Raw genomic sequence first — 56864 nt, 5'->3', positions numbered from 1 at the left:
TACCGCCTTCTTCATCCATGCCCGCCTGCACAAGATGTCGCCGCGCGTCGGTGCGGCCTTCCATACGCACATGCCGAATGCGACAGCGCTCAGCATGGTCGAGGGCGATCCGTTCATCTGGGCCGGACAGACCGCACTGAAATTCTATGGCCGCGTCGCCGTCGACGAGAACTACAACGGACTGGCACTCGATGAGCGCGAGGGCGACAGGATCGCCGCTGTGCTCGGCGACAAGGACATCCTGTTCATGAAGAACCATGGTGTCATGGTCTGCGCGCCCAATATCGCCGAAGCCTGGGACGACCTCTACTATCTGGAACGGGCTGCAGAGGTTCAGCTCAAGGCGATGAGCACGGGGCGCCGGCTGGTGCCGGTATCCGAAGAGATTGCCGAACAGGCGGCAAAGCAGATGCGCGAAGGCGATCCGGAAAGTGCGCGCCTGCATCTCGAAAGCGTCAGGCGTGTTCTCGACCGGCAGGCGCCGGAATATCGGACCTAGGCCTTGCCTATCGCAGCCATGCGCCGATGCGCTCTACCGCTTCGGCGATCTCGGCCTCGGAACCGGCATAGGAGATGCGCAGGGTGCGCGGTCCTTCCACCGGATCGAAATCGAGGCCGGGCGTCGCGGCGACATTGATTTCCGCAAGCATGCGCCGCGCGAAATCCATGCTGTCATTGGTGAAGCGCGATACGTCCACATAGGCGTAAAAGGCGCCATCCATGGGCGAAGCCGGCGCAAGGCCGATCTTCGGCAGAAGGTCGAGCAGCAGTTCACGGTTGGCGGCATAACTTGCCTTGACGCGATCGAGCTCCTCACTTGCGTCGAGCGCTGCGGTGGCAGCGATCTGCGAAAGCTCCGGCGGCGAGATATAGAGGCTCTGGGCGACGCGCTCGATGGGGCGCACCAGCCGCTCGGGCAGCACCATCCAGCCGATGCGCCAGCCTGTCATGCAATAATATTTCGAGAAGGAATTGATGACGATCGCTTCGTCGGTCAACTCCAGCGCGCTCGCCTCCTCGCCGGCAAATGTCAGGCCGTGATAGATCTCGTCGGAGATGAAGGCGATGTCATTGGCGTCACAATAGGCGGCCAGCGCCTTCAGGCCTTCACGGCCGGTGACGGTGCCGGTCGGGTTTGCGGGGCTTGCAAGCAGCACGCCCTTCAGCTTCACGCCCTTCTCTGATTGGATCGCTTCAAGGCTCTCCGGCGTCAGCGTGAAATGCGTTTCCGATGTGACAGGCACTTCGACCACATCAAGGCCAAGAGCGCCGAGGATGTTGCGATAGGCGGGATAGCCCGGCCGGGCGATTGCGACTGCATCGCCGGCATCGAAGAGCGTCAGGAAGGCGAGATTGAAGGCAGCCGACGAACCGGTGGTAATCGCGATACGCGAGGGATCGATCTCAAGGCCGTGGCGGTTGCGATAGTGCCAGGCGAGCGCATGTTTCAGCCGCGCGGTGCCGAGCGCATCCGTATACCCGATGCGCCCTTCTGCGAGCGCCGCACGAGCGGCTTCAAGCGCTGCCTGGGGTGCGGGATGCGAGGGCTGGCCGACGGCCATGGAAATGACGGGGTGACCGCCTGCCCGCCGCTTCGTCGCTTCGGCCAGAACATCCATAGCGTGGAACGGTTCGACTTCGCTGCGTTTCGATATGGAAAACACGATCACTTCCTGCCTGGCTTCAGATAACGGCCAGACAATTGCCGCAATAATCGGCTCATCACAATCCCGAGAGGGCTTGGATCGGAGGAAAATTCCTGTTTGATGGCGGCCCGACGCGCCGTAATTTGGTGCAGACGCATCCAAGCCCATTAACCCGGCGATGGTATTTTTTGTTTGAAAACCCATCCGTCGACGACGAGGATACCATGGCCTTCTTCTCCAAAACGCTCACCGCGCTGGCGCTTGCAGCCTCCATCGCCCTTCCGGCTCAGGCATTTGCATTCGACGACCAGCAGAAGAAGGAACTGGGTGAATTCATCAAGCAGTACCTCATCGAAAATCCGGAAATCATGCTTGATGTGCAGGATGCGCTACAGAAGAAGCAGCAGATGGCTCAGCAGGTGAAGGCCACGATGGCGATCGAGAACAACACCGACGGCATCTTCGATTCCAAAAATGACGTGACGCTCGGCAACCCCACGGGCGATGTCACCGTCGTCGAATTCTTCGATTACAATTGCACCTACTGCCGCCATGCCCTGCCCGACATGCAGGCGCTCCTGAAGAAGGATAAAAACGTCCGCTTCGTACTGAAGGAATTCCCGATCCTCGGACCGGATTCGGTCGCGGCACATCGCGTTGCTGATGCCTTCCGCCGACTCGCGCCGGAAAAGTATAGCGATTTCCACGTGGCTCTGCTCGGTAGCGATGGCCGCGCCTCGGAGGACACCGCGATCCAGGTTGCCTCTTCTCTTGGCGTCAGCGAAGACAAGATCCGCGCGGAGATGAAAAAGAACCCGAACGATGACATCATGCAGGCGACCTACCAGCTCGCCGCCAATCTCGGTATCAGCGGTACACCATCCTATGTGATCGGCAACGAAATGGTGCCCGGCGCCGTCGGCATCGACGATCTCGAAGCCAAGGTGAAGAACATGCGGGCCTGCGGCAAGACGAGCTGCTGAACCCGCGCCCATCAAATCGCCTAAATCGAAGCGCTTCAGCCATGTGGACAAACATGGCGCGGCGTCCCCTGCCGATTCTGTAAGGGCTTTCAATAAGCCCGCGTGGAGTCTATAGGTGGCGCTCGCGCATTCCCGTGCCTTTGCCGCCGAGAGGCTGTCACAGGACGCGATGAATACAGTGAACCGCGTAACGGTCGTCTGATCCGGAGAGGATCAACAGCCGGTGCGCCAAACGGAACATTCGATGACGCAAACGATTTTTGTCCTGAACGGGCCCAACCTCAATATGCTGGGCAAGCGAGAACCTGGCATCTATGGCGGCAAGACGCTCAAGGACATCGAGGCGGACTGCAAGGCTGCAGGCCGCGAACTCGGTTTCGACATCGATTTCCGGCAGAGCAACCACGAAGGCACGCTGGTGGACTGGTTCCACGAAGCGGATGAAAAGGCCGTCGGGGTTGCCATCAATGCAGGCGCCTATACGCACACGTCGGTCGCGCTGCATGATGCGATCCGCGCTATTTCCATTCCCGTCATCGAGCTCCACATATCCAATGTGCATGCACGGGAAGAATTCCGCCACAAGTCGATGATCGCCCCGGCATGCAAGGGCGTGATCTGCGGCTTTGGGCCTCACAGCTACATCCTGGCGCTCCACGCGCTGAAGAACATCACAGCATAAGAAGAAGACAGGGCAACACTCATGGCTGAAAAGAAATCCGCTATCGATCAGGCACTGATCCGCGATCTCGCCAACATCCTGAAGGACACCGATCTGACCGAGATCGAAGTCGAACAGGAGGATCTGCGTATCCGCGTTTCGCGCGCAGGCACGCCCCAGTATATCCAGGCACCGATCGCAGGCCCTGCCTATGCGGCGCCGGTTGCGGCAGCCCCGGTGGCTGCTGCGGTCGCAGCTCCGGCTGGCCGTAACCCGGCCAACACCGTCAATGCGCCGATGGTCGGCACGGTCTACATGGCTCCCGCACCGGGCGCGCGCGCGTTCATCGAAGTGGGCGCCACCGTCAAGGAAGGCCAGACGCTCCTCATCATCGAAGCGATGAAGACGATGAACCAGATCCCCTCGCCCAAGTCCGGCAAGGTCACGGAAATCCTCGTCGAAGACGGCTCGCCCGTCGAATACGGCCAGCTGCTCGTCGTCGTCGAATAAGGCTTTGCCAATGATTTCGAAGATCCTCATAGCCAATCGAGGCGAGATCGCCCTTCGCGTGCTGCGCGCCTGCAAGGAGCTCGGCATCGCAAGTGTGGCCGTGCATTCGACGGCTGATGCCGACGCCATGCATGTGCGCCTTGCCGACGAGAGCGTCTGCATCGGCCCTCCGCCGTCGCGCGAAAGCTACCTCAACATCCACCAGATCGTCGCAGCCTGTGAAATCACCGGCGCCGACGCCGTGCATCCGGGTTACGGCTTCCTGTCGGAAAATGCCAAGTTCGCCGATATCCTCGAAGCACACGGCATCACCTTCATCGGCCCGACGGCGGAGCATATCCGTCTCATGGGCGACAAGATCACCGCCAAGACGACCGCTCAGGAACTCGGCATTCCTGTTGTCCCCGGCTCCGACGGTGAGGTAAAGACAGAAGAAGACGCACTGAAAACGGCGGCCGAAATCGGCTATCCGGTGCTGATCAAGGCAACGGCCGGCGGCGGCGGACGCGGCATGAAGGTCGCCAAGACCGAAGCCGACCTGATCGAGGCATGGTCGACGGCCCGCACCGAAGCGGCCGCAGCCTTCGGTAACGATGCCGTCTATATGGAAAAGTATCTCGAAAAGCCGCGCCACATCGAAATCCAGGTGTTCGGCGACGGCGAAGGCAATGCGGTCCATCTTGGCGAACGCGACTGCTCGCTGCAGCGCCGTCACCAGAAGGTCTGGGAAGAAGCCAATTCTCCCGCCCTCAATGTCGAGCAGCGCATGAAGATCGGCCAGACCTGCGCCGACGCCATGAAGAAGCTGAAATATCGCGGCGCCGGCACGATCGAGTTCCTCTACGAAAACGGCGAGTTCTATTTCATCGAAATGAACACCCGCCTGCAGGTGGAACACCCGGTCACGGAAGCCATCACCGGCATCGACCTCGTGCATGAGCAGATCCGTGTCGCCTCGGGCGGCGGTCTCTCCGTCACGCAGGACGAAGTGCACTTCCAGGGCCATGCCATCGAATGCCGCATCAATGCCGAGGACGCGCGCACCTTCGTGCCCTCGCCCGGTACGATCACGCATTTCCACGCACCTGGCGGTCTTGGTGTTCGCATCGATTCCGGCGCCTATCAGGGCTACAAGATCCCGCCTTACTACGACAGCCTCATCGGCAAGCTGATCGTCCACGGCCGCACGCGCGTCGAATGCATGATGCGTCTGCGCCGCGCCCTCGATGAATTTGTCGTTGACGGAATCAAGACGACGCTGCCACTGTTTCAGGATCTCGTTTCCAACCAGGATATCGCCAACGGCGACTATGATATTCACTGGCTGGAAAAGTATCTCGCCAACAGCAAGCCGGCAGCATAGGACAGGAATGGCAGGAGCGCGCAGGAAGTCACCAGGTATTACCCCGGAAATCCTCCTGCGCGCCTATTCGATCGGCCTCTTTCCCATGGCCGAATCCGCCGACGATCCGGAAATCTTCTGGGTCGAACCGGATGTCCGCGGCGTGCTGCCGCTCGACGATCACTTCCATATTTCCAAGAGTCTTCGAAAGACGATCCGGCAGAAGCCCTTCGACATCCGCTTCAACGGTGACTTCGATGCTGTCATTACCGCCTGCGCGAGCGAGACATCCGATCGCCCGAGCACCTGGATCAACGAGACCATCAGGACGCTCTATTCCGCCCTGCACCGCATGGGTCACGCCCATTCCGTCGAAGCCTGGGACGGCAATGAACTCATMGGCGGACTCTACGGCGTCTCGCTCGGCTCTGCCTTCTTCGGGGAAAGCATGTTTTCGCGGCGGACCGACGCTTCGAAGATCTGTCTCGTGCATCTGGTGGAACGCTTGAAGCAGAAGCACTTCACTCTGCTCGATACGCAATTCACGACGGAACATCTGAAGACATTCGGGGCGATCGACGTGCCGAAGGCGGACTATGCACTGCTGCTTGCCGCGGCGATGGAGTCACCACACCTTAAGTTTTAAGGTTGAAATCCTCATCCTAGCGTTGATTTTCCAGCCACTGCAATTAAGGTTGGAATGCAATGGAGGATAGAGTTTTGAAGCGATATTTTGCGGTTGCGGTCCTTTTTATCCTGGCTGCCGGAACGGCCGACGCCCGCCCCTACCAGGAGATGTTTCCAAACAGAACGGACTTTTCCGATCAAGAAAAGCCATTGCTGGAAAAGCTCGACTTCCAGCAAGGGGCGATCAAGCTGCCTGCCGCGAAGGCGACTTTGAACGTGCCGACCGGTTTTTATTATCTCAACCCTGCCGATACGAAGACGGTGCTTGTCGATATCTGGGGAAACCCTGTTACAGCAGCCGAGGGGACGCTTGGAATGATATTCCCGGCCAAATATGCGCCGACGGATGTCGGATCCTGGGGTTCGATCGTCGAGTACAAGGCGGATGGATATGTCTCGGATGCGGACGCGGCAACGACCGACTTTGACGAACTGCTGCAGAATATCAAGGATTCCATCAGCGAGAACAATGCCGAGCGCCAGAAGCAGGGCTTTCCGAGGATCACGCTGATCGGCTGGGCTTCCGCGCCGCACTATGACAAGTCTGCACATGCGCTGCACTGGGCGCGCGATCTGCTGTTCGGCGATGACATGAAGGCGGACCACACCCTGAACTATTCCGTGCGCGTGCTCGGGCGCGAAGGTGTTCTGGAGTTCGATTTCATCGCCGGCCTTGCGGAGCTGAAAGAAATCGAGACCGCCATCCCGACCGTCACCAACCTCGTGCAGTTCGACAAGGGGATGACCTACGGCGATTATGTGGATGGCGACAAGATCGCTGCCTACGGCATGGCGGGGATGATCGCTGCCGGTGCCGGCGCCAAGGTGGCCGCGAAGGTCGGCTTGCTGGCCATGGCCGCCGTTTTTCTCAAGAAGGCCTGGATCCTGGTATTTGTGGTGTTTGGCGGGGCGCTGAGCTTTGTGAAGAGGCTCTTCACCGGCAAGAAAACGCCCAACGCATAGTACCGTCTGCGGGCGTGTCGCATCGAACGGGTTTTGTGCGACACGCACCTGCGCGGCGGTTATCTCGTCGCCATGGTCGATTTTCGGCTGAAAGACCTGCCGATAAGGCGGCCGCTCTTACTTCGCGCCGGCGCTATCCGGTGCCGGGACATCCGAGTTCTGTTTGCAGTCCTTCAGCCAGACGTCATAGATCGGATGCTCAACGGCGTTGAGGCCGGGGCTGTCGGCAAACATCCAGCCGGTGAAGATGCGGCGGATCTTGCGGTCCAGCGTGATCTCATCGACTTCGACGAAACCGTCGATCTTCTGGGCTTCCGACTGGTCGCGTGAATAACAGGCCTTCGGCGTGACCTGCAGGGCGCCGAACTGAACTGTCTCGTTGACATAGACATCGAAAGTGGTGATGCGGCCGGTGATCTTGTCGAGGCCGGAGAAGACGGCGACCGGATTATCGATGCGGGCAGCCTGTACTGGAGTGGAAAGAAGCCCGGCGGAAAGCGCCAGCGATACAGCTCCCGCAGCCGGCAGGACCGTGTTTCGCAGGGAAAGCTTCATATCTACCCGTCTCCAGCACATATCAGGTTCATGGCCGCAGCGATTGCGGCCAACCTGCGGGTAAAGGTCAATTGTGGCCAAAGCGCGGGTCAGAACCCGCTATCGGATGCCGATGCTCAGTTGCCCGGCGTCCAGGCGTCATAGTCGCCGGTTACGCGCGGACGTTCGCCGGCAACCGAGAGCGAGCCCGGCGGGCGGTAGGCCTGGGGCGAGCCGGTCGGGTTGGCGCGGTGCGGTTTCTGCCATTCCTTGGCAACGTAATTTTCCTGCGACGGCGCAACATTGGTGCGGTGATGCATCCAGCCATGCCAGCCCGGAGGAATGGCGGAAGCTTCGGCGTAACCCTTGTAGATCACCCAGCGCTTCGGCAGGCCGTAAGAAGAAAGACCGCCTTCATAATAGACATTGCCCAACTCATCTTCACCAACGCGCTTGAAGCCACGAAGGGCGAACAGCGTGCCGAAGGTGTAGTTGTTCCACCAAGTGAAGGTGTGCAGCAGGAACTTGATCATGTCTTTTCCTCGTGGCCGCAGGACGCGGACGAAAGCAGATAGGCTTTTCGCTTATGCCGCCGCCAAGCCGAATTGTCCAGTGATTCCCACCGAAACTGCGGTCATTTCAGGGCCATCTTGAAACCGAGATGCGACGGCTTGAAGCCCAGCCTTTCATAGAAGCGGTGGGCATCCTTGCGCGCCGCATTCGATGTCAACTGCAYGAGCCGGACACCGCGACTTTTCGCCTCGGCAATGGCAAATTCGATCATTCGAGCGCCGATGCCCTGCCCGCGCAGATCGGCGCGCGTCTGCACCGCCTCGATGATCATGGCGGATGCGCCGCGTCCGTTCAGCGATGTGGTGATCATCGTCTGGAAGGTGCCGGCGACGTCGCCTGCCAGTTCGGCGACATAAAGCGTTTGATTGGAAGACGCCGCGATCGTCGCGAAGGCGCCGGCATAATCCGGATAGACCTCAACATCGGTCGTGTCGCCATGGCCGCCCAGCGGATCGGCGGCGAACATGGCGATCAATGCCGGCAGATCGGCCTCACGTGCCTCGCGGATGATAATGTCGCCCGATGCCATTCAATGCGGCTCGAGCGCCTTTTCGAAGACCAGTGTCGGAATGCCGGACTGGCCGGGACCACTGTTCTCCTTGCGGCCGGACTCGACGAAACCGAGCCGCGTGTAGAAATGAATGGCTTCGTGGTTTTGCACCTCGACTTCCAGCCGCATGATCTCCGCATCCGGAAAGCAGGTTTCCAGCTCGGCGAAGATATCGCGCCCGATGCCCTGTCGCTGTTGATCCGGCCGGATGTAGAGGAGGTGCAGCATGACCGTCTTCGTCATCTCGTCCGACATTGCCGCATAGCCCATGCCACCGATGTCGCGGCCGTCATCGGCAACGAGGAATTCGGCGTTCTTCTTCGTGAGCCGCGCCTTCAGCGCAGTCGGCGAAAAGAGATTGGCGATCAGTTCGTTGACCTTCGCAATGCCGTGGCCGGCATCATAGGCAGCATGAAAGCTCTCGACCAGGAGGGCGCGAACCTTGTCGAGATCGCGCTCGCTGGCTGTTCGGACGAAATAAACCAAGACTTTCTCCCGGCGGCATCGGCCTTCCGAAAACCGCTTCACACCATTCGGCTGATGCCGTTGGCTTATTCCTCGATGCCGAGCTTGGCCTTGACGAGCGCTTGCACGGCCTGCGGGTTGGCCTTGCCACCCGTCGCCTTCATCACCTGACCGACGAACCAGCCGGCAAGCGTCGGCTTGGCCTGAACCTTGGCAACCTGGTCCGGATTGGCAGCGATGATCTCATCGACGGCCTTTTCGATCGCGCCGGTATCCGTCACCTGCTTCAGGCCGCGCGTCTCGACGATTTCGGCCGGGTCGCCGCCTTCGTTGAGCACGATCTCGAAAACATCCTTGGCGATCTTGCCGGAGATGGTCTCAGCCTTGATGAGGTCGATGATGGCACCGAGCTGGGCCGGAGAAACCGGCGTTTCCTCGATATCCTTGCCGGTGCGGTTCAGTGCGCCGAGCAGATCGTTGATAACCCAGTTGGCCGCCGCCTTGCCGTCGCGGCCTTCCGCAACGGCTTCGAAGTAATCGGCAATCGCCTTTTCCGAGACGAGCACGGAGGCGTCGTAGATCGAGAGGCCGAGCTCGCGGACGAAGCGCTCCTTCTTGTCGTCGGGCAGTTCCGGCAGATGCTGTGCGAGATCGCTGACGAAGGCGTMGTCGAATTCTAGCGGCAGCAGGTCCGGATCGGGGAAGTAGCGATAGTCATGCGCATCTTCCTTGGTGCGCATGGACCGCGTCTCGCCCTTGTTCGCGTCGAACAAGCGGGTTTCCTGATCGATCGTGCCCCCATCCTCGATAATGCCAATCTGCCGGCGGGCTTCGAATTCGATTGCCTGGCCGATGAAGCGGATGGAGTTGACGTTCTTGATTTCGCAGCGCGTCCCGAAGGGCTCGCCCGGACGGCGCACGGAGACGTTGACGTCGGCACGCATTGAGCCTTCGTCCATGTTGCCGTCGCAGGTGCCGAGGTAGCGCACGATCGAGCGCAGCTTCGTCATGTAGGCCTTGGCCTCATCCGAGGTGCGCATATCCGGCTTGGAGACTATTTCCATCAGCGCTACGCCGGAGCGGTTCAGGTCCACATAGGACATGGTCGGATGCTGGTCGTGCATCGACTTGCCGGCATCCTGCTCCAGGTGCAGGCGCTCGATGCCGATTTCGATATCCTCGAACTGGCCCTGACGGTCAGGGCCGAGGGAGATGACGATCTTGCCTTCGCCGACGATTGGATCCTTGTACTGCGAGATCTGATAGCCCTGCGGCAGGTCGGGATAGAAATAATTCTTGCGGTCGAAGACCGAACGATTGTTGATCTGCGCCTTCAGGCCGAGGCCGGTGCGCACAGCCTGCTTGACGCATTCCTCGTTGATGACGGGCAACATGCCGGGCATGGCCGCATCGACGAGTGAGACGTTCGAATTTTGCGGCTTGCCGAACTCCGTCGAAGCGCCGGAGAAAAGCTTGGAATTGGAGAGCACCTGGGCATGGACTTCCAGGCCGATGATGACTTCCCAATCACCGGTGGCGCCGGGGATATAACGTTTCTGATCAGGCGTGCGAACGTCGACAATGGTCATGAGATGCTCTTCGAAGGCTGTTCTTTTCAACTGGTGAGGTAAAGGAAATGGCCTGCCGGTGCAAGGCTTTCAGTGCCCCGGGAAGAGGTCTAGAAACCGGGACCGTAACCTTCCGGCTCTTGCGGACCGAGATGCTTGCTGAGACCGACCGATGGCACATCGCGGTCAAGCTTCGGATTATAGGCTACCGACAGCCAGCGGATCGCGTAGCCATGCTTCTGGAAGAAGGCGATCGCCTCGGAATTTCCCGAATGGGTCTGCATTGCTGCCTCCTCGAAGCCCCGCTCGAAAATATCGGCCTCAATATGCTCCAGCAGCGCAGTGCCGAGCCCCCGGCGATTGAAGGTCGGGGCGATCCAGAAGTCGGAAATCGTCTCGTCCAGCCCCTCGCGCGCCGCCCAACCGGCAACCTGTCCGTTCTGCTCGACGACCGTGATGGTCAGCCAGTTATTATCTACAAAAGTCCTGAAGGCAGTGCGGGCTCCATCCGTCATGGCGTCCGATTCGCCGATCAATGCCATCGCTCTCTGCCAGGCTCGCAAGCCAATCTCGCTCAAGAGCTCCGTTTCGCCTTCGCGGGCATTGCGAATGTGGATCAATGGCACCTCCGCTCTACAACAGGGAGTAGACCATTGAGTCGGGCAATTTTCCAGTCCCTACAATGAGATGAAGAAGCGAAAGCATGTTATCGGCAGCTTTTGTTCCGCTGCGCCTGCTTGACCGGATTGTGGTTACTGATAAAAAGCCCGATAGAGTATTTCCGTTTTCTGCGAAATACGAAAACACTCTATCTCTTTGTTTCACGCAATTCCGGACGCAAAACAGCTGAACACTTTTGCTGGAATTGCCTAGAGGTGTTTATGTCTAACCTGTCTGAGACCCGGTAAAGGCCCCTGCCCGCAAGCACAGCCTCGCGCGCATGGGCCCGAAAAACGAAGCCGCGGCGTATCGGATAATTCCGAACGCCAGATCGTTTTCGTGCGCCTTCATGAAGGCGCGTTTCCGGATCAACAGCAATGGACATCTCACGCGCAGAACAGCGCATCCTGCACCTTATGGCCCAGGGCGGCCGTATCGAAATTACCCGCGACAACAGAAAAATCGAGATGGTGAGCTGCTTCACCCGCGACGGCTGGGTCTATCCCGGCTTCGGTCTGGAGCTTTTCCGCAAGCTGAAACGGCTGAAGGCGATCAAGTCTTCCGCCGGTCAGCCATATCGGATTACCGAGAGAGGGCTGAAGCTCGTCAGAGCGCAACTCGATAACAAATAGGTATGACAAGAGCCTGGCCGCGCGGCGATGTTGCCGTGCGGCCAGGAGAGTTTCAAAGCTTCTCGGAAAGCTCGGTACGCATTGCCGTCCACTCCTCGGCGATCGTGCCTGTGCCGACCGYCTTGCCGGCGCGTCGATACCAATAGCCGGCGTTCCAGTCATCGCCTTCGACATGGTGGCAAAGGGCATGGCCCCAATCGAAGGGCTGCTCGCCTTCATGGTTCTGGCAGATTTCGTGAACCACCTCCCACTCCGCGCCCATTTTAAAGCCGCTGGCAGAGAGGCGATCAAATGCCTCGATCAACCGCGCAAGATCCTGTTTCGGCATGAGACCCTCTCCCGCAAAGTTCTCCCTCTATAACAGGCGCCGGCTCGAAATCCGAGACGGCGCCTGCCTTTCTTCAATCGCGCAGATTGATGATGTCGTTCATCAACCCGCCCGTACCGTTGTGGATGGTCAGGTGACCAACCTTGCCGGCGATGGTTTCAAGAGCCTCCAGCTCCTTCAGACGCAGCATGACCGGATTTTCGGCCATGACCTTTGCCGTGTTGAGGAGCGAACGCGTGGCATTCGTTTCCTCACGGCGGCGAATGACGTTCGCTTCGGCCTGCTTCTCAGCCGCAACGACCTGGTTGAGGATCTCGCGCATTTCGCCCGGCAGGTCACATCCTTGAGTTCGATACCGGAGACCTCAATACCGATCGTCGCCATGTCCTCGCGGACCTTCTCGGCTGCCTCAGTATTGATCGTCACCTTACGCTCAAGAATCTGATCAAGCGTCAAGGCTGCCAAGCGTGCGGCGGCTGTACTAGCGCTGGGCCAATTGCGTCTACAAACGGACCGGCAGAATCAACGACGCCGACCATTTTGTGGCCGGCGTCTGTAATCTTTTGGATCGGTAAGCCGGTTACCACCACTTGGCCGGCGTGAACTTGCCGGCGGCCTGTTCGATGACATGGGCGGTTTTGAAAAGGGTTTCCTCGTCAAAGGCCTTGCCGATGAGCTGCAGTCCGAGCGGCAGGCCCTTATGGTCCAGACCGGCGGGAACGGCGATGCCCGGCAGGCCGGCCATGTTGACCGTCACCGTGAAGATATCGTTGAGGTACATCTTTACCGGATCGGCAGCGAGGTTCTCGTCGGCGACACCGAAGGCGGAGGACGGAGTAGCCGGCGTCAGGATGGCATCAACGCCGGCATCGAAGGCGAGTTCGAAATCGCGTTTGATCAGCGTGCGAACCTTCTGGGCGCGCAGGTAATAGGCGTCGTAATAGCCGGCCGAGAGCACATAGGTACCGATCATGATGCGGCGCTTGACYTCCTGGCCGAATCCGGCGGCGCGCGTCTTCTCGTACATCTCAAGGATATCCTTGCCGTCGACGCGCAAGCCGTAGCGCACGCCGTCATAGCGGGCGAGGTTCGAAGAGGCTTCGGCGGGGGCTACGATGTAATAGGCCGGCAGAGCATATTTGGTGTGCGGCAGAGAAATGTTGACGATCTCGGCACCAGCATCCTTCAGCCAGGCAATGCCCTGTTGCCAGATGGCTTCGATCTCGTCGGGCATGCCGTCGACACGGTATTCGTTCGGGATGCCGATCTTCATGCCCTTCAGCGACTGGCCGATGGCGGCTTCGTAATCCGGTACCGGCAGGTCGACCGAGGTCGTGTCCTTGGCATCGACGCTTGCCATCGATTTCAGCAGGATAGCGGCATCGCGAACGTCCCGGGCGATCGGGCCGGCCTGATCGAGAGAGGAGGCGAAAGCAACTGTGCCCCAGCGCGAGCAACGACCATAGGTCGGCTTGATACCAACGGTACCGGTAAAGGCGGCCGGCTGGCGGATCGAGCCGCCGGTATCGGTTGCAGTCGCTCCGGCACAGAGATGGGCGGCAACGGCTGAGGCCGAACCACCGGAAGAACCGCCCGGTACGAGCTGCTGGTTGGAGCCTGCCGCGCGCCAGGGGTTGATGACCGCGCCATAGTGCGAGGTTTCGTTGGAGGAGCCCATCGCGAACTCGTCCATGTTGAGCTTACCGAGCATGACGGCGCCGTCATCCCATAGGTTCTGGGTTACGGTGGATTCATAACGTGGTTCGAAACCATCGAGGATATGGCTGCAGGCCTGGGTGTGCACGCCCACGGTTGCGAAGAGGTCCTTGATACCGAGCGGAATGCCTTCGAGATCGCCCGCCTTTCCGGCGGCGATGCGCTCGTCGGAATTCTTTGCCATGACGCGTGCAAGATCCGGCGTGACCTTGATATAGGCGTTAAGGTGACCATTGGCCGMGTCGATAGCCGAGATATAGGCCKCGGTCAGTTCGGTTGCGGTGATTTCCTTGCCGCGCAGCTTCTGGCGGGCTTCGGCAATGGTCAGGCTGGTGAGTTCGCTCATCGTGTTTTCGCTTCAGATCTGGAAATGGCAACAGGGTCGGAAAGAGGCGGTCAAAACCTTATTCGACGACTTTCGGCACCAGGAAGAAATTGTGGTCGGTTATCGGCGCATTGGCAACGACATCGGCGGCCTTGTTGCCGTCATTGACGACATCGGTGCGCTTCTTCATGTCCATCGGCGTTACCGAGGTCATGGCCTCGACACCCTCGACATCAACTTCGGAAAGCTGCTCGACGAAGCCGAGGATGCCGTTCAACTCACCGACCATGCGATTTGCCTCTTCTTCCGAGACGGCAATACGAGCAAGGCGCGCAACGCGCTTAACGGTGGCGAGATCGACGGACATGGCATTCTCCGGATAGGAATTTTCCTACCGCTATAAAGACCATGTCCGTCCTGTGCAACGGGTTTGCCTTTTCGGCAACGCATAATTCCAGCCCTCAAATCCTTGGGTATTTGAGAGCTTGGGCTTCAGAGCGACAGGCTTTCGCCGGGCTTAGGCGCCTTCACTTGCGTCTTCGAGGCTTCCATGCCGGCAATGAATTTTTCCGGCGTCTGGTCGATGATCGGGAAGGTGCCGTAGTGGCAGGGGATCGCCGTCTTGAAGTTGAAGTAACGCTGGCAAGCGAGAGCTGCCACCGCGCCACCCATGGTGAAGCGGTCGCCGATCGGAACGATGCCGATGTCCGGCTGGTGCAACTCGTTGATCAGCGCCATGTCAGAGAAGATATCCGTGTCGCCCATGTGGAAGAGGCTCGGTTCATCCTCGAAATGCAGTACGAGACCGTTCGCGCTGCCGAGCGAATGCGAAACGCCGTCTTCGGTGGTCTGCGCGGAGGAATGCAGCGCATTGGTGAAGGTGGCGGTGAAGCTGCCGAGCGGGACCGTGCCGCCGGTATTGCCCATTTCGAGCTTGTCGACGCCCTTGGTCCCGAGCCAGGAAGCAAGGTCGGCATTGGCGAGAACGATGGCGCCGGTATCCTTGGCAATCTGGACGGTATCACCGACATGGTCGCCATGGCCGTGCGTCAGCAGGATATGGGTGATACCGTTGGTCACGTTCTTGATATCCTGGCCGACGAAGGACGAATTATAGGTCAGGAAGGGATCGATCAGGATTTTGGCGGCTTTCGTTTCGATACGGAAAGCAGAATGGCCGAGCCAGGTGATCTTCATGAAAAGTCTCCTTGATTATGTGGTGCGAAAGACGATTTCGGGACCAGAGCAGTGCGACGCCCTTAGCGGCGGAAAACCGTTTCGCACTTTTCCTCGAATTGCTCTAAGGACATAGCCGATATGGCCGCAAAGAAAAGCGGTGGGAACTTCAATTTCTCTTGACGGGATGACAGAGCAATGACGGTGCTGACGATCGAGGAACTGGCCGAAACGATCGGGCCTGGACAGGCAATCGCCGGCCTCGATCTCGGCACCAAGACGATCGGGCTTTCCATGTCCGATCTCGGTCGCCGCTTCGCCACGCCGCGCCCGGTCATCAAGCGCGAGAAATTCACCATMGATGCCGAGACCCTGCTGGCCTTTGCCACGAAAGAAAAAGTCGCAGCCTTCGTCATCGGCCTGCCCATGAACATGGATGGATCGGCAGGGCCGCGCGTGCAGGCGACGCGGGCCTTCGTGCGTAACATGGAGCAGAAAACCGCTCTTCCCTTTGTCTATTGGGACGAGCGGCTGTCGACCGTGGCCGCCGAACGGGCCTTGCTGGAAATGGATGTTTCGCGGGCAAAACGCGCCGAACGGATCGATTCCGCAGCGGCGAGCTTCATCCTTCAGGGAGCGCTCGACAGGCTTTCCTTGCTGGCGAGATCTGTCGACGATCCCGAGGCGTGACGCGCCTTCCACCAGGCGGCGATCTGACGGCGCTTGCGGAAGCCCATGATGGCGAAGACGACGAGGCTGTCGACCGCAATCGCGCGGGCGACGAGCGGTGGGATTTCCTGCGGCGGAAGGCCGAGCACCTTGCCGTAGAGCTGGAAAGTCAGGTCATGGACCTGCCGCGTCAGCATGAAGATGCCGAAGTTCAGATCGTAATAAGAAAGCCAGTACCAGCCCGCCAGGAAGACGATCGGACCGGCCCAGAAGATCAGAAACCACTTCATGCGGCCTCTCCTTCGTGCTTGTGCAGGACCGGCATTTCAAAGGAAACGAGCCGGACCGACGATGCCATGATGCAGAGTACGAGCGTTGGCACGGCGATATCCAGCGCCAGCACAGCGAAAAACATCATCGCCGCGAGAAGCAACGCGGTTCTGGCGATTCTGGTTCCCATGACTGAACTCGGGTCCACACTCGTTACATTTCTACTGTAGACCACACTGGCGAGTTAACCGGCACCAGGCAACGTAAACCAATTGTTAAGGTTAACGGGCGGACGGAGCCTGTGGATTACTCAGCCGTAAACGCCGCGCACCAGCCGCTTCAGCGCTGTTGCCGCCTTCTCCCAGTCCTTGGCGTTCTTCAGCACCAGGCCCGCGCACTGACCGCCTGCGGCAGCAGAAAGCACCAGATGCTGGATCGACGCAAAGATCAGCGCATTGACGGCTGCGGTGTCGATGCCCTTCGGAGGCGCCAGCGAGCCGCGCATGCGATCGAGCCACTGGCCGAGCGCCTTGGAGCGCGCTTCGGAAAGCCGCCTCACCTGCTCGGTATTTTCGGACACTTCCCAGGCGACGATGCGGCGCATCAGCGGATCGTCGCGCAGCGCTTCCAGGAAAAGCAGCGCCAGCCGCTCCATGAGGTCGCCATAAGTCAAGAGGAACATGCCGCCGGTATCTTCGGGGATGCGGTCCTTGACCCAGTTGCCGAGATCGGCGCCGATCGCCTCGACGAGACCATCGAGACCGCCATAATAACGGTAGATAAGTTGCTTGTCGCAGCCGGAGCGGCGGGCGACGGCATTGATGCCGAAATTCTGGAAGCCTTCTTCGGCCAGCAGGTTCTTGGCCGCCTTCAGGATGGCGCGCTCGGTGGCGCTTCTATCGCGKATACGCTTTTCAGGCTCAGCGGCACTCGTCTGTTCGAGCACGGCCACGGCAGTTTCATTCAGCATTCGGTCAACCCCGGTCTGTCACCAATCGGTGAGTAACAGTGGAATTTTCCACCTACAATCCTATCTTATTGAGAAGACTGTGGATATTGATGGTCTTCAGCTCTGCTAACGCTGGCGGGCGGCCCGGCGGCATTTTTCACCCGATGCAACGCCCCGAGAAATCTTGGCCATGCGGTTGATCGCGATGGACGAACCMGGCATAGCTGCATTATGAACAGAGACGACAATTTCTGCTAAGGCCTTGCAATGGTGAATTATATCGAAGCCTCCTCCGCGCCGCCGAAAAATACGGGCGCCATCAGGCTTTATGGCCCTKAAGCATTCGAGGGAATGCGCAACGCGTGCCAGCTGACCGCACGCTGCCTCGATGCGCTTGCCGACATCGTCAAGCCAGGTCTCGCAACCAATGAAATCGATCGCTTCGTTTTCGAATTCGGCATGGATCACGGTGCCTATCCGGCAACGCTGAACTATCGCGGCTATACGAAGTCCACCTGCACCTCGATCAACCATGTGGTCTGTCACGGCATTCCCGACGACAAGCCGCTTCGCGAGGGCGATATCGTCAACATCGACGTGACCTTCGTCGTTGATGGCTGGCATGGGGATTCGAGCCGGATGTATCCGGTCGGCCAGGTCAAGCGCGCTGCCGAACGGCTGCTCGAAGTGACCTATGAGTCGCTGATGCGTGGTATCGCCGCCGTGCATCCCGGCGCCCGCACCGGCGCGATCGGCGAAGCGATCCAGACCTACGCCGAAGCCGAGCGCTGCTCCGTGGTGCGCGATTTCTGCGGCCATGGTGTCGGCCGCCTTTTCCACGATTCGCCGAACATCCTGCATTACGGCCGCGCCAATGAAGGGCCGGAACTGCGCGAAGGTATGATCTTCACCATCGAGCCGATGATCAATCTCGGACGCCCGCACGTGAAGGTACTAGCTGACGGCTGGACCGCCGTGACGCGCGACCGGTCGCTATCAGCACAGTACGAACATACGATCGGCGTGACCGCAAACGGCTGCGAAATCTTCACGCTTTCGCCCGCCGGCCTCGACCGGCCGGGCCTGCCACCGCTCAACGGGTGACATTGTCGATGGCGAAAGGGCCCGTTCCGCAGGCTGGCGATGACGAACTGCCTTTCGACACGGACGACGATCTCGTGGCAGACGAACGGGCGTTTTTCGGACAGCCGTCAAAGGCTGCAGCTCCCGCCAAAAAAACCGCCCTGCCCGTCAAGGAAGAGCATTATCACGGCCATCGCGAGAGGCTGCGCAACCGCTTCCGCGAACATGGCGATACGGCGCTTGCCGATTATGAAATCCTCGAACTCCTGCTTTTTCGGCTGATCCCGCGCCGCGATACGAAGCCGATCGCCAAGGCATTGATCGACCGCTTCGGCTCGCTTGCCGGCGTCTTCGGCGCACCTGCAGCACTGCTGCAGGAGGTCAAAGGCGTCGGAGAGGCAGTGGCGCTCGATCTGAAGCTGATATCCACCATTGGCCATCGCACGCTGAAGAGCGAGCTGAGGGATAAGCAGGTGCTTTCTTCGTGGTCGTCGGTCATCCAGTATTGCCATGCGGCAATGGCGCATGAAACGCGCGAGCAGTTCCGCATTCTGTTCCTCGACAAACGCAATACGCTGATCGCCGACGAGGTGCAGGGGCGCGGAACCGTGGACCACACACCTGTCTATCCGCGTGAGGTGGTGAGGCGGGCGCTTGAGCTTTCGGCAACGGCGCTGATTCTGGTGCACAACCATCCGTCGGGCGACCCCACCCCATCGCGCGCCGATATCGACATGACGAAGATGATCATCGATGCGGCAAAACCGCTCGGTATCGCCATCCACGATCACATCATCATCGGTAAAGACGGACAGGCAAGCCTCAAAGGCCTGCGTTTGATATAAGAACACGGCTAAGGCATGAAAAAGCCATCTTGGCATTCTTCAAGCTGAGCGACTGACAACAGGACGGGAAATATGGGCATTTCTCTTGGTCGCTTGTACGCGCCGCCGAGCCTTCAATCGCTGATAAGGCTGACACTTCTGCTGCTCGTCGTTACCGTTCTCTATCTCGGTTACCTGCAGCTTTCGACCAATGTGCATGCGGTGGTCGATGGCCAGGTCTACCGCTCCGCTCAGCCCTCCCCTGCAAAGCTCGGCGAACTCGTCAAGGAGTATGGCATCAAATCCGTACTGAACCTGCGCGGCGACAGCAGTGGCGAGGCCTGGTATGACAAAGAAGTCGCCGCAGCGAAGGGCCTCAATGTCCAGCATATCGATTTCCGCATGTCTGCGACGAAGGAACTCTCCATCGAGGAAGGGCGCCAGCTGATGGCGATCATGGCCGCCGCACCGAAACCCATGCTCATTCACTGCAAGGCCGGCGCCGACCGTACGGGGCTGGCTTCAGCCATCTACGTAGCCGGCGTTGCCAAGGAAGGCGAGATGGCAGCTGAATCGCAGATCTCGTTGACGTATGGCCATTTGTCGCTTTTCTTCATCGGCGCCTATGCGATGGACCGCACATTCGAGCGACTTGAGCCGATGTTCGGCTTTTTGAACTCCTAAACTGCGCCGAATTACAAACTGTAACATTGACCGGCTACCGATGAACGCGCGACATTTCGCGTCGCAATATGATTCCAATTCCAGTTCGGGGCTAAATGATGTTCCAGTACGATCTCGTGGTAGTAGGCAGCGGTCCGGCAGGGCGCCGTGGCGCGATCCAGGCTGCAAAACTCGGCAAGAAAGTGCTGGTCATCGAGCAGGGAAAGCGTGTCGGCGGCGTGTCCGTCCATACCGGCACGATCCCTTCCAAGACGCTGCGTGAAACTGCACTCAATCTTTCCGGCTGGCGTGAGCGCGGCTTTTATGGCCGCAGCTACCGCGTCAAGCAGGAAATCAGCGCCGAAGACCTGYGCCGCCGGCTGCTGATCACGCTCGACCACGAAGTGGAAGTGCTCGAACACCAGTTTGCGCGCAACCGCGTGCAGCATATTCGCGGCAAGGCGAGCTTTATCGATTCCACGACATTGCAGGTCATCAAGGACGACGGCGAAACCATGACGGTGACCGGCGCCAGCATTCTGCTCGCCGTCGGCACCAAGCCCTTCCGGCCCGACTACATGCCCTTCGACGGCAAGACCGTGCTCGATAGCGACGAGTTGCTCGATATGGAGGAATTRCCGCGCAGCATGGTCGTCATCGGCGCCGGCGTTATCGGCATCGAATATGCAACGATCTTTTCGGCGCTGGATACGGCCGTAACCGTCATCGATCCGAAATCGACCATGCTCGACTTCATCGACAAGGAAATCGTCGAAGACTTCACCTATCAGCTGCGCGACCGCAACATGAAGTTGCTGCTCGGCACGAAGGCTGAGAAGGTTGAACGACTCGATAGCGGCAAGGTGCAGCTTACGCTCGATAGCGGCCGGCATCTCGTGACCGACATGGTGCTTTTTGCCGCCGGGCGTATGGGCGCCACCGATACGCTGAACCTGCACGCAGTTGGTATCGAAGCCGACAGCCGTGGCCGCCTGAAGGTCAATCCCGAGACTTTCCAGACCTCGGTACCGAATATTTATGCCGCCGGCGATGTCGTCGGCTTCCCGAGCCTTGCGTCCACGTCGATGGAGCAGGGCCGCATCGCAGCGCGCGTCGCAATCGGCGCCGTCGCTAAGGAGCCGCAGAAATATTTCCCCTACGGCATTTATGCCGTGCCGGAAATCTCAACATGCGGCCTGACGGAAGAGGAAATGAAGGAGCGCGGCATTCCCTACGAATGCGGCATCGCCCGGTTCCGCGAAACCTCGCGTGGCCACATCATGGGCCTCGAGACCGGCCTCCTGAAGCTGATCTTTTCGCTGAAGACGCGCCGACTGCTCGGTGTACACATCGTCGGCGAAGGTGCCACCGAGCTGGTGCATATCGGCCAGGCCGTGCTGAACCTGAAGGGTACCGTCGAATATTTTGTCGAAAATACCTTCAACTACCCGACGCTTGCCGAGGCCTACAAGATCGCCGGCCTCGACGCTGGGAATCGAATGGGCGACATCAAGTCAGAGCTCTGAGGAAGCGAGGGATTTCCCTCGTCTTTCATGCTGGGACCTGAGAGCTGCTGGTCCGCGGGCTTTGTACCGACTGCGGCGAGGCCGTCGAAACATTGTTGGCGACGATCAAGAGGTCCTCGAACTGCCTATATCCTATGTCAAAAGATATTGGTAAGGTCGGCGCTGCTCGTGCCTTGCGTTATTCTATTGCGTTTTGTTAATCGCCTTCCCAAGTATGGTGCGCGCCTTTCGACAGCATGAAACCCATGTCTTAGACCGGCCTGCGACGCCATCAAGGTCCGGTGTGCAGCCAACAACGAAAGATAATTATTTTGGCCCAAATTTCAGAGGCTGCTCGCAGGCGGTTTCAGCTCATCCTGATAAAGCCGTCGCATTATGACGACGACGGCTATGTGATTCGTTGGTGGCGGGCGATGATTCCGTCCAATTCGCTGGCCGCCATCTACGGGATTGCCGCCGAATGTGCCGAGCGGCAGGTGCTTGGGGCCGACACCGCCATCGACATCACCGTCATTGACGAGACAAATACGCGGATCGATTTTGCGGCGCTGATCTCCCAGTTCAAACGCAATGACAATTTCGGGATGATCGCGCTTATCGGCGTCCAGTCCAACCAGTATCCCCGTGCGCTCGATATCGCCCGCCCGTTCCGCGATGCCGGACTGCCGGTTTCGATGGGCGGCTTCCATATCTCGGGATGCCTGTCGATGCTGAGTGGCGACGCGATCGGCCTCGAGGAATGCCGCAAGATGGGCGTTTCCATGTTTGCCGGCGAAGCCGAAGGGCGGCTGGAGATGGTGCTGCGCGACGCAGCCGCCGGCGAGCTGAAACCGCTCTACAATTTCATGAACGATCTTCCCGGCATCGGCGGCACACCGGTGCCTTTCCTGCCGAAGGACAATATCCAGCGCACGCTCGGCCTCAGCACCAGCTTCGATGCGGGCCGCGGTTGTCCCTATCAATGCTCGTTCTGCACAATCATCAACGTGCAGGGCCGCAAATCCCGCTTCCGCTCGGCTGACGATGTGGAAAAGCTGGTGCGCATGAACTGGGCGCAGGGCATCCATAAATTCTTCATCACCGACGACAATTTCGCCCGCAACAAGGACTGGGAAGCGATCTTCGACCGGCTGATCGAGCTCAGGGAAAAGGACGGTATTCCGCTCGGCCTGATGATCCAGGTGGACACGCTCTGCCACAAGATCCCGAACTTCATCGAGAAATCGAAGCGCGCCGGTGTCACGCGCGTCTTCATCGGTCTCGAGAACGTCAATCCGGATAATCTGACCGCCGCCAAGAAGAACCAGAACAAGATCACCGAATATCGTAAGATGCTGCTTGCCTGGAAGGCGCAGGGCATCATGACGCTCGCCGGTTATATTCTGGGCTTTCCGGCAGACACGCCGGAGTCGATCCGCCGCGACATCAAGATCATTCAGGAAGAATTACCGCTCGATGTCATCGAGTTTTTCATTCTGACCCCCCTGCCGGGCTCCGAGGATCATCAGGTTCTCTGGAAGAAGGGCGTCGAAATGGATGCCGATCTCAATATCTACGACGTTGAGCACGTCTGCACCGCGCATCCGAAGATGAGCAAGCAGGAATGGGAGAGCATCTATCAGGAGGCCTGGTCGCTCTACTATTCACCCGACCATATGAAGACCCTGCTGCGCCGCGCTGTGGCGTCCGGCATCAAGCTGAGCAGTCTCGTCAAGGTGCTGGTGTCGTTTGCGACGACCGTGCCGCTGGAGAACGTCCATCCGCTGCAGAGCGGCCTTATGCGCCTGAAGCATCCCTCGGAGCGGCGCCCCGGCCTGAAGCGCGAACATCCGCTGCTGTTCTGGCCGCGTTTTGCCTTCGACACGGCCCGCAAGCATATTTCCCTGGCCGGCACGATCATCGGCCTCAGCGTTTCGGCTTTCCTGATTGCACGCGAGGCCGGCGTCAAGAACTACATGGACAAGGCTCTGACACCGGTCGGTGAGGATGAGGAAGAGGTTCTCGACCTCTTCACCAAGACGGCCGGCGGCACTGCCGCCGTCAGCCATATCAAGAAGGTCGCCGAACTCACACACGCGCGCAAAGCCGTCTGACCGGGTCCTTAGAGCTAGAGCGCGGTGCGTCCAATCGGACGCGCTGCGCTCTAGCTCTTTGAATCTACGCATCGGCCAGCACGCGATCTGCGATTTCAGCGCCTGACCTTATAGCCTCAACAAAAAAGCCCTGCCGCATGCGGCAGGGCTTTTTGAATTTCAGTGCGAAGGAGCCGATTATTCGGCGCTGTCTTCGGAAGCCTTCTTCTTCGGAGCGGCCTTCTTCTTCGGAGCGGCTTCTTCGCCTTCAGCAACTTCTTCAGAAGCCTCAGCCTTGGCGGCAGCCTTCTTCTTCGGAGCAGCCTTCTTGGTGTCGGCCTTCTCGGAAGCTTCGCCTTCTTCGTCGGCGAGCAGCTCCTCCTTCGTCACCTTCTTGTCGGTGACGTCGATTTCGGTGAGCAGGTGGTCGATGACCTTTTCTTCGAAGATCGGAGCGCGGATCGAAGCGGCGGCACCCGGCTGGCTGCGGAAGAATTCGAGGATCTGCTTTTCCTGGCCCGGATACTGGCGCAGCTGTTCGTAGATCGCGCGCTGCATTTCGTCTTCGCTGACTTCGACGCCGGCCTTTTCGCCGATTTCGGAGAGAACGAGACCGAGGCGAACGCGGCGCTCAGCGAGCTTCTGGTATTCTTCGCGCGCCTGCTCTTCGGTGGTGTCCTCATCCTCGAAGGTCTTGCCGGACTGGGCGAGGTCGTTGCTGACCTGGTTCCAGATGCCGTTATATTCAGCTTCGACGAGCTTGGACGGGGTTTCGAACTTGTACATCTCGTCGAGCTGGTCGAGGATCTGACGCTTCAGCTTCTGGCGCGTCAGCGAGCCGTACTGCGATTCGATCTGGCCGCGGACAATTTCCTTGAGACGGTCAGCCGATTCGAGGCCGAGCTTGGTGGCAAGTTCATCGTTGATCTCGACGTCGGCCGGAGCAGCAACTTCCTTGACGGTGACGTCGAAGGTCGCTTCCGAACCGGCGAGGTTCTTGGCCGGATAATCGGCCGGGAAGGTGACATTGATGGTCTTCTCGTCGCCAGCCTTGAGGCCGACGAGCTGCTCTTCGAAGCCCGGAATGAAACGGCCGGAGCCGAGAACCAGTTCGGCATCCTGATCGGTGCCGCCGTCGAAGGCGACGCCGTCGACCTTGCCGACATAGTCCATCTTGACGCGGTCGCCGTTGGCAGCCTTGCCCTTCTTTTCGGCGTAGTCGCGGGCGCTTTCGGCGACCTTGAGAACCTGCTCGTTGACTTCGTCATCGGAAATTTCGACGACTTCGCGAACGACCTTGATGCCGTTGTTGGACTTCAGTTCGATCGGCGGAAGAACTTCGTAGGAGAGCGTGAATTCGAAATCCTGCTCGGCGGCGAGGATCTTGTCTGCCTCGTCCTTGTCTTCCGTCATGGCGATTTCCGGCTGGGTGGCCGACTTTTCGCCGCGGCTGGACAGGATCTGCGTCGGCTGGTCGCGGACGATCTCGTTGACGAGATCGGCCATAACGGACTTGCCGTAGAGCTTCTTGAGGTGACCGGCCGGAACCTTGCCCGGACGGAAACCATTGATGCGCACCTTGTCCTTTACGTCGGCAAGGCGTTCATTCATCTTGTTTTCCATGTCCTTGGCCGGGATAACGACCTTGATTTCGCGCTTCAGCCCTTCAGCGAGMGTTTCGATAACCTGCATGTCTTCCTACCTTCATTCAGTGACGGCCGTGCCCAGACGCCGTTCGTTTCGGTGAGCACGACGCCGGCCAACTGCCGCGCGTGGCTTTTTCTCAATTCCTGTTCGTTCCGTCCGAAGCGGAACAGCACTCGCTTTCCGGGTATCCGGGACAACCAAGTTCCAGTCCTCCCGCMCTGCAAGGCAGCTTGGTGCGGGTAGAGAGACTTGAACTCCCACGCCTTACGGCACCAGAACCTAAATCTGGCGTGTCTACCAATTTCACCATACCCGCGTTCGCAAAACCGCATGCATATGCCTGCACATGAGGCCTTCCGGAGCGCGGCGTCTCTATATCACCCGATTTAGAACAGGCAAAGGAAAAATGAACGGCAAATGACAGCGATTTGCGGGCAAAAGCGCATCGTTCCCATTACCGGCCTCGCCTCTCAATAGAGCGGCTCCTCATAGGCCGGTTTGCCGTCGACCACGAGGCTGCGGATCTGCGCAGCGCCGGAGGAGGAAATGCTTGCGGCAATGGAGACGACGCCCTCGTTGCGCGCCTCCTCCAGCGGCTTTCCTTCGCCTTCCGGCACGTAATAGCGTTCGATTCCGTATTCGACCCGGATCATGTCACCATTATCAGGCCCATAGCTGTAGAAAGGCACGCTGCGCAGGACGACTGTATCCGGCTGTGCCGGCAGTTCCTTAAACGACGATTCGACAATGCCCCAGAAGCCATCCTGCTGGCGCTTGAGGCGAACCCACAGGGTCTGCTCCCCCGCTTTCGCCGGAATGCCGCCAGTAACCGTCGAGACCGGGACCGACGATATGTCATAGTTCAGCACCACATAATCGCCACGCAGGAAATCGCGCGGATCCACGGGAGCGGTTTTGAGCAGCACTTCAGTGCCATTGGCCAGAATCGAAGCTCGGCTCTGAATGATGTAACCGAGGATCAACGTCTGCAGGCCGGCGACCAGGATTGCAGCGACGATATAGAAGCGGCCGGTTTGCGGTCTTGCGAAGGCAAAGCTCATGCGCGTTCCTCCACGCGGCCTGCCGCGAAGCGTCTTTCGAGGCGGATGACGACCCAGGCGACGGCTGCGACCACCAGGCCCGAGAACAGGAAGAGGCTGGACGTGCCGAGGATCGTGCCGACCGTCACCGAGGCAAGATAGAGCATTTCGGCTGCGAAGGCGCCATAGGCAAGGTAGCGTACCGCCCCATTGTCCCGGCCATGCAGCACGATCGCCACAACGGCGGCGCCAAGCGTCAGCAGACCAAGCACGACCATACGGCCGCCTTCGTCMATCTCCATATGAAGCAGGAACAATCCCATGATGGCGACGAGAAAGCTGTAGAATGCCGGAGCAGCGCCCGCCGATCTGACGAGCGTGGAAATCGGGGGGACAGGCAAGGCGGTCAGCAGGAAAGCCGCCATGCCGAAGACCGCGAAGGCAATCGCCACGGAAATCTCGTCAGTCAACACATAGAGCCAGGCCAGCCAGCCGACCACCAACAGATAAGCTAGATGACGGGCGCGGTCGGCGCCGGTGAAGCGCACCAGGCCGATGATAGCAGCCCCCATCACCAACGGCGCATAAGGGCCAAGGCCGAACCAGCGCGTATCGAAATTCTCAAGGTAGACGGCAAAGGAGGCCCAGGAGAGGAAGCCCGCGACGGCCGTCACCGCGGCCGAGCGGAAAAGAACCGCCGAAACGGTCGCCACCGCAAACCAGAGATACATGACCGTCTGTTCGTCGCCAGAGAGATGATACATCTGGCCGACGAGGGAGATGGCGCCGCCAAAGCTCAACGCGCCGATGATGAGCAGGCCGCTGGCGGAGGCCAGCGCACCACGCATAAGAAGAAGTGCAGCACCGATATGAACAGCCCAGATCAGCACCAGCATCAGACCGACACGGACGAGGCGCGGGATATACTCCCAGTTTGAAGCGACGAGCAGCAGCAGAGCCGCACCGAGTAGCACGGCTGCCAGCCCCATCAGCACGCGGCCGAGGCTGAAACTTGCCGGACGCGCATCGTATTCGGCAAGCAGCGCCTCTGCCGTCCCCTTCTGCAGAAGTCCCTTCTCCACCCAGAGCGAGAAATCCCGCTCCAATCTGCCGCGATACATGCCMTACCCCGCATTGATCCGCCATCTTCGGCTTTTGCCTTTATAGCGCAGGATTGCCTCGCGGAAACGCCGACATTCGAAATATGCAAATTCTTCACTGGTCTAAATTGGGTCGCTCGTTAACGAAATACTAACCGCACTATTACTAATATATGAGCATCGCAGGAAGGCATGCATGAGCCGCATAGCCCTCATGAATATATTGCACTGCAAAATACTCAAAAGTCATACTATTTACTGTACATCGAAGCACGGGGATGGCTCCCCGGCCCGGTTTTCCGGAAGCCTGCGGATGATATGTCCGTGATAAGATTCGCAGACGCGCACTCCTCCTCCCAGCGCCCTGCGATAGACTGGCAACACTCCTCCTCCCAGTTGCCAGTCACCATCATGACGCCCACCGGATCCTCCCCCGGTGGGCGTTTTGCTTAACAGGTGGTTAAACGATTAGGATGGTGGCTTTTCAGGCTTTCGCGTTAATCAGGGTGAAGCAATCGTTAAGCCGCTTGAGACGGTCGGGGAGCGCTTTGGAGCACGGGGCCCAATGTTCTTCGCCGTTGATGTATGGCGAAGTGCGCCTACAGGGAAAAGACTATTCGCGGACACCAAAGCCGACCAAATATCCATCCGCGAATGTGGCGGCGTGAGAGAAAATCATTCTGCCTATTCATTGACCAGAAAATGACCAAAGCGTGCAAATAACTGGTTGAGCCTTGCGAATCACGCATAGGTGACTTGAAATCTTGGCTCTGTTAGTTCTTCGCGGCGCAACATATATTCTGGCCATCAAATAGAGGTCAGCGCCGAAGACAGGCTGCTGGCAGGATCAAGCCCTAGGAAAGGGGATTAACATGAACTTCTCTCGCTCTTTCAATAACTGGCGCAAGTATCGTCAGACGATTACGGAACTTGGCCGCATGACCAACCGCGAATTGCATGACCTCGGCATCGACCGTTCGGACATCCATCGCGTTGCTCGCGAAGCTTCCGCCCGCTAAGTACGGGTAATCGCTGCTCCTCCCAAGCAGATTGCCTTCCCAAAACGCCTGCTGCCTCCGCAGCGGGCGTTTTCTTTTTGCCGGCTGGTCAGGCTGCCGCAAAAGTTGCGGAAGTATTAATTCTCGGCCCGCTCAAAAATCGCGCGCTGCATAATTAGCAGGCATAAGAGTGCACAATTGCATAGCAGCCGCCTTTTATTTGCACTGCACAATATCAGGGACCTCCACTATATAGATATCAACCGCAGAGACGGCGATCCCGCCGCTCGCGCAAGACATCCGAGGAAAAGACCATGAACCCGATCCGCATTGCAAAGAGCTGGATTAGCTACCGCCGCACGCTCAACGAACTGGGCAACCTGTCCAACCAGACCCTGTCCGATATCGGCGTCAGCCGTTACGACATCCGCAACATCGCATCCCGCTCGTTCCGCTAAATAGCGAGCAGACTATTATCCAAGACGGCGCCATCGGGCGCCGTTTTCGTTTTCGGGCTTTGCTGACGCCTTTGTCGGAACCCAACAGCCTTCCGGCAGTTCTCCTTCACGAAAGGAGACCATCCCATGACAAACGAACTCAACGCCGGTTTCACCGGCCAGCCGACGAACAAGCCCGAGGGCATTCGCAAGGCCGCTTCGAATACAGCCTCCGTAGTCAGGCGCGAGGTGCAGGCCGTTGCAACGGGTGCTGCCAATCATCCTCATACCGCAAGCTCCGTGGTTGTCGGTATCGGCCTGCTCGCTTTCAGCATCGGCTACCTGCTCGGCCGCCAATCCGTCGAGACGAACCGTTTCTGGAGGTGACATCGTGGCTGGAACTATTCTCGAAAAAGCAACGGATGATGCGCGGGCAGAAGACAGCCCGACGGCCGACGCGCGTCGGCGCGAAATTGCGGAGCAAACCTCCCAGGCCTTGAGTGCCAGGCGTAGGAGCACTCAATCCGCAAAGGGTGAAATCGACACTTTCAACGAACATACGGAAGAAACGACCTCCGACAATCTTCCGAACCTTGCGGCACAACGCGAGGCGGTGCGGGAACATGGCGACGTTTATATTGTCGATACCGATCTCGAAGATGCCGACCAGCGCGAGGCATCGCCAGGAACAAGAGAGCAGAGCTAGTAATCTAGCACGGGTGAAGGGCCGCTTCGATTCTGCAGTTGGATCACATCTGCCGGCGTGATATCAGCCGTCAATGACCCAGAACTCCTCATATTCCCCTATCCACGTCATCGGCGGCGGGCTCGCCGGCTCCGAAGCTGCATGGCAGATCGCTAGTGCCGGCGTGCCTGTCATCCTGCATGAAATGCGTGGCGTGCGCGGCACGGACGCACACAAGACCGATGGACTTGCCGAGCTCGTCTGCTCCAACTCCTTCCGCTCTGACGATGCCACCAGCAACGCCGTCGGCGTCATCCATGCGGAAATGCGCATGGCTGGCTCACTGATCATGGCGTCGGCCGACAAACATCAGGTGCCGGCAGGTGGCGCACTGGCCGTCGACCGCGATGGCTTCTCGGATGCCGTGACCAAGGCGATCCACGACAATCCGCTGATCACGGTCGTGCGCGAGGAGATCTCCGGCCTGCCGCCGAAGGAATGGGATCTGGCGGTTATCGCCACCGGCCCCCTGACTGCCCCCTCGCTTGCGAGCGCCATACAGGCCGAAACCGGTGCGGACGCTCTCGCCTTCTTCGATGCGATCGCGCCGATCGTCTATCGCGACAGCATCGACATGGATATCTGCTGGTATCAGTCCCGCTACGACAAGGTCGGTCCCGGCGGTACGGGCAAGGACTATATCAATTGCCCGATGACTGAAGAGCAATACAACGCTTTCGTTGACGCGCTGATCGCCGGCGATACGGTCGGCTTCAAGGAGTGGGAAGGCACGCCCTATTTCGACGGGTGCCTGCCGATCGAGGTCATGGCCGAGCGCGGGCGTGAGACGCTGCGTCATGGGCCGATGAAGCCGATGGGCCTGACCAATGCGCATAACCCGACCGTGAAAGCCTATGCCGTCGTGCAGCTTCGCCAGGACAATGCGCTCGGCACGCTCTACAACATGGTCGGCTTCCAGACGAAGCTGAAATATGGCGCCCAGGCCGATATCATCCGCATGATCCCAGGGCTTGAGAATGCCGAATTCGCCCGGCTCGGCGGTTTGCATCGCAACACCTACATCAACTCGCCCACCCTGCTCGACCCGTCGCTGACGCTGAAGTCGCGCCCGGGCCTGCGCTTTGCCGGTCAGATCACCGGCTGCGAGGGTTATGTGGAAAGCGCAAGCGTCGGGCTGCTCGCCGGCCGCTTTGCCGCTGCCGAACGCAAGGGAGAGGCGGTTTCCCTTCCTCCGGTAACAACGGCGCTCGGCTCGCTGCTCGGCCACATCACCGGCGGCCATATCGTCACCGATGAGGAGCCGGGTAAACGCTCCTTCCAGCCAATGAATATCAATTTCGGGCTATTTCCTGAGCTTCAGCCGGGTTCGATCGTCAAGCCTGAAGGCGTCAAGCGCTTCCGGGGCAAGGATAAGACGATCATGAAGCGTCAGCTGATCGCCAAGCGGGCGCTTTCGGATTGCGCCGCCTGGCTTGGACAGGATGTCGAACTCGCCGAAAGCKCCYGAGATTAGTGGCCGTTCACCGCCGAGCTATTCGGCACAGGCAGTTCCTTATCCTGCTCGGCAACATAGTTGCCAAGCAGCCAGAGCGACACTTCTGACGCTTCCTTGGCAGAAGCGAACTCGTAGGTGCCGTTGTGATGGGACGCGCTGGCAAATTCGATGCTCAGCCCTCTGCCCGTTTCAGAAGCCAGAACACGCACCGTGCCCGGCTCGATCAGATGGCAGGCGAAATGGCGCGACATGTTACGCATGAAGCCCGCCTTGTTATCATGCAGACGCACGAAGACGGCCTGCCCATCGACTGTCGCCTGAAGCTGGCGGATTGCCTCATTGGGGAATGCGCGGCCGAATTCGATGATGGCAAGGCCCGTGTCGTGCAGGCCATCTTCCTTGTTCTGCGCAGCCATGCGCGTCGCCACGTAGGCGATGAAGATGACGATGGCGAAAAGAACGCACCAGACGATAATGCCCACGCGGTTTCTCCGTTTAAAATGGGGTTATGCCCGACATAACGCACGAGACTTGCGCGAGTTTGACCGTTGTCAGATTTTCTTGCGTATTCCGGCAAGTGCCATGCGCATCTGACGGCGCCATTGCGGCTGCTGTAGCGAGCCTTCCAGAATGGCTGCACCGCGCTTCTGCGCCTTGATCAGCACAGGTTCGGCAAGTGCGACCGGCAAGAAGGCCGGCACGATAACCGGCGACAGTACGGAAGCCCGTGCCTTGGCAAGATGATCGCGCCCGAGCCCGGCAAAGGCCTCGATCGCTGCTGCAATGCGCGGTTTGTCCGCACCGGCCAGGAAGGTTTCCCGGTCGAGGCCTGTCGCCGAGAGAATTTCAAGCGGGATATAGATCTGGCCGCGGCGCTGATGGAGCGGCATCAGCAGCAGCATGCCTGATATCGACTGCGCCACACCKGCATGACCGGCAGCATCGGCGGATTTCATCGCTTCCTCGGGCGAGAGGACGAGGCCTGCAAGCTGGATCAGCGCCGAGGCGGTTTCACCTGCATAGCCTTCCAGCGAGGTGCGGCTTTCCATCGGGTCGTCGTAGAGGTCGAAGATCCGGGCCTCAATCATGTTGACGAGCGTCTGGCGCGGAAGCCGGTGCGTCTCGACGGCCGAAAGAAGTGCAGCCGCCAGCGGATTGGCTTCTATCGAACCGTGCGCATTGCCCTCCAGAAGGTCGCGCCAATACTGCATGCGGATTTCTCCGGGCAGCGGTTCGTGCACGAGATCGCGGATGCGGGCAAGCTCGGCATTGAAGGCATAGAGGGCAGCAAGCGCACCGCGCTTGTCTTCGGGCGATAGCAGGCAGGCGAGGTAGCGGTCGCGATCGGTGTCGCGCAGCATCGCCAGGCTGATATCCTCGCTCGTCTTCACGTCTGCCATGATCAGACCGCGATCAGGGCTGCGGCAACGGCTCGCTGTTCGGCAAGCATGATGTTGAAGGTGCGCACGGCAGCACCCGTGCTCATCGGATCGGAGGAAATGCCACGTGCCTTGAGGGCGGCACGCAATTCCGCGGGCAGGCGGCGAAGCTCTGTGCCGGTGCCGACGAGCAGCACTTCGATATCGGCGGCTTCATCGAGCACGCGGCGGAAGTTTTCCACCGACAGCGGCTTCGTTATATCCATATCCCAGCCATGAATGCCCGAGGGCAGGCAAAGGATGGAGCCGCGATGCGACATATCCGCAAAGCGGAAGCCGCCATTACCATAGGTGTCGATGGGAGCCCGGCCCGGGAAATGGGCGTCGCGGATTTCAATGCCTTTTGCCATGTACCTATACCGCCGGCTTGCCGGATTTCATGCTGATGTCGCCCTCGTCCTCGCCACCGGTCTCACGGCGCAGCCGGAAGATGATGAGAACGGGCGCTGCTATATAGATGGAGGAGAATGTTCCAAGCGCAACGCCGAAGAGCATGGTGAAGGTGAAGGAGCGGATCACAGCACCGCCGAAAATATAGAGCGCGAAGAGCGCCAGCAATGTCGTGGCAGCCGTCAGAATGGTGCGCGACAGCGTCTGGTTGATCGCCGCATCGATCAGGATCGGCAGTGGCATCTTCCTGTAGCGCTTCAGGTTCTCGCGCATGCGATCGTAGACGACGACGGTATCGTTCAGCGAATAACCGACKACAGTCAGAAGTGCGGCCACGCTTGTCAGATTGAATTCCATGCCCGTCAGCACGAAGAGGCCGAGCATGATGATGACGTCGTGCAGCGTCGCAACGATCGCACCAACCGCAAACTGCCATTCGAAGCGGATCCAGATATAGACCAGGATGGCAAACAGCGAGGCAAGGATGCCGATCGTCGCCAGCATCGTCAGCTCGCCCGAAACAGCCGGCCCGACCACCTCGACGCGGCGAAAATCGTAATCCTCGGCCAGTTCGCCACGAATGAATGTCGCGACCGATTGCTCGGCGTTTTCGCCGCCGTCCTGAGAGCCGACCCGGATCAGGGCGTTGGTGGCATTGCCGATCCGCTCGACGCGCACCGGTCCGAGGTTCAGCTCATTGAGACGGGCGCTCAGATCGGCAATATCGGCATTGCCCTGCTTCGCCTTGACCTCGACCAGCGAACCGCCGGTGAAATCGATGCCGAGATGCAGGCCAACCGAGGCGAAGGCGAGCATGGCGGCGATGCAAAGTACGGCCGACCCCGTGAAGACATAGCGGCGGATACCCATGAAACGGATATTGGCGTGCTCGAACAGGCCGGTCAGCGCGCTCTTCGGCAGATGGCGCGGCTGGCGTCTTGCAAGCCAGGCGGCCACGAAGCCACGCGTCAGCGTGAAAGCCGTCAAGATCGTTGTCAGGATGCCGACGGCCAGCGTCACGGCAAAGCCGCGGATGGATTCGCTGCCGACGAAGAACAGGATGACGGCGGCGATGAAGATCGTGACATTGGCATCGACGATAGTGGCGAAGGCGCGCGAGAAGCCGCGCTCAACCGCCTGGGCGAAGGTGGAATGCGGTACCCTCTCCTCTTCACGAATGCGCTCGTAGATCAGCACGTTGGAATCCACCGCCATGCCGACGATCAGCACAAGGCCGGCAATGCCCGGAAGTGTAAGGGTCGCACCGGCAACGCTTAAGACCGCAACGATCAGCACCAGATTGAAGAACAGTGAAACGACGGCGATGATGCCGAGGATGCGGTAGAGCGCGATCATCAGCGCTGCGACAAGCACCACTGCGACAATGCCGGCAGCTAGACCGGAGAAAACGGATTCGGAGCCGAAAACCGGGCTGACGGTGCGCTCTTCAACCGATGTCAGCGTCGCCGGCAGCGCGCCCGCCCGAAGCATGATGGCCAGATCCTCAACGCCTTCTTCGGAGAAATTGGCTGATATCTCGCCACGTCCGTCCGTGATCGGCGTTTCAATAACCGGATTTGCCATCACCTGATCGTCGAAGACGATGGCGAGATGTTTTCCGACATTGGCCGTCGTTGCCTGCGCAAGGCGTTGAGCAGCATCGGCATTCAGCCGGTAGACGACCGCACTATCCTGCGTCTGCGGATCTGTCTTTGTATCGACTTCGGCAAAATCTGCGCCTATCGCAATCACGCCGCGATCGACCAGATAGGGGATCGGCGGATCATCCAGTGAGTAGAGTATCTGCGATGTCGCGGGCCAGCGTCCGGCAAGCGCTTGCTGGCCGGTCATGCTCTCATMGATCAGGTGGAAGGAGAGTGCGGCGGGCTCGTTCAGCAGGTTCTTCAACCGCTCGGCATCGACGGAGCCCAACACCTGCACGGCGATACGGTCATCGCGATCGGGGCGGACAGTGAAGTTCTCCTTGCCGAAGCCGGCGATACGGCGGGCGACGATATCGAGCGAGCGGGTCTGTGCTGCAACCGTATCGGCATCGATCGCCTTGTCGGAAATCTGCAGCGTCAACTGGCCATCATCGCTTTTCTGGAGCGAGACGTCGGCTGAAGTCAGCAGTTGCAGGAGGTCCGCTGCGGCCGGGAGCTGAGCCGTATCGGCAACCTTGACCGTGACCGTCTGCCCGTTGCCGGCCAGACCTGTATAACGGATGCCGGCACCGCGGAGTTTGTCCCGCACGCCGGCGACGGTTGCCTCGAGCCGATCCTTGATGATGTCGGAGCGTTCGAGGCGAAGGACGATATGCGAGCCACCCTGAAGATCGAGACCGAGGGTAACGCGGTCCTGCCGGACCCAGCCCGGCAGGGAGGAAAGCTGCGCCGGGCTGAGAAGATTGGGAGCAGCGACGACGACGGCGGCAATCGCAACCAACCAGATCAGAAGTGTTTTCAAGCGGGAAAAATGGAGCATTCTCTCGACTATCTTCCGATCCGGCGGCGTTTGCTATTGCATGTTATGCTGCGTCGGCCTTGACCGGCTCACCCTTAACGCGGATTTCGGAAATGCCGGTGCGGACGATGCGGACGCGCACGCCTTCAGCGATTTCGACTTCGACTTCCTTCTCGTCGATAACCTTGGTGACTTTGCCGACGAGGCCGCCGCCGGTGACGATCTGGTCGCCGCGACGGATCGCCTTCAGGGTTTCCTCGCGCTTCTTGGCCTGCGCGCGCTGCGGGCGGATGAGCAGGAAATACCAGACCACCATCAGCGGCACGAACAGGATGATCATTTCGAGGCCTGAACCGCCAAAAGCGCTCGTGGCGTCAGTTGCGCTCTGGGCAAATGCCGGGGTGATAAACATGCTAAGCTCCTCAGGCTATGGGCGGCGGAAGCCCGCCTCTCTTTTCAAGTCGCCGGACTATAGTTGCAGCCTTGATGAATGCAACAAAAACAGCCGGAAAGCGTACCGATTCCGCTGCCTCATAACCTTTCCGCTGTGGAAAGGCCATGCTACCCGGCATCAAAAAAGCGAAAGCGGATTATCGCTGCAATCTATGAAGGAGGCACCCGATGGCCGAGGAAATCAATAGTGTTCTGCTTCAGGAGCTGAAGAGGCTTGCGGACGCGGTCGAGCGGCTAGCGGGACCGGCGCCTGCCGTCAACGACTGGAACGCGGCCGACTGCTTCGTCTGGTCCCCTGCCCGCCAGCACCTCCAGCCCGTTCAGCGCCCTAACCGGGTGGCGCTGACGCTTATTCGTGGCGTCGATCACGTGCGCGATATCCTGCACGAAAACACCGTGCGTTTTGCGGACGGCTATGCCGCCAACAACGTGCTGCTCTGGGGAGCGCGCGGCATGGGCAAGTCCTCGCTGGTCAAGGCCGTGCATGAAGATGTGCGCCGCGAAAGCGGCGTATCGCTGAAGCTCGTCGAGGTGCATCGCGAGGATATTTCCAGCCTGCCGGCACTTCTCGATCTGCTCAAGGATACGCCGCACCGCGTCATCGTTTTTTGCGACGATCTTTCCTTCGACCACGACGATACCGCCTACAAGTCGCTGAAGGCGGCGCTCGACGGTGGTGTGGAAGGGCGTCCGGACAATGTGCTGTTCTATGCCACCTCCAACCGGCGTCACCTGCTGCCGCGTCACATGATGGAGAATGAGCAGTCGACGGCGATCAATCCGTCCGAAGCCGTCGAGGAGAAGGTCTCGCTCTCCGACCGTTTCGGCCTGTGGCTCGGCTTCCACAAGTGCAGCCAGCAAGACTATCTGACGATGATCGATGGTTATGCCGACCACTTCGAGCTCGGCCTCGATCGCGAGAAGATGCATGCCGAAGCGCTGGAATGGGCTACMACGCGCGGTGCCCGCTCCGGYCGCGTCGCATGGCAGTATATCCAGGATCTGGCGGGCCGCATGCGCGTCCATCTCGACCGCATCTGAGCATTTTGCGCGACGCGCCTCGAAACGACAAAAGCCCGGCTGATGACCGGGCTTTTGCATTTTCCTGAGACGCTCTACCTACTCAGAAATATCGCTATTCAAGAAATGTCATCGGGTTGACCGGGGAGGCGTCCTTGCGGACTTCGAAGTGGACCTGCGGCTGCTTCACGTCGCCGCTCATACCCGACACGGCAACCGTCTGGCCACGCTGGATCTTCTGACCGCGGGCGACGCTCAGCGTATCGGCGTTGCCGTAGACGGTGACGGTGCCGTCATCGTGACGGACAAGAACCGTATTGCCGAGCTCTTTCAGGCCGTTGCCGGCATAGATGACGACGCCATTTTCGGCGGCCTTGATCGGCGTGCCCTGCGGAACCGAGATGTCGATGCCGTCATTGCGGCTGCCGTTGACATTGGCGCCATAGGCCGCGATCACCTGGCCGCGAACCGGCCAGCGATACTTGCCGATGCCGGTGGCTTCAGGAGCCGCAGCGCTGACATCGGATTTTTTCTCGACGTCATCGACCGTCTGCGTGGCGGCAGGAGCCTTATAGGGCGCCGGCTGCGCGGAGGCGGTCTGGACCGGTGCGCTTGCCGACTGGGCGGGCTTTACCTGATCGACCTTCTGCGCCGGAATGGAGGCAGTCTTGATCGTATCGGCGGAAGCCCCGCCATTCGGGATCTTCAGCTCCTGGCCGATGCGGATCGAGCTTGCCGACAGATTGTTGGCGGCCTTGATGTCGTCAACGTTGGCACCTGTCGCCCTGGCGATCTTGGCAAGAGAGTCACCCTGCTTGACCGTGTAGGTACCGACAGCACCCTTCGGATCCTTGCCGGCGCCGGCGGGAAGCTTGCCTGTCGGGTCCGCGCTTGCGACGGTCTTGTCGCGAGCGGAATTGGCGCCCGGAACAACAGCCACTTTCTGTTCCTGGCCCTTCGTCGGCTGCGGCAGATCGCCCGGTTTGGAAAGGTCAGCGGACTGGGCTGCGGCCTTGGCGGCATTGTTGCCACCATTAAAGGTCGGGATGAGGATCGCCTGGCCGGGCTGGGCGGCAGATGCCGTCTTCAGATTGTTGACGCGCAGGATTTCCTTTTCCGGAACGCCGTAGCGACGGGAAAGCACGGCGATGTTCTCACCGGGACGTAGCGTGACGGAGGGCGCATTTGCGCCGGACCAGCCGGAGACCTTCGGTGTCGTGCCTGTAGTCAGCGTATCGGGCGCAACCTTCAGAGCTGCCGCGGCCGGTGAAATACGGTCAGGCTTCGGAGCGGACGGGAACGGCTGGGCGAGAGCGACGTCCCTCTCCCGCTGACGCGGGGAAACTGAGCCTGCGCTTGGCGGTGAGAGATCGGAACGCTGAACGGAAACCGGTGTGGATGCCATCCGCGCGCTGGAGCCGACCGGCTCATAGCTCGGACGGCCCGGATAAGGCTGACTCATGCCCTGATTGTTGGAGGCATACACCGGCCGGCCCTGGTTATTCGCGCCATACCCCGGCTGGCCCTGATTGTTCCCGGCATAGGCCGGCTGGATGGCTGAGCCGCCGAGATCCGCGCGCGGCACCGGATCACCCTGTGCGCCATTGAAACCTCTGCGGGGGATGGAATTTGTCGTCATCTGATCCTGCCCTGAGGAGGAAAACAGACTACCGAACCGTGTCACATCGGAGCTGCAGCCTGTTGCTGCACTCGCCAGCAAGGCGACGACCAGGAGGTTACCAGCCGACTTCCCAAACTTCGGCGAAAGACTGAAACGCATGACTCGACCCACTTAGAACGCAACCATTTGTGAATCTATTAAAGCGCGTTAGTATTACCACGCGGTTAAGATGCTGGAATCAGTGCTATATTTTTGAGAACTTGATAACCATAGTTTGCGGGCGAAAAATCATAGCCCGCCGGCCCTTGAGCCAGATGCCGGTTAAAGCTGAGAAGCGAGCCGGGGAATGATCGGCAGGTAGGGAGCGTCGAAGAGCTCTTCCCGCTCAAAGMGGCTGCCGGTTTTAGTCAGGCGAACCATCCTGCATTCATTTTCGGAGATGATCAGCGGCGCGATCATGGAGCCGCCGGAAACGAGCTGATCGGAATAGAAGCGCGGCATGGAACTAAAGGCAGCGGTGACCAGGATGCGATCGAAGGTGCCCTCGCCCTGCATGCCGGCGCTGCCATCGGCCTGACGGATGATGATGTTGCGCAGGCTTAAAGTTTCCACGCGGCGCTGCGCCGAAAGCGTCAGCGTCTTATAGCGATCGACTGTCAGCACGCGTTCGGCAATACGACCGATGACCGCCGCGGTGAAGCCGCTGCCTGTGCCGATTTCGAGTACGCGCTGGCCGGGGCGGACTTTCAGATGATGCAGAAGGCGGACGGCAAAATCGACGCCTTCGAGAAAGGAACCGCAATCAATCGGAATGGTGCGGCTGGAATAGGCATTCTCGACGAACTGCGGCGGCACGAAGAGCGAGCGCGGTGTCTGCTCGACTGCGGTCAGCAAATCGATGTCGGAAATGCCTTCTGCGCGCAATCTGAGGACCAGCGCTGCAAAGCCTTCCTTCTCGGCCAGTTTCGCCGTCACCCCTTTACTCCATGTCCGAGGGCCCGCGCCACGCGGTCCGTCACGGAATAATCGGTCAGATCCAGTTTCAAAGGTGTTACCGAAATCTTATTATGCTTCAGCGCGTGAATATCGCTACCCTCGGTGAAGGCGCCGGCACGTTCGCCGAATTTCAGCCAGTAATAGGGAAAGCCGCGGCCATCGGTGCGCGCATCGACCTGCAGGTTGAAGGCAAGCTTGCCCTGCGCCGTCACCTCCACGCCCTCGACTTCATCAGGACGACAGTTCGGGAAGTTGAGATTCAGGAAGGTGCCCTCGGGCAGATCKACCGTCATCAACTTTTCGAGCAGCGCTGGCGCATGCGCTTCGCAGACCTCCCAGGGCAGGATGCGCGCGCCGTCATCATAGACATAGGCCTGGCTGAGGGCGAAGGAGCGCACGCCCTGCATCGTGCCCTCGATGGCGCCGGCGATCGTGCCGGAATAGGTTACGTCGTCGGCGACGTTGGAGCCGGAATTGACGCCTGACAGTACCAGGTCCGGCTTGATGTCCAGCACCTGCTTGATGCCCATGATGACGCAATCGGTCGGCGTGCCGCGCAGCGCGTAGTGCTTGTCGGAGATCTTCCGGAGCCTCAGCGGCTCCGAAAGGCTGAGCGAATGCGCAAGGCCGCTCTGGTCGGTTTCGGGAGCGACGATCCAGACGTCGTCCGAAAGCGTCCTTGCAATCCGTTCCAGCGCACCCAGGCCCTCGGCATGGATACCGTCGTCATTCGTCAGCAGGATGCGCATTATCTCAGGCCGCCCGTTCGATCTTCGTCAGGCCGCCCATATAGGGCTGCAAAACGTCCGGAATCGTGACCGAACCATCCTCGTTCAGATAATTTTCGAGAACCGCGATCAGGCAACGGCCGACCGCCGTTCCGGAGCCGTTCAGCGTGTGGACGAACTTTGTCGCCTTGTCGTCCTTGCCGCGGTAGCGGGCGTTCATGCGACGCGCCTGAAAATCGCCGCAGACCGAGCAGGACGAGATTTCGCGAAACGCGTTCTGTCCCGGCAGCCAGACTTCGAGGTCGTAAGTCTTGCGCGAGCCGAAGCCCATATCACCGGTGCACAGCGTCATGGTGCGGAAATGCAGGCCGAGGCGCTTCAGCACCTCTTCCGCACAGGCCGTCATGCGCTCATGCTCGGCGAGCGAGCTTTCAGCGTCGGTGATCGAGACCAGCTCGCACTTCCAGAATTGATGCTGGCGCAGCATGCCGCGCGTATCCCGGCCGGCAGAGCCTGCCTCCGAACGGAAGGACGGCGTGAGCGCAGTGAAGCGCAGCGGCAGCTTTTCCTGATCGAGGATTTCCTCGCGAACCAGGTTGGTCAGCGTCACTTCCGCAGTCGGAATGAGGTAGCGGCCATCCGTCGTCTTGAAGAGATCCTCTTCGAACTTCGGCAGATTACCGGTGCCGAACAGTGCCTCGTTGCGCACCATCAACGGCGAGGAAACTTCGGTGTAGCCATGCTCGGTCGTGTGGAGATCGATCATGAACTGGCCGAGCGCACGCTCCAGTCTGGCGAGCGGACCGGTCAAAACCGTGAAGCGCGAGCCGGAGAGCTTGGCGGCGCGCTCGAAATCCATATAGCCGAGGGCTTCGCCGATTTCGAAATGCTCTTTCGGCTTATGGTTCCAGCGCGGCCTCTCGCCGACGGTACGGGTCACGACATTGTCGTGTTCGTCCTTGCCGACCGGCACCTCGTCGAGCGGCACGTTCGGGATGCGTGACAGCTGATCGGCGAGTTCGGCGGAGAGCGTGCGCTCTTCCTCTTCGGCTGCCGGCAGCGTCACCTTGATGTCGGCGACTTCGGCCTTCAGCTTTTCGGCAAGCTCGGTGTTCTTCTGCGCCATGGCAGCACCGATCTCCTTGGAGGCGGCATTGCGGCGGGCGAGCAGATCCTGCGCCTTCTGCACGGCGGAGCGGCGCTTTTCGTCAAGGGCGATCAGAGATTGCGACAGAGGTTCCGCACTGCGCTTTGCAAGGGCAGCATCGAGAGCCTCGGGATTCTCACGGATCCATTTGATATCGAGCATCGTCGTTCCAGATCGTTTCAACAGAATGAACCGGTCGGAGGAAACCCCGACCGGATGGGAAACGGCAGAACTCAGAGAAATGTCCTGATGCGCTCAGACGCTGTCCGTCTTGGCGACATCGGAGGATTCGGAGGCCTCTTCAACCGCCTGCTTGGAACGCTGACGCTCCACGAGTCGTGCCGCGTAGATGGAAATCTCGTAGAGAAGGATCGTCGGCAGCGCAAGGCCGATCTGGGACATGGGATCGGGCGGCGTCAGGACCGCGGCCACGACGAAGGCCAGCACGATCGCGAACTTGCGCTTTTCGGAGAGCCATTGCGACGTAAGAAGCCCGACGCGGGCAAGAAGCGTGGTGATGACCGGAAGCTGGAAGACGAGGCCGAAGGAGAAGACCAGCGTCATGATGAGGCTCAGATATTCCGAAACCTTCGGCAGGAGCGAGATCGCCACCTCGTCATGGCCCGGTGCCTGCTGCATCGACAGGAAGAACCACATGACCATTGGCGTGAAGAAGAAATAGACCAGCGCGCCGCCCATGAGGAACAGGATCGGCGAAGCGACAAGGAACGGCAGGAAGGCCTGGCGTTCGTTCTTGTAGAGGCCGGGAGCGACGAACTTGTAGATCTGCGCTGCAATGATCGGGAAAGCGATCACCAGRCCGCCGAACATGGCAACCTTGACCTGCGTGAAGAAGAATTCCTGCGGTGCCGTATAGATGAGCTGCGCCTTCTCGACATCGAGATGAGCCCAGCTGACAGCAAGCTTGTAGGGGAAGACGAGGTAGTTGAAGATATGCTTGGCGAAAACGAAGCACACGATGAAGGCAATGAAAAATGCCGCAATCGACCAGATGAGCCGCTTGCGCAGCTCCATGAGGTGTTCAATCAACGGCTGCGGCTTGTCTTCTGTTTCACCGCTCATGCCTCATCCTTCTTTTTTCTTACGGCCGGCGTCTTGACTTCGGTCGGCTTCTTCGTTGCCGCAGCGCGCTTCGGCTTTTCAACCGGGGCGGCAACCAGTGCGACCTCGGCAGCCTTGTCTGCCGCCTTCACGCGCGGCTTGCGTACGGCCTTTGGCTTTTCGGTCACGGCAACCGTCGCAACAGGCTGAGGCGCGGGAACGATCGGTGGTGTCTCCGGCAAGCTCATCGAAGGCACCGGCACAGACACGTCCGCAGGAGGCACTTCCGTCTTGTTCCCACCGCCCTGCTCTACCGGCGTATCGACTTTCGTCGAATTCTGCAGGTCGGCCTTGATCTCGTTGCCCATCTGGCGCAGCGGGTTCATCGCCTCGCGCAGGCTGTTGACCGGGTTCAGACTCTGGGCGTCACTGATCGTGCGGCGCACGTCGTCAAGCTCGGCTTCGCGCAGCGCTTCGTCGAACTGGGCACGAAATTCGCCCGCGACCTTGCGGGCACGTGCAGTCATCTTGCCGAAAGCGCGCAGCATCGGCGGCAAATCCTTGGGACCGACGACCACGATCAAAACGACCGCGATAACCAAAAGCTCGGTCCAGCCAATATCGAACATGCAAGGCTCCTGAACGGGCGGCGCGGGGGCTGCGCCCTTTCCCGTAGGTGATTACTTCGTTTCGTCGGCCTTGTGATCAACGGTCTTGCCCGTCTCCGGCGCGTCCTCGTCGGTCATGCCCTTCTTGAAGCTCTTGATGCCCTTGGCGACGTCGCCCATCAGTTCCGGGATCTTGCCGCGACCGAACAACAACAGCACGATGGCCAGAACGATAAGCCAGTGCCACATGCTAAAAGAACCCATTACGCATACTCCCTGTTGCGATGTTCCTTCGATGTAAGAATTTCCGATACGGTTTCCAACATCAATCCTTCTGGATTGAGCTTAATGTCACGGTATCGGCCTTTGTGACAAGTCATTCATCCATCGAAAAGTCGTGATTGACATTGTTTTGCGCGKGCGTGGCAAAAGCAAGACCAAGCTTCGTCATTCCTCGGAAGCGCCGCCGGGGGCCAGCAGTCCGAGTTCCTCGAGATCCAACTGGGTGATCGGGTCCTCGTCCTCGGTCAGTTCGTCGTTCATCAGGGGAGACGGAATATTGAAATTGGCGGGAATGCGGCCCGACAGGAGGCCGGCGCCCTTCAATTCTTCGAGACCCGGCAGGTCGCGCAATTCCTCGAGGCCGAAATGGTCGAGGAAGTCCCGCGTCGTGCCAAGTGTGACCGGACGGCCAGGTGTGCGCCGGCGACCGCGGAAACGCACCCAGCCTGCTTCCATCAGCACGTCGAGTGTGCCACGGGAGGTCTGGACGCCTCTGATATCTTCGATCTCGGCGCGCGTCACCGGCTGGTGATAGGCGATGATCGCCAGCACTTCGAGTGCTGCGCGGGAAAGCTTTTTAACCTCGTTCTCGTCGCGGCGAATGACGAAGGAGAGATCGGCGGCAGTGCGGAAGGCCCAGGCGCTGTCGACCTGGACGAGATTGACGCCGCGCGGCGCGTACTGCTCCTTCAGGCGCAGCATGATCTCATGCGCATTCGAGCCCTTCGGCAGGCGTTCGGTGATGAAGCTTTCGGATACCGGCTGGGCGGAGGCGAAAACCAGCGCTTCGGCTATGCGCTCCGCTTCAATCTCGGCCTGCAGATCGCGGGAAGCGCCCTCGCCTTCCAAGTCTTCGCCTTCAAAATCCTCGTCTCGCGCGTCGATCAATCCGACTGCTCCTGTTCGACCACCTGCAGGGTGGCATGGTTCGGGCCGCGGCGCATGTAGATCGGCTGGAAGGCGCCGTCCTGGCGTAGTTCGAGCTTGCCTTCGCGCGCCAGCTCCAACGAGGCGGCAAAGGCGCTGGCAATAGCGGTGACGCGTTCGGCAGGGCTTGCGAGATAGCGCAGCAAATATTGTTCGAGGACCGTCCAGTCGACGATATCGCCGATCAGTTGTGTCAACAGTTCACGAGCATCGGTGAGCGACCAGACAGTGCGGCGTTCGATAGTCACCTGAGTGATCGCGTGACGCTGGCGCAACGCCGCATAGGCGCTCAGCAGGTCATAGAGATTTGCATCATAATCGGACTGCTGGCGATCCGGGATATGCTCGGGTGCGCCGCGGGCGAAGATATCGCGGCCGAGCCGGTTGCGGTTGACGAGGCCATCGGCAACCTGGCGCATCGCTTCCAGACGCTTCAGGCGGAAGGCAAGCGTTGCGGCCATCTCCTCGCCCGAAGGGCCATCGTCCTTGACCTGCTGCGGGATCAGCAGTCGAGACTTCAGATAAGCAAGCCAGGCTGCCATGACGAGATAGTCGGCGGCAAGCTCAATGCGGATACGCCGCGCGCTTTCGACGAACTGCAGATATTGCTCGGCAAGCGCCAGAACGGAAATACGCGACAGATCGACCTTCTGATTACGGGCAAGATAAAGCAGCAGGTCGAGCGGACCTTCGAAGCCGGCGACATCGATGACCAGCGCGGGCTCGTGGCTGGAACGCTCAGAGCCATTCTCCTGCCACAGCTTGTCCATCGGCGTCGACGCCGCCTGAGATCGGTCCGTGCTCTTGATCGTGTTCACCCTACCCTGCCTCTGCTCAAGCTATCGCAAACATGGCGTCGAATTCTGCCCTTATCGCCGCCTCGTCCGCAGCATCCGGCGTCGGAAAACCTTCCTCCACCGCTCGTGCCCGCTCGTGCGCGGGGCCTGTCAGCGGTGGAACATTTGCCACGACATCGCGCATCTCGTCCATATGGCCGTTGCAGTGCAGCACGATATCGCAGCCACCGGCAATGATATTCGCCGCACGCTCGCCAATTGTGCCGGAAAGMGCGTTCATCGAGGTGTCGTCTGACAGTAGCAATCCCTTGAAGCCGATCTCGGTGCGGATCACCTCATCGATCACCTTCCGGGAAGTGGTCGCCGGATTATCCGGATCGATCGCCGTGAAGACGACATGGCAGGTCATCGCCATCAACTCGTCCTTCATGTCAACGAAGGGCTGGAAGTCGTGGGCTGCAAGCTCCTCGCGCGACACCGTCACAACGGGCAGCTCCAGATGCGAATCCGCAAAGCCACGCCCATGGCCCGGCATGTGCTTCATGACCGGAAGCAAGCCACCGGCTTTCAATCCCTCGGCGGCTGCCCGGCCCATTTCCGTTACGGTGACGGGATCGCCGCCATAGGCTCTGTTGCCGATGACATTGCTGCTGCCTTCAACCGGCACGTCCAGCACCGGCAGGCAATCGACATTGATGCCGAACCGCTGGAGATCGAAGGCGTGCAAGCGTGACATCAACCAGGAGGCGCGCAACCCAAGCGAGCGGTCGCGGCGATAGAGATCGCCGAGCGCCTGTCCAGGCGGATAATGCTGCAGGATCGGCGGACGGATACGTTGGACACGTCCGCCTTCCTGATCGATCAGCACAGGCGCATGCCAGCCGACACATTCGCGCAGCTCGGCAACAAGATCGCCGATCTGCTGCGCTTCGGAAATATTTCGCCCGAAGAGGATGAAGCCCCAAGGGCGTTCAGCCCTGTAGAAGGCCTTCTCTTCGTCGGTCAGCTTGAGGCCGCTGCAGCCGAGGATCATTGCTTTTGATTCGGTCATACTCGAATCATAAGGGCCGCCCCGCGAATTGCGAGCAAGGTCAAGCGCGATCCCACAAAAAAAGAACGGCGGGGCAAGCCCGCCGCTCCGATAGRAATATCCAAAAAGCTCAGCGCGAAATGAGGCAGCTTCCACCGGCGGACMGATACTGCTCGCAAAGGGCGGCAGCTTCGTCCTTCGAGCCGGCCGGGATGCGGACGCGGTAGAAAGTGCCCTTGCCGGCGATATCGGCCTTGCGGATTTCATAAGCGCGGCCAGCAAGCACACCGCCGAACTTCTTCGACAGGCTGGCGTACGACTTTTTCGCCTCATCCTCTGACGGCAACGATGCGATCTGGATGCCATAGCCACCACTTGCGGCGGCCGGAGCCTGCTGTGCCGGCTGGGCAGCGGCTGCTGCCGGTGCAGAAGCGACCTGCGTCGGCTTCTGCTGGGCCGTCGGGCGAACATTGCCGTTCTCGGTTACCGTGCCGACGACATTGACCGGCTGATTGGCCGGGCGGGCCGTCGGGACAGGCGCCGTATCGGTCGTCGCAGCGGGGGCTGCATCGGTGATCGGCGTCGTCTTCACTGCGCGAACCGGCGGATCGACCTGGTCTGCATTGGCGGCGTTCACCTCAGCCACCTTGGCCGTCGTCTGAGCCGGCGGGGCTGCAGGCGCCGTTCCGACGGGCGGAAGTGCAGCAGAGGCGACCTGATTGCCGGTGTTTGCCGGGAAGCTTGCAGCAGACGGCGTCGTCGCCGGCTGGGCTGCAGGCGTTGCCGATGCCACGTCATTGGCCGGTGCGGGTTGATCGGCAGGCGCCGTCTCTTCGCGGGCGACGAGCGTGCCGTCCGGCTTGACGATCATCGTGCGGACCTTGCGAGGCGAAACGGACGGTGTCTCATCGTCACCGGACGCAGAGGCATCCGCAGTGTTGTTTTGCTCGGGCAGCAGGCGCGGATCCTGCGTCTCGCCGACAGCCGTCGGCAGAACCGGATCGGCACTGCCTTCATCGTCATCGGGCGAAACTTCAGGCGTCAGCGTGCGCTGGACGACATCGACCGGTGCCTCATCGGAGGAAACCAGCGCCTTCTGCTTCGGCTCTTCGGCTGAACCTGCGACCCGGTCATAAACGGCCTTGTCCTGGTTCGGCACGGTCTTACCGCCCGGATTTTCAGGAACGACCTTTACCGGTTCCTTATCGGCAGTGATGACACGCGGCTCGCCGGAGCTGACGATGCTGAGGCCTGGACCGTTGGAAACCCAGGTGTAGACACCGTAAGCGCCGCCGGCAAAAACAACCAGCGTAGCGGCTGCGGCCAGCAGGCGACGCATGGAGCGGGCACGGTTGAAATCCGCGGTCTGGCTGGCGGATTCGATATGGACTTCGGAAACGTTCTCGCGGCGCTCGACCGGCTCGCGCACACTGCGGCGGAAATCCTCCTCCAGTGCGCGTTCGAAATCATCAAGCCCGTCTGCGAAAGCGGAGCTTGTCGGCTTGGCGACAGCGGCTGCCGTTGCAGCAGCGGCCGGGGGTGCCCAAGCCGGGGCGACAGGCGCCTTCTCCTGCCGCTTGGCAGGCTCGAAGAAGCTTGCGATCTCGGCATCGAGATCGAAATCGAAATCGGCGGTCTTGGCTACAGGCTCAGGATGCTCGACAGGCGGCAGCGTCGGAACGTGCATGTCCTCGACCGTCTCGGGACGATCTTCCGGATCGGAGATCATCGACGGATCGAATGGCAGATCGTCGGTGGATTCGATCGCCCGCACCGGCTTGGCATAGCTGACCGGAGCAGGCTGCGGCTGCGGCACGAAAACCGGTGCTGGCTGCGGACGCGCCGCCGGCTGTGCTGCGGCCACAGGTGCTGCACGCACGGGCTCCGGCTTCGACTGCGGAGCCGGCGACTCAGAGAAGTCGAGATCGGCGAGTTCAAGTTCGATACCGGCGAGATCCAGCTCGAAATCATGGCCGGCAAACGGATCTTCAGCTTCCAGTTCCGGCTGGCGCGCGACGACGGGAGCAGGAGCGATAGGCTGAGAAACCGGCTCTACCGGAGCCTGAACGACCGGATTCGCCGCTTCAGGCTGGCGAAGAACGGGCGTCGCACGGCTCATCGGTACGGGCGCAATGACCGTCGGCTGTAGGGCTGCGCGAGCAACAGGCGCCTCGAAGACAGGCGTCTCGAAAACAGGCGGTTCAAAAATGGGCGCTTCGAAGACCGGCGCCTCGAAAACGGGAGCAGCAGGAACCGGCGCGACCTGCGGTGCCGGCGGCGCAACTACAGGCTCCGGTGCAGCAGCGACAGATTCAGCCACAACGGGCGATGAAGGGCGCTGCGGCACGGGATAACGGGAGACATCCGCCAGGAGATCGTCGAGAACGAAAGCATCCGCATCAAAGGCAGGTTCCGGCAGCGCTTCCGTCAGAGCCGCATCGGGATGGACATCACCTTCGACTGCAGCGGCGATCAGATCGAAACCGGCATTATCGGGTTCGGCCCGCTCTTCGAAGACAGCAACGTCATCAAGCGTTGCGACAGGCTCTTCAGGAAGGGCGACCTCTTCGTGGCGATCGATCTCCGCCGGAAAACCGAAAGATGCCGCAACCGGCTCGAAATCCGCAGCTTCAACCGCCGCGACCGGCAGAGGCTCTTCAGCTACATCAGGCACAACCACTTCGGGTTCGACCGTGAATTCCTGTTCTGCAACAAATTCAGGTTCGCTCGTGAAGGCTTCAACCGGAGCCGGCTCAACAACCGGAGTCTCGACGACCGGCTCTTCCCGGCGCGGCGCGTGAAAATTGGCAAGCGGAAGACGAATGCTGGCGGCCGACCACTGAGGCGCCTTTGCCGGCGGCTGAGTGGGTGGCGCGACAGGAGCAGCGCCGCCGATCGAGAGCTCAAGCTCCTCAATCAGATCGCGGGCGCCACCATAGGCCGTGAAAGTAAGCGGAGGTTCCGCGGAAACAGCGACAGGCCTGGACGGCGCAGGCAACCAATCGGTTGCGACAGGCGCCTCCCAATCGAGTGCAACCGGCTCCGGAGGGGCCACCTCGGGAGCGACGGCAACTGCTTCCGGAAGCTCGGGCTCGACGACAGGTGTCTCGAAATCGGTCGCAACCGACAGAGAAAGCTCTTCGCCGATCGAGGGCACTTCGTCCTGGACCGGCTCGACATATTCGTAGGTTTCKACTTCCCGGGTGGTTGGCTCTGCCGGGTGATCGAGAGCAGCCAGGGGACGCGGCGTATCGTAACGCTCGAACTCGCGGAGAAGCTCGTCCTCAAGATTGAGAGACGGCTCCTGCCGTTCGGGCTCGCTTACAGTATTGGCCGCAATTCGAGGTTCAAAGCCGACGATACGAGCAAGTTCAGCCAACGGATCATCGTCGGCAAACATATCGTCTTTACCGCGCGTGTCATACGCAAGTCGTTTATCAGCCATGCCCATCCCACTCAAAAACGCTAACACTTCAATGCCAGCGCATTGTGGGTAAATGGTGACGTTATCGCATTTCGTCCGGTGCGGCAGTGCCTGTAATGGCAAGTCCCGACTTCAAAACCGACGCGACGGCGTACACCAGCCCAAGTCTGGCAGTACTCGATTCTCGGTTCTTATCGTTAACAAATCGTAATTCAGTCTGATCTTTACCTTTGTTCCAGTGAGCGTGGAAGGCGCTGGCAAGATCATAGAGGTAAAAAGCGATGCGATGCGGCTCTTGAGACTGGGCTGCACTTTCGACCACGCGCGGGAATTCCGCGGCCTTGGCAATCAGCTGTAATTCGGCAGAATCTCTAATGCCTGCAACGGATTGCGCCAAAAGCTCGGGAGTCGGGGCGAAGTCCGGGAAGGCCTCCTTGGCCTGCYGGAAGACGGACATGCAGCGAGCATGTGCATACTGCACGTAAAAGACCGGATTATCTTTGGATTGCTCCGTTACTTTCGCGAAATCGAAGTCCAGAGGCTCCGAATTCTTGCGATAAAGCATCATGAAGCGGACCGAATCACGTCCGACCTCCTCAACGACATCGCGCAATGTGACAAAATCGCCCGAGCGCTTCGACATCTTCACCGGCTCGCCGTCGCGGTACAGCTTCACGAGCTGGMAGAGCAGCACCGTCAGCTTGGCCTTACCTTCGGAAACACCACGCGCGACCGCCTCCAGACGCTTCACGTAACCACCGTGATCGGCGCCGAGCACATAGATCATCTCGTCGAAACCGCGGTCGAACTTGTTCTTGAAGTAGGCAACGTCAGCGGCRAAATAGGTGTAGGAGCCGTCCGACTTGATGAGCGGACGGTCGATATCGTCACCGACTTCGGTCGAGCGGAAGAGCGTCTGTTCGCGGTCCTCCCAATCCTCAGGCAACTGGCCCTTCGGTGGCGGCAGCGTGCCTTTGTAAACATAGCCCTTGAAGGTCAGGTCGTTGATGGCAGTGCGGATCGCAGCCGCGCCATTGGCATGCAGGGTGCGCTCAGAGAAGAAGACGCCGTGATGGACGTTGAGGGCTGCGAGATCCTCGCGGATCATCACCATCATCATCTCAATGGCGCGATCCTTGACGATCGGCATCCACTGCTCTTCCGGCATGTTGTGCAGGCGTACGCCATATTCGGCAGCGAGCGATTCACCGACCGKGACCAGATAATCACCCGGATACAGGCCGGACGGGATATCGCCGATCCTCTCGCCAAGCGCTTCGCGGTAGCGCAGGAAAACGGAGCGGGCGAGCACATCGATCTGCGAGCCGGCGTCGTTGATGTAATATTCCTTGACGACATCGTAGCCGGCAAAGGCCAGCAGGTTTGCCAGCGCATCGCCGACAACGGCGCCGCGGCAGTGGCCGACATGCATCGGGCCAGTCGGATTGGCCGAAACGTATTCGACGTTGACCTTCTTGCCCTGCCCCAGCACGGAGCGACCGTAATCCGTGCCCGTGCGGATCATCGCATCGAGCACACGCTGCCAGTAGCCAACGGAAAGCCTGATATTGATGAAGCCGGGACCAGCGACGGAAACCTCGGCGACATCGGTGTCTTCCTGCAGCTTGGCGATAATGATTTCGGCAAGCGCACGCGGATTGGTACCGAGCGGCTTGGCGAGCACCATGGCGGCATTGGTTGCCACGTCGCCGTGGGTCGCGTCACGTGGCGGTTCGACTGCAATGCGACCGAAATCGAGCTCGGATCGCTTTTCCTTGACCAGCTCGAGCTGTTCAAGGGCGTTTTTAATCCTGGCTTCAAAATCGGTAAAAAGGTTCATCGCATTCTTCCATGCACAGGCTGTGCCAACAGGGTCGCCGGCGGCTGCCGGGCGGCTGCTGCCTATCGCAAATCGGGAGTGTGGTCAAACAATCGCCTGTGGGCACTGATGGCATAGGTGTCCGTCATGCCGGCCAGATAATCGCCGACATGGCGGGCCTTCGGCGCGTCGGAAAGGCCTGCGATATGGTCGACCCAATAATGGCTCTGCATCTCCTTGGGATTGGCCATGTAAGCGCCAAACAAGTCTTTGACGATCTGGGCAGCACCCGCGCGAATGCGCATGATATCGGGATTGCGATAGATGCGCTTGAAGAGCATCGCCTTGATCTGCCTGTCGGTCTCGGACATTTCATCCGAAAACGTCGCGAGCACATGGTCGGCCTTGCGGATATCGTCGGCGCTTTGCGGGTTCAACTGCCCAAGACGCTTCTGCGCCACGCCGATGACGTCCTCGACCATGCGCGTGATCTGTCGGCGCATGATCTCATGCGTGAAACGGCTCGGCTCCAGATGCGGGTAGCGCTCCCGCACCTCGGCCATGAGCCCGGCAAGAAACGGAATTTCCTCCAGCATCTCGAAATTCAGATAGCCGGAGCGCAGACCGTCATCGATATCATGCGTATTGTAGGCGATGTCGTCAGCGATCGCCGCCACCTGCGCTTCGAGGCTTGCATAGCTCTCAAGCTCCAGATCGTGCAGCTCGCAATAATCGAGAATCGGCTGCGGCACCGGTCCGCGCGTGCCGACACCATCGGCCGTCAGCAGCGGACCGTTGTGCTTGACAAGACCTTCGAGGCTTTCCCAGGTCAGGTTGATGCCGTCGAATTCGGCATAACGCCGCTCAAGTTTGGTGACGATGCGCAAGGATTGGGCATTGTGGTCGAAGCCGCCATAGGGCAGCAGCTCTTCGTGCAGCGCATCCTCGCCGGTATGGCCAAAGGGCGTGTGGCCGAAATCGTGGACGAGCGCCACGCCCTCGGCCAGATCCTCATCAGCCTTCAGGGCGCGGGCAAGCGCGCGGGCGATCTGCGCTACCTCGATCGTATGCGTGAGGCGTGTGCGATAATGGTCGCCGTCCTGGGCGATGAATACCTGTGTCTTATGCTTCAGCCGGCGGAAGGCCGTCGTATGGATGATGCGGTCGCGGTCACGCTGGAAGTCGGAACGCGTCGGGCTGCCGCCTTCCGCATAGAGACGTCCGCGCGAATTCCATGGATCTGCCGCATAGACCGCCCGTTCGCCATAACCGAAACCCAATGCATGCCTGTCGAAGCTCATTCTTCACCGTCACTAATGCGTTGCAGCCTTGCCCATTGACGCCGCTTTCCACTCTTCATACCTATAGCCCATAGAAACGGCAAAGAGGCGCTTCATCGTCCGCTTCGCCAGATCCTGTCCTTTACCTAGGGAACATGATAAGTTTCTTTGATATCATGCGTTTGAATATCAAACGCCGAAAAAGAATTCTCTCCGGAACTTGACCCCGGCAGGAGGAAAAATGACTGAAGTGAATGTAACCCTTTCCGATGCCGCGGCAAAGCGTATTGCGGCCATTGTCGGCAGCGATCCCGGCAAGAGCGCGTTGCGCGTCTCCGTCGAAGGCGGCGGCTGTTCCGGCTTTTCCTACAAGTTCGACCTTGTCGATGCGCCGGCAGAAGACGACCTTGTCGTCGAGAAGAACGATGCCAAGGTGCTGATCGACAGTCTCTCGCTGGTCTACATGGCCGGCTCGGAGATCGATTTCGTCGACAATCTGCTCGGCCAGTCGTTCCAGATCAATAATCCGAATGCAGTGGCAAGCTGCGGCTGCGGCACCAGCTTCGCAATCTGATCCAACATCTGCTTTCCACATCCAACCGGCCGAAGATTTTCTTCCGGCCGGTTTCGTGTCTTGTCCGACGGCGCCGGAGCGCGATACAAGAACGCTCGAGACAKAGAGCAGGATGGAAGCCATGAAGATCGCGACCTGGAACATCAACGGCGTCAAGGCGCGCATCGACAACCTGACGCAATGGCTGAAGGATTCCAGTCCCGACATCGTCTGCCTGCAGGAAATCAAAACGGTCGACGAAGGCTTCCCGCGGCTGGAGATCGAGGCGCTCGGCTACCACGTCGAAACGCATGGTCAGAAGGGCTTCAACGGCGTTGCCATTCTCTCCAAGAGCTCRCCWTCSGAAGTCAATCGCGRCCTGCCGGGCGATCCGCTCGAYGAGCAGGCGCGWTTYCTCGAAGCCGTCTTCTCSYTGCCCGRCAACAAGGTGGCGCGCGTTTGCTGCCTCTACCTTCCGAACGGCAACCCACCGGAAACGGAAAAATACCCCTACAAGCTCGCCTGGATGGAGCGCCTGCGCAAATTCGCGGCCGAGCGTCTGGAATTCGAGGAAATTTTCATTCTCGCCGGCGACTACAACGTCATCCCCGAGCCGCATGATTGCTTCGACCCCAAGGTCTGGGCAAGCGATGCGCTCTTCCTGCCGCAAACGCGCGAATCCTTCCGCCGGCTGGAAAATCTTGGCCTCGTCGAYGCCGTACGTTCGGCGACGGATGCGACAGCGCTCTATTCCTTTTGGGATTATCAGGCCGGCGCCTGGCCGAAGAACAACGRCATCCGCATAGACCATCTGATGCTGTCACCGGAAGCAGCTGACTGCATGACGTCAGCGGCGATCGAAAAGCATGTGCGCGCCTGGGAAAAGCCGTCCGACCACGTGCCTGTCGTAGCTTACTTCGATTTTGCTGCCTGAGCTTTAAAGCTCAGTCATCCGAACCGGTCGCAATCGTGTGCGACAGGGATACGGCCGCGCGCCGATCTGCTTCGCTGGCGATGGAGAAGGCATCTTCCTGCAACGATTGCATCCAGCTGCAATCCTTCGGTTTGCAGCGGTCGAGAGCCGCCGTCATCAACGCCAGGCCGCGGGCGGACTGGCCTTCATCGAAAAGGATGTTACCGAAGACCGACATGGCGCCGGGGTGGCCGCTCTTGCGGGCCTGATTGAGCCATTTCTTGGCCTGATTGATATTGGCGCTGCCGCCCTCGCCTGCCAGCATCATCTGCGCAAGCTGGAACTGCGCTTCGGGAACACCGAAGGTAGAAGCAACCTGGAAATAGAGCTGGCGGGACTGATTGAGATCGATCTTCACCGGGCTGCCGGCAATGCCGTGCTTGTAATAGCTGGCAAGCGACAGCAGAGCATTGATGAAGAAGCCGGTATCCTCCGAACCAGGCTCCACGCCCTGCTGTGCGATCTCGCTATAGATCTTGAAGGCTTCGAAATCATCCTGCGCCACGCCGTCGCCGTCGGCATACATGTTGGCGAGCGCCCAGCGCGAACCGGTGTGGCCCTTTTCGGCGGCATATTTATAGGCTTCGACCGCCTCTTCCTTCTGACCGTTCTTGTACGCCTTGAAACCGAATTTGAAGAGATCGAAAGGCCCCGATTCTTTCGTGACGCCCGTCTTTATGTCGAATGCCAGCACCGGACAGGCCATGGCCAGAGAAACGGCCATCGACATGCTAAGCAGCGTGAATTTGAACAATCTGAACTCGGACGTTACCATCTCTACCGGTTTCTTTCGTTCATCACAGACGCCTGGCGGCGGCCTTTTTCGCCGTTCTGCCCGCGTGGGATGCATTCCTTCCAGGCGAGCGATCCCACGGCGGGCTCCAAGGCCCCTTTACCCGCGTCGCTTCCAGCCCCATGCCCCTCTTTCAAAACCAGCACATCCTTGTGAACCATCCGCCTTCCGGCATGGTCCGCATGTGATGCCTGCGGTACTCCCTTTGCGATCCAAGTCTCCACCCGTCCGCCTTTATCGTCTTCGTAAACAGCAAATGTGACCAAACCGGTATCGCACCCTTCCCTGAAGAACGAAGCTTCATGCCGGAGGACTGAAAATGATGGAAAGACGTGAATCTGCAACACTGACGAAGGGGCGTGTTTCCGGCCGGAAATGCCTTTGGCGGAAAGCAAAACAGCTGCTGCCGCTGGCTTCTCGCCCGCGCTATCGCGATGTCTGGCATTAGCGGAAAAAATTCGACCCATGCTACTGCTTACGCACACCCTACGCTTGTCATTTCCTCGCCCGCTAATAGCGCTGCGCTCTCTTTGTGGCGGGAAATGGACAAATTCGCCCCACCGACACCATACGCGAACCGTTGTAAAAAAGTGTTGCYGAATCGTCACAAAACGAGACGAGAAGATGGAATGATTAATGGCGTCAAACAAAGAAGAGCCCGGCAGTGCCGGGCTAGTCAATTCTTCAAATCAGGGAATTAAAACTTGACCTTTATGCTGGTCGATAGTGCAGCAACCAGATCGTTGCCAAAGGAATAGGAGACATCATCTCCAAACGTGACGCCATTCTGTGTCACGACGCCAGACGAACCACTCGTCAGGACGCCAACGGCACCGGCGACGCGCCACTCGATATGTTCTGTCGGCGTGAAGGCAGCACCGACGCCAAGCGTCCAGCTATCGGTCTGAGAGCCATAGCCCTGGCTAGTGCCGCGGTCCCATGTCAGGCTGACAGCGCCTGCCCATTGATCATTGAATTTGTGGCCGACACCACCGGTGATGGTCCAGCCATCACGATAGAGAAGGTCGAGCGAGGTCAGTTCCGTCCTCCCTCCGGAGGTGCAGGCGACCAGGCCCTTCGTCGATGTCGGGCAGAAAGGCACAGACTGAAGGACGCTCCAGTTCGTCCACTTGACCGAACCGAAAGCGAGCCAATCCGGAGCGATACCGCTCTGCAATTTCAGTTCGAGCGAATCCGGCGCTTCGGCGGAACCGAAGACGGGCGTCACCCTTCCATAGGGAGCGGCATTCAGCGGCGCAAAGGGTGCAGTAACCTGCGTGAGATCCACCGTACCCGTCAGGTTGTCGTACTTTACGCGGCTGTTGTAGACGAGGCTCGCGCGCATCGCATATTCCGGGATCTCATAGGCAAGACCGGCGCGCCAGCCCCAGCCATTGTCTTCAAGATCGAGGCGACCGATGCCATTGCCCGTGCCGAGCAGAAGCGGAACCGTCGAAACCAGACGCTCCTTGAAGCCGTCGACTTCCTGATAGAAGGCACCGCCGATGACACGAAGCTGGCCGGGGCCGACATCGAAACGATAGGAGCAGGTGCCACCATAGTTGCGGGTATTGATCTCCGTCTCGATATTGTTATTGGCGCCAGCCCAGTTCAGACCGGGATTGGAATGCCCGCCAAATGGCTCGGAATAGTCGACAAGGCAGTCGATCGCATCGCCGAAACCGGCCTTGAAGCCAATATAAGGAACGGTGTAATTTGCGGTATCGTCGGCGGTGCTCGAACGGTTGTTCAGATTGCCACCCCCTGGAGATACCGAGGTATCCGTGTCGCGCGCGTTCTTCAGCTTGCGCTGGGGCGTGACATATATAATGCCTGATTGAAACGAGAAGGGCGAGGTATCGAACAACTGATCGATATTATAGCCGCCGCGCTCCAGACCACCCGCAAAGGACGGTGAAGCGAGCGCCGAAAGGATAATGAGCGATGTTACGCCACTGGAAAACATACGCGCTGCCATTGTGTCTCCCCMACTCAAGCAATTGATGTAATCACACTGTGCTAGTGAACTTAACAAATCGCAACGAGACGCTCCGCTGCGACGCGAAGTTGCGTTATGACTAATTTACGTAACTAATTGACGGGCACGTCAAAAAATTGGATAGATAAAATTCTATTCTTCTATCTGTCGATTTTTAGGGGCCTATTAGATTCTCATTCCACTACAGGTAGAAGCTGTATCAAAGTGACAACAGTAGCGATTTTCGCGTTCAGCATCCCCCAAACGGGTTATATCCACAGGC

The 56864-nt window shown here is 59.6% G+C and carries 60 protein-coding genes, 1 tRNA gene and 1 pseudogene (1 of these 62 running past the window's edge); 22 read left to right on the top strand and 40 right to left on the bottom strand.

The features are described from left to right. On the top strand, positions 1-499 hold the 3' portion of the coding sequence (locus AC1DNW_RS19545) for an aldolase (RefSeq protein ID WP_113311622.1). 293 nt of this gene lie to the left of the window's left edge; the window shows 499 of its 792 coding nt (coding positions 294-792); the start codon falls outside the window, past its left edge; the stop codon is at positions 497-499. A gap of 7 nt (positions 500-506) precedes the next feature. Here AC1DNW_RS19545 and AC1DNW_RS19540 read toward each other — a convergent pair whose 3' ends face one another. Then, positions 507-1664 (bottom strand): aminotransferase class I/II-fold pyridoxal phosphate-dependent enzyme, encoded by a 1158-nt coding sequence (locus AC1DNW_RS19540; protein WP_113311621.1) that lies wholly within the window; start codon positions 1662-1664, stop codon positions 507-509. Positions 1665-1870: 206 nt separating this feature from the next. On the opposite strand from AC1DNW_RS19540, the gene AC1DNW_RS19535 reads away from it, so the two are divergent. From AC1DNW_RS19535 to AC1DNW_RS19510, 6 genes are all read left to right on the top strand, one after another. Then, on the top strand, positions 1871-2629 hold the full coding sequence (locus tag AC1DNW_RS19535) for a DsbA family protein (RefSeq protein ID WP_113295674.1): 759 nt from the start codon (positions 1871-1873) through the stop codon (positions 2627-2629). A 244-nt stretch (positions 2630-2873) separates the two neighbouring features. Beyond that, positions 2874-3311, top strand: a complete 438-nt coding sequence (gene aroQ / locus AC1DNW_RS19530) for a type II 3-dehydroquinate dehydratase (RefSeq protein WP_007825196.1) — start codon at positions 2874-2876, stop codon at positions 3309-3311. 21 nt (positions 3312-3332) lie between these two features. Further along, positions 3333-3800, top strand: coding sequence for an acetyl-CoA carboxylase biotin carboxyl carrier protein (gene accB / locus AC1DNW_RS19525; protein WP_113295675.1), 468 nt, complete (start codon positions 3333-3335; stop codon positions 3798-3800). A 10-nt stretch (positions 3801-3810) separates the two neighbouring features. Beyond that, the gene (accC, locus tag AC1DNW_RS19520) at positions 3811-5163 is read left to right on the top strand and encodes an acetyl-CoA carboxylase biotin carboxylase subunit (RefSeq protein WP_113311620.1); all 1353 of its coding nucleotides are present in this window, start codon (positions 3811-3813) and stop codon (positions 5161-5163) included. Between the two features lie 7 nt (positions 5164-5170). Further along, entirely contained in the window at positions 5171-5788 is a 618-nt protein-coding gene (gene aat / locus AC1DNW_RS19515) for a leucyl/phenylalanyl-tRNA--protein transferase (RefSeq protein WP_113311619.1), read from the top strand. Between the two features lie 74 nt (positions 5789-5862). Then, positions 5863-6792 (top strand): DUF2167 domain-containing protein, encoded by a 930-nt coding sequence (locus AC1DNW_RS19510; protein WP_477854096.1) that lies wholly within the window; start codon positions 5863-5865, stop codon positions 6790-6792. A 117-nt stretch (positions 6793-6909) separates the two neighbouring features. Here the strand turns inward: AC1DNW_RS19510 and AC1DNW_RS19505 are convergent, their stop codons facing one another. The 6 genes from AC1DNW_RS19505 to AC1DNW_RS19480 all read right to left on the bottom strand — a co-directional run bounded on the left by AC1DNW_RS19505 (position 6910) and on the right by AC1DNW_RS19480 (position 11102). After that, positions 6910-7347: a DUF2155 domain-containing protein gene (locus AC1DNW_RS19505; RefSeq protein ID WP_113295679.1), complete on the bottom strand. Its 438-nt coding sequence runs from the start codon at positions 7345-7347 to the stop codon at positions 6910-6912. A 116-nt stretch (positions 7348-7463) separates the two neighbouring features. Beyond that, positions 7464-7859 carry an NADH:ubiquinone oxidoreductase subunit NDUFA12 gene (locus AC1DNW_RS19500; protein ID WP_113295680.1) on the bottom strand — a complete coding sequence of 132 codons (396 nt, stop codon included), beginning with the start codon at positions 7857-7859 and terminating at the stop codon, positions 7464-7466. A 101-nt stretch (positions 7860-7960) separates the two neighbouring features. Then, on the bottom strand, positions 7961-8428 hold the full coding sequence (locus AC1DNW_RS19495) for an N-acetyltransferase family protein (RefSeq protein WP_477854095.1): 468 nt from the start codon (positions 8426-8428) through the stop codon (positions 7961-7963). Then, positions 8429-8935: a GNAT family N-acetyltransferase gene (locus tag AC1DNW_RS19490; protein WP_113295682.1), complete on the bottom strand. Its 507-nt coding sequence runs from the start codon at positions 8933-8935 to the stop codon at positions 8429-8431. Between the two features lie 65 nt (positions 8936-9000). Beyond that, a complete protein-coding gene (gatB, locus tag AC1DNW_RS19485) occupies positions 9001-10503 on the bottom strand; it encodes an Asp-tRNA(Asn)/Glu-tRNA(Gln) amidotransferase subunit GatB (protein WP_477854094.1) in 1503 nt (500 codons plus the stop codon). 89 nt (positions 10504-10592) lie between these two features. Beyond that, positions 10593-11102: a GNAT family N-acetyltransferase gene (locus AC1DNW_RS19480; RefSeq protein WP_113295684.1), complete on the bottom strand. Its 510-nt coding sequence runs from the start codon at positions 11100-11102 to the stop codon at positions 10593-10595. A gap of 417 nt (positions 11103-11519) precedes the next feature. Between AC1DNW_RS19480 and AC1DNW_RS19475 the strand changes: the two genes are divergently transcribed. Further along, a complete protein-coding gene (locus AC1DNW_RS19475; RefSeq protein WP_113311615.1) occupies positions 11520-11774 on the top strand; it encodes a YjhX family toxin in 255 nt (84 codons plus the stop codon). 52 nt (positions 11775-11826) lie between these two features. Here AC1DNW_RS19475 and AC1DNW_RS19470 read toward each other — a convergent pair whose 3' ends face one another. The 5 genes and pseudogenes from AC1DNW_RS19470 to AC1DNW_RS19450 form a co-directional block, all read right to left on the bottom strand. Then, positions 11827-12102 carry a hypothetical protein gene (locus tag AC1DNW_RS19470; protein ID WP_477854093.1) on the bottom strand — a complete coding sequence of 92 codons (276 nt, stop codon included), beginning with the start codon at positions 12100-12102 and terminating at the stop codon, positions 11827-11829. A 73-nt stretch (positions 12103-12175) separates the two neighbouring features. Beyond that, positions 12176-12567: pseudogene (locus AC1DNW_RS19465) on the bottom strand (SPFH domain-containing protein); the annotation flags it as partial. A 115-nt stretch (positions 12568-12682) separates the two neighbouring features. Further along, the gene (gatA, locus tag AC1DNW_RS19460) at positions 12683-14164 is read right to left on the bottom strand and encodes an Asp-tRNA(Asn)/Glu-tRNA(Gln) amidotransferase subunit GatA (RefSeq protein ID WP_477854092.1); all 1482 of its coding nucleotides are present in this window, start codon (positions 14162-14164) and stop codon (positions 12683-12685) included. 58 nt (positions 14165-14222) lie between these two features. After that, positions 14223-14510: an Asp-tRNA(Asn)/Glu-tRNA(Gln) amidotransferase subunit GatC gene (gatC, locus tag AC1DNW_RS19455; RefSeq protein WP_113295688.1), complete on the bottom strand. Its 288-nt coding sequence runs from the start codon at positions 14508-14510 to the stop codon at positions 14223-14225. Positions 14511-14635: 125 nt separating this feature from the next. Continuing rightward, entirely contained in the window at positions 14636-15340 is a 705-nt protein-coding gene (locus AC1DNW_RS19450) for a metal-dependent hydrolase (RefSeq protein ID WP_113311614.1), read from the bottom strand. Between the two features lie 177 nt (positions 15341-15517). Between AC1DNW_RS19450 and ruvX the strand changes: the two genes are divergently transcribed. Further along, positions 15518-16009: a Holliday junction resolvase RuvX gene (ruvX, locus tag AC1DNW_RS19445; protein WP_113311613.1), complete on the top strand. Its 492-nt coding sequence runs from the start codon at positions 15518-15520 to the stop codon at positions 16007-16009. Here the strand turns inward: ruvX and AC1DNW_RS19440 are convergent. The 3 genes from AC1DNW_RS19440 to AC1DNW_RS19430 all read right to left on the bottom strand — a co-directional run bounded on the left by AC1DNW_RS19440 (position 15949) and on the right by AC1DNW_RS19430 (position 17228). Next, entirely contained in the window at positions 15949-16278 is a 330-nt protein-coding gene (locus AC1DNW_RS19440) for a DUF6105 family protein (RefSeq protein WP_113311612.1), read from the bottom strand. The genes ruvX and AC1DNW_RS19440 overlap by 61 nt on opposite strands. Then, the gene (locus tag AC1DNW_RS19435; RefSeq protein ID WP_477854091.1) at positions 16275-16448 is read right to left on the bottom strand and encodes a hypothetical protein; all 174 of its coding nucleotides are present in this window, start codon (positions 16446-16448) and stop codon (positions 16275-16277) included. Before AC1DNW_RS19435 ends, AC1DNW_RS19440 begins: the two co-directional genes overlap by 4 nt. A 120-nt stretch (positions 16449-16568) precedes the next feature. Then, positions 16569-17228, bottom strand: a complete 660-nt coding sequence (locus AC1DNW_RS19430; RefSeq protein ID WP_113311611.1) for a TetR/AcrR family transcriptional regulator — start codon at positions 17226-17228, stop codon at positions 16569-16571. A gap of 246 nt (positions 17229-17474) precedes the next feature. Between AC1DNW_RS19430 and map the strand changes: the two genes are divergently transcribed. The 5 genes from map to AC1DNW_RS19405 all read left to right on the top strand — a co-directional run bounded on the left by map (position 17475) and on the right by AC1DNW_RS19405 (position 23396). Next, positions 17475-18311: a type I methionyl aminopeptidase gene (gene map, locus AC1DNW_RS19425; RefSeq protein WP_477854090.1), complete on the top strand. Its 837-nt coding sequence runs from the start codon at positions 17475-17477 to the stop codon at positions 18309-18311. Between the two features lie 8 nt (positions 18312-18319). After that, a complete protein-coding gene (radC, locus tag AC1DNW_RS19420) occupies positions 18320-19135 on the top strand; it encodes a RadC family protein (protein WP_113311610.1) in 816 nt (271 codons plus the stop codon). Positions 19136-19207: 72 nt separating this feature from the next. Beyond that, complete coding sequence (locus tag AC1DNW_RS19415; protein WP_113311609.1) at positions 19208-19798, top strand: dual specificity protein phosphatase family protein; 591 nt, start codon at positions 19208-19210, stop codon at positions 19796-19798. A gap of 98 nt (positions 19799-19896) precedes the next feature. Beyond that, on the top strand, positions 19897-21303 hold the full coding sequence (gene sthA, locus AC1DNW_RS19410) for a Si-specific NAD(P)(+) transhydrogenase (protein WP_477854118.1): 1407 nt from the start codon (positions 19897-19899) through the stop codon (positions 21301-21303). Between the two features lie 311 nt (positions 21304-21614). Then, complete coding sequence (locus AC1DNW_RS19405) at positions 21615-23396, top strand: radical SAM protein (protein WP_113295696.1); 1782 nt, start codon at positions 21615-21617, stop codon at positions 23394-23396. 177 nt (positions 23397-23573) lie between these two features. On the opposite strand, the gene tig is transcribed toward AC1DNW_RS19405, so the two are convergent. The 4 genes from tig to AC1DNW_RS19385 form a co-directional block, all read right to left on the bottom strand. After that, positions 23574-25067, bottom strand: a complete 1494-nt coding sequence (tig, locus tag AC1DNW_RS19400; RefSeq protein WP_113311608.1) for a trigger factor — start codon at positions 25065-25067, stop codon at positions 23574-23576. Positions 25068-25253: 186 nt separating this feature from the next. Next, positions 25254-25338: transfer RNA gene (locus tag AC1DNW_RS19395), tRNA-Leu, on the bottom strand. A gap of 154 nt (positions 25339-25492) precedes the next feature. Next, positions 25493-26083: a GDYXXLXY domain-containing protein gene (locus AC1DNW_RS19390; RefSeq protein ID WP_113311607.1), complete on the bottom strand. Its 591-nt coding sequence runs from the start codon at positions 26081-26083 to the stop codon at positions 25493-25495. Further along, positions 26080-27183, bottom strand: coding sequence for a DUF2157 domain-containing protein (locus tag AC1DNW_RS19385; protein WP_477854089.1), 1104 nt, complete (start codon positions 27181-27183; stop codon positions 26080-26082). The genes AC1DNW_RS19390 and AC1DNW_RS19385 overlap by 4 nt, the downstream gene beginning before the upstream one ends. A gap of 851 nt (positions 27184-28034) precedes the next feature. Between AC1DNW_RS19385 and AC1DNW_RS19380 the strand changes: the two genes are divergently transcribed. From AC1DNW_RS19380 to trmFO, 5 genes are all read left to right on the top strand, one after another. Beyond that, the gene (locus tag AC1DNW_RS19380) at positions 28035-28181 is read left to right on the top strand and encodes a YjiS-like domain-containing protein (RefSeq protein ID WP_113295700.1); all 147 of its coding nucleotides are present in this window, start codon (positions 28035-28037) and stop codon (positions 28179-28181) included. Between the two features lie 293 nt (positions 28182-28474). Beyond that, the gene (locus AC1DNW_RS19375) at positions 28475-28618 is read left to right on the top strand and encodes a DUF1127 domain-containing protein (RefSeq protein ID WP_113295701.1); all 144 of its coding nucleotides are present in this window, start codon (positions 28475-28477) and stop codon (positions 28616-28618) included. A 126-nt stretch (positions 28619-28744) separates the two neighbouring features. Continuing rightward, on the top strand, positions 28745-28984 hold the full coding sequence (locus AC1DNW_RS19370; protein WP_113311605.1) for a hypothetical protein: 240 nt from the start codon (positions 28745-28747) through the stop codon (positions 28982-28984). Then, positions 28902-29303 (top strand): DUF2934 domain-containing protein, encoded by a 402-nt coding sequence (locus AC1DNW_RS19365; protein ID WP_477835679.1) that lies wholly within the window; start codon positions 28902-28904, stop codon positions 29301-29303. The genes AC1DNW_RS19370 and AC1DNW_RS19365 overlap by 83 nt, the downstream gene beginning before the upstream one ends. Before the next feature lie 73 nt (positions 29304-29376). Beyond that, a complete protein-coding gene (gene trmFO / locus AC1DNW_RS19360) occupies positions 29377-30816 on the top strand; it encodes a methylenetetrahydrofolate--tRNA-(uracil(54)-C(5))-methyltransferase (FADH(2)-oxidizing) TrmFO (protein WP_477854088.1) in 1440 nt (479 codons plus the stop codon). Here trmFO and AC1DNW_RS19355 read toward each other — a convergent pair. From AC1DNW_RS19355 to yajC, 5 genes are all read right to left on the bottom strand, one after another. Then, entirely contained in the window at positions 30813-31280 is a 468-nt protein-coding gene (locus AC1DNW_RS19355) for a hypothetical protein (RefSeq protein WP_113311603.1), read from the bottom strand. The two genes, trmFO and AC1DNW_RS19355, sit on opposite strands and share 4 nt — an antisense overlap. Before the next feature lie 69 nt (positions 31281-31349). Continuing rightward, positions 31350-32198, bottom strand: coding sequence for a phytoene/squalene synthase family protein (locus tag AC1DNW_RS19350; protein ID WP_113311602.1), 849 nt, complete (start codon positions 32196-32198; stop codon positions 31350-31352). A 2-nt stretch (positions 32199-32200) separates the two neighbouring features. Continuing rightward, positions 32201-32587, bottom strand: coding sequence for an Mth938-like domain-containing protein (locus AC1DNW_RS19345; protein WP_113311601.1), 387 nt, complete (start codon positions 32585-32587; stop codon positions 32201-32203). A 4-nt stretch (positions 32588-32591) separates the two neighbouring features. Continuing rightward, the gene (gene secDF / locus AC1DNW_RS19340; RefSeq protein WP_477854087.1) at positions 32592-35111 is read right to left on the bottom strand and encodes a protein translocase subunit SecDF; all 2520 of its coding nucleotides are present in this window, start codon (positions 35109-35111) and stop codon (positions 32592-32594) included. A 43-nt stretch (positions 35112-35154) separates the two neighbouring features. Then, a complete protein-coding gene (gene yajC, locus AC1DNW_RS19335; protein ID WP_113295708.1) occupies positions 35155-35502 on the bottom strand; it encodes a preprotein translocase subunit YajC in 348 nt (115 codons plus the stop codon). Positions 35503-35711: 209 nt separating this feature from the next. On the opposite strand from yajC, the gene AC1DNW_RS19330 reads away from it, so the two are divergent. Continuing rightward, positions 35712-36584: an ATP-binding protein gene (locus tag AC1DNW_RS19330; protein WP_113311599.1), complete on the top strand. Its 873-nt coding sequence runs from the start codon at positions 35712-35714 to the stop codon at positions 36582-36584. Positions 36585-36678: 94 nt separating this feature from the next. Here the strand turns inward: AC1DNW_RS19330 and AC1DNW_RS19325 are convergent, their stop codons facing one another. From AC1DNW_RS19325 to AC1DNW_RS19265, 13 genes are all read right to left on the bottom strand, one after another. Further along, positions 36679-38343, bottom strand: a complete 1665-nt coding sequence (locus AC1DNW_RS19325; RefSeq protein WP_477854086.1) for a peptidoglycan DD-metalloendopeptidase family protein — start codon at positions 38341-38343, stop codon at positions 36679-36681. 162 nt (positions 38344-38505) lie between these two features. Continuing rightward, positions 38506-39159, bottom strand: coding sequence for a protein-L-isoaspartate(D-aspartate) O-methyltransferase (locus tag AC1DNW_RS19320; protein ID WP_477854085.1), 654 nt, complete (start codon positions 39157-39159; stop codon positions 38506-38508). Next, complete coding sequence (gene surE, locus AC1DNW_RS19315) at positions 39156-39929, bottom strand: 5'/3'-nucleotidase SurE (RefSeq protein ID WP_113295712.1); 774 nt, start codon at positions 39927-39929, stop codon at positions 39156-39158. Before surE ends, AC1DNW_RS19320 begins: the two co-directional genes overlap by 4 nt. A gap of 4 nt (positions 39930-39933) precedes the next feature. Beyond that, the gene (gene serS, locus AC1DNW_RS19310) at positions 39934-41217 is read right to left on the bottom strand and encodes a serine--tRNA ligase (protein ID WP_113311597.1); all 1284 of its coding nucleotides are present in this window, start codon (positions 41215-41217) and stop codon (positions 39934-39936) included. 93 nt (positions 41218-41310) lie between these two features. Beyond that, positions 41311-42138 carry a twin-arginine translocase subunit TatC gene (gene tatC, locus AC1DNW_RS19305; RefSeq protein WP_113295714.1) on the bottom strand — a complete coding sequence of 276 codons (828 nt, stop codon included), beginning with the start codon at positions 42136-42138 and terminating at the stop codon, positions 41311-41313. Beyond that, entirely contained in the window at positions 42135-42746 is a 612-nt protein-coding gene (gene tatB, locus AC1DNW_RS19300) for a Sec-independent protein translocase protein TatB (RefSeq protein WP_113311596.1), read from the bottom strand. Before tatB ends, tatC begins: the two co-directional genes overlap by 4 nt. A 51-nt stretch (positions 42747-42797) precedes the next feature. Continuing rightward, positions 42798-42989, bottom strand: coding sequence for a twin-arginine translocase TatA/TatE family subunit (locus AC1DNW_RS19295; protein ID WP_113295716.1), 192 nt, complete (start codon positions 42987-42989; stop codon positions 42798-42800). Positions 42990-43172: 183 nt separating this feature from the next. Continuing rightward, the gene (gene scpB / locus AC1DNW_RS19290) at positions 43173-43895 is read right to left on the bottom strand and encodes an SMC-Scp complex subunit ScpB (protein WP_113311595.1); all 723 of its coding nucleotides are present in this window, start codon (positions 43893-43895) and stop codon (positions 43173-43175) included. After that, positions 43892-44752: a segregation and condensation protein A gene (locus tag AC1DNW_RS19285; protein ID WP_113311594.1), complete on the bottom strand. Its 861-nt coding sequence runs from the start codon at positions 44750-44752 to the stop codon at positions 43892-43894. Before AC1DNW_RS19285 ends, scpB begins: the two co-directional genes overlap by 4 nt. 16 nt (positions 44753-44768) lie before the next feature. Continuing rightward, a complete protein-coding gene (gene nagZ, locus AC1DNW_RS19280) occupies positions 44769-45782 on the bottom strand; it encodes a beta-N-acetylhexosaminidase (protein WP_113311629.1) in 1014 nt (337 codons plus the stop codon). 109 nt (positions 45783-45891) lie between these two features. Next, positions 45892-49206 (bottom strand): SPOR domain-containing protein, encoded by a 3315-nt coding sequence (locus AC1DNW_RS19275; RefSeq protein WP_477854084.1) that lies wholly within the window; start codon positions 49204-49206, stop codon positions 45892-45894. Positions 49207-49267: 61 nt separating this feature from the next. Then, positions 49268-51025, bottom strand: a complete 1758-nt coding sequence (gene argS, locus AC1DNW_RS19270; RefSeq protein ID WP_477854083.1) for an arginine--tRNA ligase — start codon at positions 51023-51025, stop codon at positions 49268-49270. Positions 51026-51087: 62 nt separating this feature from the next. Further along, positions 51088-52305 carry a deoxyguanosinetriphosphate triphosphohydrolase gene (locus AC1DNW_RS19265; RefSeq protein WP_113311592.1) on the bottom strand — a complete coding sequence of 406 codons (1218 nt, stop codon included), beginning with the start codon at positions 52303-52305 and terminating at the stop codon, positions 51088-51090. Between the two features lie 220 nt (positions 52306-52525). Here AC1DNW_RS19265 and erpA point away from each other — a divergent pair, with 220 nt between their 5' ends. Next, positions 52526-52858: an iron-sulfur cluster insertion protein ErpA gene (gene erpA / locus AC1DNW_RS19260; RefSeq protein WP_113295721.1), complete on the top strand. Its 333-nt coding sequence runs from the start codon at positions 52526-52528 to the stop codon at positions 52856-52858. A 121-nt stretch (positions 52859-52979) separates the two neighbouring features. Next, positions 52980-53771 (top strand): exodeoxyribonuclease III, encoded by a 792-nt coding sequence (gene xth / locus AC1DNW_RS19255; protein WP_477854082.1) that lies wholly within the window; start codon positions 52980-52982, stop codon positions 53769-53771. 10 nt (positions 53772-53781) lie between these two features. Here the strand turns inward: xth and exoR are convergent, their stop codons facing one another. The 3 genes from exoR to AC1DNW_RS19240 form a co-directional block, all read right to left on the bottom strand. Next, positions 53782-54585, bottom strand: a complete 804-nt coding sequence (exoR, locus tag AC1DNW_RS19250; RefSeq protein WP_113311591.1) for an exopolysaccharide production regulator ExoR — start codon at positions 54583-54585, stop codon at positions 53782-53784. Positions 54586-54587: 2 nt separating this feature from the next. Then, a complete protein-coding gene (locus tag AC1DNW_RS19245) occupies positions 54588-55070 on the bottom strand; it encodes a hypothetical protein (protein ID WP_477854081.1) in 483 nt (160 codons plus the stop codon). A 230-nt stretch (positions 55071-55300) separates the two neighbouring features. Then, positions 55301-56581, bottom strand: a complete 1281-nt coding sequence (locus AC1DNW_RS19240) for an outer membrane protein transport protein (RefSeq protein WP_477854080.1) — start codon at positions 56579-56581, stop codon at positions 55301-55303. Positions 56582-56864: the final 283 nt, after the last annotated feature.

Source organism: Rhizobium sp. 05L429 (genome assembly GCF_056397645.1).
This window is presented reverse-complemented; position numbering and strand designations above follow the sequence as displayed.

Bases quoted from the DNA above. Each gene is read 5' to 3' on its own strand.
- AC1DNW_RS19245 (WP_477854081.1), bottom strand. From the start codon at position 55,070: ATGGGTCGAATTTTTTCCGCTAATGCCAGACATCGCGATAGCGCGGGC.
- AC1DNW_RS19375 (WP_113295701.1), top strand. From the start codon at position 28,475: ATGAACCCGATCCGCATTGCAAAGAGCTGGATTAGCTACCGCCGCACG.
- yajC (WP_113295708.1), bottom strand. From the start codon at position 35,502: ATGTTTATCACCCCGGCATTTGCCCAGAGCGCAACTGACGCCACGAGC.
- accB (WP_113295675.1), top strand. From the start codon at position 3,333: ATGGCTGAAAAGAAATCCGCTATCGATCAGGCACTGATCCGCGATCTC.
- accC (WP_113311620.1), top strand. From the start codon at position 3,811: ATGATTTCGAAGATCCTCATAGCCAATCGAGGCGAGATCGCCCTTCGC.
- AC1DNW_RS19295 (WP_113295716.1), bottom strand. From the start codon at position 42,989: ATGGGTTCTTTTAGCATGTGGCACTGGCTTATCGTTCTGGCCATCGTG.
- radC (WP_113311610.1), top strand. From the start codon at position 18,320: ATGGCGAAAGGGCCCGTTCCGCAGGCTGGCGATGACGAACTGCCTTTC.
- AC1DNW_RS19535 (WP_113295674.1), top strand. From the start codon at position 1,871: ATGGCCTTCTTCTCCAAAACGCTCACCGCGCTGGCGCTTGCAGCCTCC.
- erpA (WP_113295721.1), top strand. From the start codon at position 52,526: ATGACTGAAGTGAATGTAACCCTTTCCGATGCCGCGGCAAAGCGTATT.
- AC1DNW_RS19435 (WP_477854091.1), bottom strand. From the start codon at position 16,448: ATGGGAACCAGAATCGCCAGAACCGCGTTGCTTCTCGCGGCGATGATG.
- serS (WP_113311597.1), bottom strand. From the start codon at position 41,217: ATGCTCGATATCAAATGGATCCGTGAGAATCCCGAGGCTCTCGATGCT.
- AC1DNW_RS19440 (WP_113311612.1), bottom strand. From the start codon at position 16,278: ATGAAGTGGTTTCTGATCTTCTGGGCCGGTCCGATCGTCTTCCTGGCG.
- AC1DNW_RS19265 (WP_113311592.1), bottom strand. From the start codon at position 52,305: ATGAGCTTCGACAGGCATGCATTGGGTTTCGGTTATGGCGAACGGGCG.
- exoR (WP_113311591.1), bottom strand. From the start codon at position 54,585: ATGGTAACGTCCGAGTTCAGATTGTTCAAATTCACGCTGCTTAGCATG.
- AC1DNW_RS19370 (WP_113311605.1), top strand. From the start codon at position 28,745: ATGACAAACGAACTCAACGCCGGTTTCACCGGCCAGCCGACGAACAAG.
- AC1DNW_RS19415 (WP_113311609.1), top strand. From the start codon at position 19,208: ATGGGCATTTCTCTTGGTCGCTTGTACGCGCCGCCGAGCCTTCAATCG.
- AC1DNW_RS19500 (WP_113295680.1), bottom strand. From the start codon at position 7,859: ATGATCAAGTTCCTGCTGCACACCTTCACTTGGTGGAACAACTACACC.
- gatC (WP_113295688.1), bottom strand. From the start codon at position 14,510: ATGTCCGTCGATCTCGCCACCGTTAAGCGCGTTGCGCGCCTTGCTCGT.
- AC1DNW_RS19450 (WP_113311614.1), bottom strand. From the start codon at position 15,340: ATGAAGATCACCTGGCTCGGCCATTCTGCTTTCCGTATCGAAACGAAA.
- AC1DNW_RS19505 (WP_113295679.1), bottom strand. From the start codon at position 7,347: ATGAAGCTTTCCCTGCGAAACACGGTCCTGCCGGCTGCGGGAGCTGTA.
- aroQ (WP_007825196.1), top strand. From the start codon at position 2,874: ATGACGCAAACGATTTTTGTCCTGAACGGGCCCAACCTCAATATGCTG.
- AC1DNW_RS19325 (WP_477854086.1), bottom strand. From the start codon at position 38,343: ATGCGTTTCAGTCTTTCGCCGAAGTTTGGGAAGTCGGCTGGTAACCTC.
- AC1DNW_RS19390 (WP_113311607.1), bottom strand. From the start codon at position 26,083: ATGAGCTTTGCCTTCGCAAGACCGCAAACCGGCCGCTTCTATATCGTC.
- AC1DNW_RS19380 (WP_113295700.1), top strand. From the start codon at position 28,035: ATGAACTTCTCTCGCTCTTTCAATAACTGGCGCAAGTATCGTCAGACG.
- AC1DNW_RS19240 (WP_477854080.1), bottom strand. From the start codon at position 56,581: ATGGCAGCGCGTATGTTTTCCAGTGGCGTAACATCGCTCATTATCCTT.
- AC1DNW_RS19345 (WP_113311601.1), bottom strand. From the start codon at position 32,587: ATGGCAAAAGGCATTGAAATCCGCGACGCCCATTTCCCGGGCCGGGCT.
- AC1DNW_RS19475 (WP_113311615.1), top strand. From the start codon at position 11,520: ATGGACATCTCACGCGCAGAACAGCGCATCCTGCACCTTATGGCCCAG.
- tatB (WP_113311596.1), bottom strand. From the start codon at position 42,746: ATGTTCGATATTGGCTGGACCGAGCTTTTGGTTATCGCGGTCGTTTTG.